The sequence below is a fragment of the Amycolatopsis sp. NPDC104819 genome (assembly GCF_055583145.1).
In genome coordinates this window covers 1-56,374 of sequence record NZ_JBVJON010000009.1, presented here as the reverse complement: position 1 = coordinate 56,374, position 56,374 = coordinate 1, and the positions used below count along the sequence as shown (strand labels likewise).

The following is a 56,374-nucleotide window of genomic DNA, read 5'->3' as shown; positions in this document are numbered from 1 at the left end:
AGCTGCATGTCGGCGGCGCCGGTGCTGCGGGCGATGAAGAACGGCGGGTAGGTCGAGAACGCGATATCGGCCTCTCCCGAGATCGCCTTCGTCAGCGAGGCCTGGCCGCTCGCCGCGACCACGGAGTCGACGCTGAGACCTTCGGCTTTGAAGTAGCCTTCGTCCTGGGCCAGCCAGAACGGCGCGAGGTCCGTGGTCGGCAGGATCGAGACCTTCAGCGTCGGCTTTTCCAGACCGCTGCCGCTCGCCGCCGCGTTCGAGGCGTTCATGCCGAGCGCGCCGCAGCCGGTGGCGGCCATGACGGCGGCGACGGCGAGCCCGATGGCGGCGCGGCGAGGAAGAACCCGATCACTGTTACTGGCGATTCCCGGCAAGGCCTGCTCCTTAGGCGAAAAGTGCCGATGGGTGGACCGAATCAAGCTGGCCACTGTAGGCACCGTCACATCGGCTGACAATGCGATCATGTTCCACGAAACCGGGAGTTCACCAAGATGACAGCGCGAATCCTTGATCCACGATCTCCATTCGGGCGTTCGGGAGCGAGATCTTTTTACGAATCTGCGTGTCGAAAGAACTGCCGCCGACGATTTCCCGGAAAGCGGCCACCGGGATCGCGGGATCGAGCGGAACGGGGCCCCGCCACACCGGCTTCGGTGCTACGGCGCCCTGGGGGCTACCGTGAAAGCCCTTACAACCGAAGGGTGGTCGAGGAGTGGGCCGAGTCCGGACGACGCCGGCATCCGGCCGCGCCGACGACCTGGCCGCGCTCGTCCGGCTGTCCACCGGTCCCGACGCGGTGCGCGCGATCCTCGGCCGGCTCGCCGAGCGGACCGGCGGCTCGGTGGCCCTGCTCGGCGCCGGCGGCCGGGTGCTGGCCGCGCCGCCCGGCCGCCCGCGTCCCGCGGTCCCCGCCGCGGTCGTCACCGCGTTGGCCGGCATGCGCCGCCGGGGAACGCTTTCCGCGGTCCTCGACGACGAAGCGGGCACCCTCGACCTCGTCCGCGTCGGCACGGCGGACGATCCGCCGCACCTGATGGTCGCGGACCCCTCGGCGCGCCCGCACGGTGTCCTGCTCACCGACGCCGCCCGGGTACTGGACCTCTGCCTGCGGCTGGAAGAGGCCGAGCACACCCGCGGCCGGGTCGCCGTGGCGATGGCGCACAGCCGCGAAGCCGTGCTGCACCTGCTCATCGTCGGCAGTGTCGCGGCCGCGCAACGGATCGCCGGGACCCTCGGGCCGCGGCTGGCCGAGCTTTCCCGCGTCTACGTCGTCGAGTGCCCGGGCGGGCGGCGCCACCGCGTCGCCGACCGGATCGAGCGTTTCGCGCGGGGGCGGGCGTGGATCGTGCCGTGCCCGGTCCAGCCCCACCACCTGATCGCGCTCGTGCCGGCCGAGGGCGACCGCCGCGCGGACCGGTCCCTGGGCCGGTTGATCGCCGAACACGCCCCGGAAGCCCGGATCGGCGCGAGTGAGGAAATGCCGCTGCGCGAGACCGCGATCGGCTACGAGCAGGCGTTCCACGCCCTGGCGGTGGCCCGCGGGGTGCCCGGCGGGTTCGCCCGGTTCGACCGGCAGACCGACCTCACGCCGTTCCTCGGCGGCTCCGGATACGCTTGGGCGGCGGGGTTCCTGACGCCGTGCCTGTCCTACACCCCCGCGCGGCGGGCCGATCCCGGCGCCGAGGAGCTCCTGGCGACGCTGACCTCATGGCTCACCTTTGGCAGCGGCGCGAGCCGGCACCTCAAGGTCCACCGCAACACCCTCGCGGCCCGCGTCCGCCTGCTCGACGAGCTGCTCGGCGTCGACCTCACCCGGGTTCCCGACCAGTCGGCCGCGTGGCTCGCGCTGCGGTTGCACGCCCGGCAACCCACCGCGGCCGGGGCGGACCGGCCGAGCACCCTCGACGCGCTGCTGGCGACCCCGGCGGCGGTGGTCTGGGCCCGTTCCCAAGTCCGTCCGCTGGAACCCGCCGGCCTCGAGACGGTGCGGGCCTGGCTGCGCTCCGACACCCGGCTCCCGGCCACCGCGGCGGCCCTCGCCATCTCCGCGCCGGCCGCGCGCAAGCGGCTGACCCGGATCGAGCAGGCGCTCGGGCGGTCCCTGCTGCACCTGCCCAGCGCCAAACACGAGCTGTGGCTGGCTTTGCGGGCGCTCGGCTCGCTCTAACCCGCGTCACTGGTCACCGGGAAACCGCGGCGGCTCCTCACTGTGCACTCTGCGACTCGCCGCGAAACGCGTCAGGCGGCTAGGTTTGCCCCGGGAAGCACCGTGACGGTACCTGGGGGATCGTCACGGTGCTTCTCCCGATGCCTGTGGTGGCCCGGAGTTCAGCCCGCGGGCTCGCCGAACCAGCGGGCGAGGTGCCCGTTCAGCTCCTGCCGGTCCTCGCCGATCCACGCGACATGCCCGTCGGGGCGCAGCAGGACGGCCGGAACATCCAGTGCCGCAGCAGGATCCGCGATGAGGTCGACGCGGTCCGCCCAGCCTTCGACCGTCAGCCGTTCGGTGCGGTCGAGCACCAGGCCGCGGCCCCGGCGCAGCCGGTCGTAGAGGCGGCCCTGCTTCAGCTCGACGTCGGGCATGCGTCGGCCGAGCAGGTCCGGGCCCGCGCCGAAGTCGTAGCGGACGCCGATCGCGGTGATCTTCTCGATCAGGTGCCGGTTCACGACGTCGAAGTCCATCAGTTCGGTGAGCAGCTTGCGCACGGCCCGCGGGCCCGGTTCGGCCGACGCCAGCTCAACCTGGGCGCGGGTGTTGTCCAGGACGGCTTCGGCGACCGGATGACGCTCGGCGTGATAGGTGTCCAGCAGGCCTTCCGGCGCCCAGCCGTGGATCCGCCCGGCCAGCTTCCAGCCGAGGTTGACCGCGTCCTGCATCCCCAGGTTGAGGCCCTGCCCGCCGGCGGGCGGGTGGATGTGCGCCGCGTCGCCGGCGAGGAGGACCCGCCCGACCCGGTACCGCTCGGCCAGCCGGGTGGCGTCACCGAAGCGGGACAGCCAGCGTGGCGAGTGCACCCCGAAGTCCGTGCCGGCGATGGCGCGCAGCGCTTCCTTGAAGTCTTCGAGCGTGGGTGGCTCCGCGCGATCCTCCGTGACTCCCGCGGCGGGGACCACGACACGGTAGACGTCTCCGCCGAAGGGCCCGAGGCTGAACGTCCTGTGCCGCTCCCGGATTTCGGCCACCATCGCGGTGTTCTCCTCCGGCGGCACCGCCACTTCCAGCTCGCCCATCAGCGTGTCGTTCCGCGAGGGCTCGCCGGGAAAGCCGACGCCGAGCAGCTTGCGCACCGTGCTGCGCGCGCCGTCGCAGCCGACGAGATAGCGCGACCGCAGCCGCTCCCCGCCGGCCAGCTCGACGGTCACCCCCTCGTCGTCCTGCTCGAGCCCGGCCACGGCACAGCCGCGCCGGATCTGGGCGCCCAGTTCGGTCGCGTGCTCCGCCAGCAGCCGGTCGACAACCGGTTGCGGAATGCCCAGCAGACAAGCGGAACCGAGGTCCGCGGGCGCCGGTTTGGCGATGGCGGCGAACACCCCGCCGACCGGCCGCTGCCGGCCGCGTTCGAGGAACCGGTCCAGCAGCCCGCGCATCGCCATCAGCTCGAGACTGCGCACGTGCAGGCTGACCACACGCACGAACGACGAGGTGGGCTCGAGTTCCTTCTCCAGCACCAGCACCCGCACGTCGTGCAGCCGCAGCTCGGCCGCCAGCATGGCGCCGGCCGGCCCGCACCCGGCAATGATCACATCGAACATGAACCACCCGTTTCCGCAGGTCCTGTCATCGGCGGCCCACTGTCCGGCACCCCGGGTCCGGCCGCAACCGATATACGGGTTCGGCTCGGGCTCAGCCCCGGCCTGCGGGTCGGACGCGGCCGCGGACCTCACCGAAACCGATGCGGCCGCCGTTCGCGCCCGGGGCCGTGCCCGTGATCACGACCTCGTCGCCGTCCAGGAGGAAGCTGCGCTCCTCCCCCTTCACCGTGAGCGGTTCCTTGCCGCCCCAGCTCAGCTCCAGGAACGCGCCGCGCTGATGCTTCTCCGGGCCGGAGATCGTGCCCGAGCCGTACAGGTCGCCGGTGCGGGACGACGCGCCGTTGACCGTCAGGTGGGCCAGCATCTGCGCCGGCGACCAGTACATCTCGCGGTACGGCGGCCGGCTGACCTCCTCGCCGTTCCACTCGACGACCAGCTCGACGTCGAGCCCCCACGGCGAGCTCTCCCGCAGGTAGGGCAGCGGTTCCGGGTCCTGGCCGGGCAGCGGGATCCGCGCCGCCTCCAGCGCCAGGACCGGGACCACCCACGCGGAGATCGACGTCGCGAAGCTCTTGCCCAGGTTCGGGCCCAGCGGCACGTACTCCCACGCCTGGATGTCGCGCGCCGACCAGTCGTTGAGCAGCACCGCGCCGAAGACGTGCCGGGCGAAGTCGTCCGGGGCGATCGGGGTGTTCAGCGGCGTGCCGGTGCCGACGACAAAACCCAGCTCCGCCTCGATGTCCAGGCGGGTGCTCGGGCCGAACACCGGCGCCGGGTCGCCCTTGCGCTGGCCGCTCGGGCGCACGATGTCCGTGCCGGAGACGAGCACCGTCCCGGCGCGGCCGTGGTAGCCGACCGGGAGGTGCTTCCAGTTGGGCAGCAACGGTTCCGCGTCCGGGCGGAACAGCCGTCCGACGTTGGACGCATGGTGTTCGGAGGCGTAGAAGTCGACGTAGTCCGCGACCTCGATCGGCAGGTGCATCGCGACCGCGTGGATGGGGTGCACGGCGGCGTCCGGGACGTCTCCGGCGACGAGCGCGGTGATCCGCTCCCGGACGGCGACCCAGCTGTCGTGTCCCTGCGCCATGAACGGGTTCAGTGACGACGCGGCGAAGACGTCGTCGCCCAGCGCGAGGGCGAGATCGACCACGGAGTCGCCGACGCGGACGCCGACCCGCGGGGTGTCACCGCCCACGGAGAACACGCCGTAGGGCAGGTTGTCGGTCCCGAACGGCGAGCCGGCGGGGATGTCGATCGTGGTCATGCCTCTCCTCGGGGCAGCAGGCCGAGCTCGGCCAGCTCGGTCAGGGGGTCGCTGACGCTGCAGGTGCCGAACGAGGTGAAGCGCGCCCGGGCGGCGGCCACGTCCAGGTCACGAACCCGTTGGGCGACAACAGATCCGTCCCGCTCGGCGAGCAGGGCTTCGGCGTCTTCGGGAGCACCGGCGGCCAGCAGCAGGTTGAGGAACCCGTGCTGCTCGAACCCGGTCTCGGGATCGGTGTTGCGCAGCGCGTGGTGCAGGCCGGCAGTGGCCTTGAACGGGACGCCGGCCGCGACGGCGGCCCGGATCGCGGCGGCCAGCTCGGCCTCGTCGGGGTACAGCTCGGCGCGGACACCGCCGGTCCGGAACTTGGCCCGGTGGGGCGTCCCGGCCAGCGCTTCCAGCAGGGGGACGCGCCGGTCGTCCCGCGGGATCTCGACGTACACCGGGACGGTGGCGGGCGCGATCGCGGTGAGCACCTCGCCGGGGCCCATCCCGTCCGGCACGGCGATCTCCAGCGCCCGCAGGTCGACCGGCAGCGCCGGGACGGCGTCGAGCACCCCGGCCAGCTGCGCAGGCCCGCCGGGCAGCGTCACCGCGAGCGGCAGCGGCGTCTCCCGCGACCCGAGCACGTCCTTCAGCGCCGCGAGCGCCGGAGCGGCGACCACCAGCGGGCCGACGAGGTCGGTGTACCAGGCCGTCCGGTACCGGTCGTGCGCGGCGACGGCGTCCGGCAGCGGCGCGAGCCCGGGCGGGAAGACCGCGGCGTCGTCGCACAGCCCGGCGAAGACGGCGGGGATCATGCCGCCGGCCCGGTGGTCTTCGGGACGGTCTGCGCCATGGTCGTCTCCTCCTCGGCCGAACTAGTTCACCCTTTTACTATCTTCTGGGCAGCGTAGTCCCCGTCCCCCGGCACGGGAAGAGGTCACCGGCGGCTGCGGCGATCGAACTCGGCGCGGCTGGTGATCAGCTTGCCCAGCAGCATGACGAGGATGCGCTGCTCGGTCTCGGTGAGGGCGTCGGTCCAGCCGAACTCGCGCTCGTTGTGGTCCCGGAACACCGAAACCATCTCTTCGCGCCCGGCGGCGGTGAGCGAAAGCTGGACCGAACGGCCGTCGTGCTCGTCCGGCACGCGGTCGAGCAGGCCGTCGGCGACGAGTGGTTTCATCAGGTTCGACACGGCGGCCCGGCTCATCCCGGTCAGCCGCGCGGCGCTCTTCGGTTCCAGGGGCCCGGCCAGCCAGACGACGAACAGCAGCCGAAACGCCGACCACGACCGGCCGCGGGGCCGGTGCACCGCGGCCTCGAGGTCGTAGGTGACCAGGTCGGAGGCCCGATTGAGGGTCAGCAGCACCTCGGTGGCCAGCTGGTGCCGGAAGCCGTACTCAGTAGCGAGCCGGCGGTTGGCCAGCTCGACGAAGGACCAGAAGTCCAGCTCCGCTTCCATCGGGGCACTTTAGCAAGTAGTCAAACTCGAAACTGGTTTGCTCGGGTGGGGTGACGGGCTTTGGTCGGCGACGCGAGGCTGCAGGCTCGCCCAACGCCCAAGCATCCGAGCGCCCGGCATCCGACCTCGCGGATCGCCCGACCCGCCGAGCCCGCAGCCTTGCCGCCTAGTGCAGGTGGGTCTGCCAGTCGGCAGGCACGCGCCCCGCCGGGCCCGGGGCCGGCTGCTCGGCCGGGCGGTGCTGCGGGGGCGCGAGGGCCGGGCCGTCGTAGGCCTCGCCCGTCTCGTAGCTGTAGAACCAGTCCTCGCCCGGCTCGAAGCTGCGGATCAGGCTGTGCCCGCTCTCCTTGGCGTGCGCGGTCGCGTGCTGCGCCGGTGAGCTGTCGCAGCAGCCGATGTGGCCGCACTGGGCGCAGCGCCGCAGGTGGAACCACCAGCCCTCGGCGGCCAGGCATTCCGCGCACCCGGTGCCGCTCGGTGGCGCCGCGACGTCGATTCCCTCGATTTCGGCCATGCCGACAGTCTCCCCCGAATCCCGCCGGCGCGCATCCACCGGTGGCCGGCGCACTCAGGCCACCTTGACGACCACCTTGCCCGCCGCGTGCCCGTTCTCGACGGTGGCGAGGGCGGCCGGGGCGTCGGACAGCGGATGGACCGCGGTGATCACCGGGGCGAGGACGCCGTCCAGGGCCAGCCGGGCAGCGCGCTCCAGGCTCTCGCGGTCGAGGCGGCGCTCGACGAACCGTCCACCCAGCTCGGCCACGGACATGTCCCCCACGGAAATGACATCCCGGGACAGCGGCGCGACCGCCCGCAGCGAGGCGCCTCCAGCGAGGTCGACGATCCCGTCGAAGCCGTCCGGAACCAGCTCTCGGGCCGCGGCGACGACGTCCCCGGCGGTGTAGTCGAGGAACCGCACGCCGACGGCCTCGGCGTGCTCACGCTTGGCGGTGCTCCCGGTGCCGATCACCAGCAGCCTGCGCGCGACGGCCAGCCGGGCGACGGCGAGGCCGACTCCGCCCCCGACCCCGTTCACCAGGATCGTGGCCCCGGCCGGCAGGTCGAGCTGGTCGAGCGCGTCCACCGCCGTCGTTCCGGCTACCGGCAGCGTCGCGGCCACGGTCGCGGACAGGCCCGCCGGGATGCGGGCGGTGTTCGGCGCGGACAGCACCGTCGTCTCGGCGTAGGCGCCGCCGCCGGTGAGGGCGAAGCCGAAGACCGCGTCGCCCACCTCGAGCCCGTCGACGTCCTCACCGCGGGCGAGCACCGTTCCCGCGGCCTCCATGCCCAGCACGCGGGGAAACGGACGTCCGCCGTCGAGCCCGGGGACCAGACCCGAACGCACGAGGTGGTCCAGGGGGTTCACGCCGGCGACGTCGACCCGGATCAACACCTCGCCACGACCGGGTGCGGGATCGGGACGATCGAAGAACTCCTGCACTTCGGGCCCGCCATGCTTGCGGAAACCCCACGCCTGTCCCATTTCTTGCCGCCTTTCGCCGGACCGGCCCGGCGGTTCCGGGCGCTGCCGCCATCCTCACCGCTGACATCGATGTGAGGGGCAACCGGCTGAGGCGCGGGTCACAGCGTCAAGGCGGCCCGGTGCCTGCGGTTGGCGCTGATCACGACGTCGAGGGCGGCCCGGGTCTCGACCAGGTGCGCGATGTCGGCGTCGATCCGGTCGCGCTCGCGCATCATCGCCGCGAACGTCTCTTCGGCGACGCCCAGGTCATCCGGGACGTCCACGCACGGCAGCACGGTCGCGATCACCCGGCTGGACATCCCCGCGTCGAACAGCTGCCGGATGAGCGCCACGCGCTGGACGGCGGTTTCGGGATAGTGACGCTGCCCCGCGTCGGAGCGTGCACTGGTCAGCAGACCCTGGTCTTCGTAGTAGCGCAGTGAGCGCGGGCTCACGCCCGTGCGCTGGGACAGCTCGCCGATCCGCATCCCGCAAAGGCTACGCCCGGGTGTGGTCGACATCGACGTGAACGAAGGTGAAAACATGAACACCGTCCGGATGGCGGCGAGTTTCCTGCGTCCAGTCCTCGCCGACGACTTCGGTCGTCACCTGCCTCCAGAACCGTGCTGCCGGGGCATTCTCCTCCAGGAAGGCGATGGCCCACCGTCCCCGACGTGCCCGCATCAGGCCGGTCGCGGCTGCCAGGCCGACACCTTGACGCCGTAAAGCCCGAACGATGAAAAACGCGTGGATGAATGTGGCGGTGTCCTCGAACGGGCGAAGCAGGCAGAAGCCCGCGAGCTGTCCGTCCGAGTAGATCACATAGGCATCGTGGTCGGCGTCGGTGAAGAACCGTGACAGTCGCGGGAACTCGAACAGACCGGCAGGTCCCGGCAGATCTCCCGTCCACGGCGACAAGTCGTGCCGCTCCAGCTGTCCCAGCTGTTCGATCACCGGGCGCAGGCTGGTGTCGGCCAACCGGAAGGTCACGCTGCCGGGCTGAGGCCCATCGTCACTTTTCTGCATGCTGCAACATTGTCAGGTCTGCGGTTCGTGCCGGGCCGCGGCGGCCGGCTCAGTGCGTTTCAGTCGCATAGCCGCCGTCGATGGCCACGGTCGCGCCGGTGATGTTGCCCGCCACCAGGTCGCTCGCCAGGAAAGCCGCCAGGTTCGCGACTTCCGCGGGCCGGGTGAAGCGTCCGGTGACCGCATGCGTTGCGGCTTCGGCGGCAACGGCCTCAGGATCCGCGCCCGTCGTGGCAGCGATCGTTTCCGCGACACCGCCGCTGCCGAGCCACAAGTCCGTCGCGACCGGCCCCGGGTTGATCGCGTTGGCGCGGATGCCCCGTGGGCCGAACTCCTTCGACACCGACTTCGTGAAGTTGACCAAAGCCGCCTTCGCCGCGCTGTAGTCGATCACGCCCGGGTCGGGCAGGATCGCGTTCACCGAGGCGATCGTGACGATGCTGCCGCGGCCGGCCGTCACCATCGTCGGCAGCACCGCGCGTGTGGCCCGGACCGCGCTGAGCAGGTTCAGCGTCACCGACCGCGTCCACTCGTCGTCGGTGACCAGCAGGAAGCCGTTCGGCCGCGGGGTGACCGCGCCGACGTTGTTGACCAGGATGTCGATCCGCCCGAACTCGGTCCGGGCCAGCTCCGCCAGCTTGCCCGGCCCGTCGGCGGTGCCGAGGTCCACGGCCAGGGTGTGCACCTTCCCCGCCCGGGCGAGGGCGTCCAGGTCCGGGCCGGGGTGGCGAGCCCCGGCCACGACGTGCACACCCTCGCCGGCGAGGACTTCGGTGACGGCGAGGCCGATGCCGCGGCCGGCGCCGGTGACCACGGCGACCGCGCCGTCCAGTCCGAGGTCCACCGGCTCAGAGCCCGTGCTCGCGCAGCCAGGCGAGCACGGCGTCGGCGACGTCGCGCCAGCCGCGGTCGACCGTGAGCGAGTGGCCCCGGCCCACGAACTGCTTCAGCTCGGTGACGGCGGTGGAGTCGCGGTACTGCTTGAGCGTCGACCGGGTCACCACGTCCGGCACGGTGTGGTCCGCGGTGCCGGAGATCAGCAGGAGCGGGCCGCGGTCCGCGCGGTGGGTGTCGACCTGGGCCTGCGAGTGCAGCACGAAGTTCGCCGCCGCGGCCTGGAACAGCGGCCGGGCCGGGGACGGGATCGTCCAGCGCTGGTGCAGCTCCGCCGACTCCTCGTCGGTCAGCGTGTTGCCGAAGCCGAAGCGGAACTCCTTCTCCGTCAGCGAAACCGACCGGTGGAGGTTCGCGGGGTTGCCCAGCGCCGGCAGCCCCGCGCGCAGCTGCGCCAGCGGCAGCGGCAGGACGCCCTTGATCTGGGCCGGGTCGATGGCGACGCCGGCCAGCCCGATCCCCTGGCCCAGCAGCTTCTCGGTGATCAGCCCGCCGAAGGAGTGCCCGACGATCACCGGGGGCCGGTCGAGGCCGGCGATGATCTCCGCGAAGTGCGCGGTGGCGTCGTCGATCGAGGTGTCGGCGACGGCGTCCGGGTTTTCCCGGGCCAGCTCGACCGTGGCGGGCTCGTGCGGCCAGCCGGGGGCGACCGGCGCGTAGCCCGCCGCCCGGAAGTGGTCGATCCAGGGGTTCCACGAGGTGGCGTGCAGCCACAGACCGTGGATGAACACGACGGGGGTGCCGGTCATCGGATCCTCCGGTTCGGGGGGCTTTCCCGAAGCCAACACGACCCGCGGCCCCGGCGTCCAAGACCTGTCGGGTCCACATCGATAGCCGCAGTGGCATCGTTGACGCACTGCTTCACCCTTCGTGCGCGGGAAGGCCCGGATGGACCTCGATCTCAGGCTGGTGCGGTACTTCGTCACCGTCGCCGACGAACTGCACTTCGGCCGGGCCGCCACCCGGCTGTTCATCAGCCAGCCGACGCTGTCGAAGCAGATCCGCAAGCTGGAAGCCGACGTCGGCGCGCCGCTGCTGGTGCGCGACAGCCGGCACGTCGCGCTGACCCCGCGCGGCGAACGGTTCCTGCACCTCGCCCGGCAGCTGCTGGCCACGGCCGACCACATGCTGAACGAGCCCGCCCCGGACCACCTGCGGATCGCCCACATCTTCGAGCTCGACACCAGCCGGGTGGTCGCCGACGCGTTCCTCGCCGCCCATCCCGGCGTCCGGCTCGTCCAGAGCCAGATGGACAGCGCCCGCCAGCTCGCCGCGCTGCTGGAGGGCCACCTCGACGTCGCGGTCCTGCGCGTCACCACCACCCTCAAGGCCGACCACCCGGCCGGGTGGCGGCACACGCTGCTCCGGCTCGAGCCGTTCTGGCTGGTCGGCCGGCCCGGCGACCCGAGGCGGGAAACCGCGTCGGTGCACGAGCGGCCCCTCGAGGTCTTCGCGGACGCGCCCGGCACGACGTTGTACAACGTGCACGGGCGCTACCTGAGCTCGTGGGAGCAGCACACCGGCCTCGCCCTGCGCTGGCTGGGCAACCCCGGCACGTTCGACAACTGCCACGCGGCCCTGAGCCGCGCCCGCGACAGCGCGTACCTGCTCGAGTTCGACAGCTACGCCCGCCGTTACGCCGACCGCGGCATTCCCATCCACCGGCCGCGGGAGCTCCAGCCCGTCTACGCCTGGTCGCTGGCCTGGCGGGAGGGTGAACAACCGGAAGCCGTCCAGGCCTACCTGCGGAGCGCGCGGGAAACAGCGGAGCAGCGGCGGTGGCTGCACCCCGACCACGCGGACACCGCGCCGCTGTGGGTCCCGCCCGAAGACCTGACATCCGCGTGATCAGCGGTCGGCAGGACTCCCCTCGACGGCTTCGGCGGGGACGAGGTACGGCCGCTTTCCCTTGACCCCAAAGGGAAACAGCACGGCCAGGTGCGCACCGGCCCCGGCGACTCAGGCGTCCCGGCGGGGCCGGTCGGCGAGCTGGGCGACACCGTAAGCGTGCGCACCCCGGGCGCTGACGGTGGTCCCGTCGCGGTAGCGGATCAGCGGGTCCGGCGGAGCGGCCAGCCGCCGGTCGGGGGCCGCGTGGCGGCGGTCCGAAGACTGGTCCACCGTGCCCCGCCGGGCAAAACCGCCGAAGTCGTACTCGACCTCGAGCACCGTCGGGCTTCGCCGCGGCCGCTCGGTCGAGAGGACCACGCCGTCGGTGCGGACGCCGGTGCGCAGCAGCTCCTCGGCCGCCCGGCCGAGCCCGGTCTCCAGGACGAAGGCGGCGGCGATCAGGCCGGCGGCGACCAGCAGGGCGAACGTCCAGCGCCGGCCGTGGGCGCGCAGCCGCCGCAGTCCCGGCTCGCCGGACGCCTGGCCCCACCGGTCATGGCGTCATCGCAGGCCGGAACGCCGTCCGGACCGCCTAGTACTTTCGGCCGATGTCCGCAGGGCGACAACCCTTCGAACGGCGTGGGCCATTCCGGGGTTCTTGTCCCGGCGCCGGTCCGGCCGCCAACCACCGCCCTACTGTGGCGGTGCTTCGTGATCTTGAACCGGAACCGAAGAGGGGACCCATCTTGCCCAACCGGACCAGATTCCTCGGCAAAACACTCGCGGCGGCGGGCACCGTGGCGGCGCTCGCGCTCGCGACGGCCGTTCCCGCGGCGGCCGCGCCGGCCACCGTCGAGCAGGACGTCGCGCAGCTGTACCAGGACGTCATCGACCTCTACAACGGCCTGCCCGCGGACGCGCTGCGCGGTGTCGACCGGCTCATCGAGTCGCCGATCCCGCAGCATGGCTCCCAGAGCCGCGCCGCGGCGGGCCCGATCCCCGGCTGCACCGAGGGTTCGCTGCTGACCTACGCGAACAAGCTCGCCTCCCAGCTGACCCCGCTCGAGGGTCAGGCGCTCGACGCGCTGTCGGGGCTGAGCCAGCTCTACGTCCAGGGTGTCGCGTCCGACAAGACCCCGCAGGTCTTCGGCACCGACGGCCAGTACACCCCGCGCGCCACCGCCACGATCGACAAGCTGCGCGGCTTCTGGGACATCGAGAGCTGGAACATCCAGCTCGTCGCGTGGAAGGGCACCGATCTCGGCAGCCAGGCGAAGATGGCGCAGACCTTCGCCCTCGGCCTCGCGCCGGCGAAGGTGAAGGCCGCCGCCGCGCTCGCCACCAAGGTGCTCTACGAAGTGCCGGCGCTACAGGGTGGGCGTAACCCGCTGATCACGCTGAACGCGTTCTCCGCCCCGGCCGACAGCCTCGGCGGCAAGCGCGTGGCGCTGGGTGACGGCCTGCTCGACACCGTCAACCTCCTCGGCTTCGACGACGTCTCGGTGGAGTCCGTGGTCGGCCACGAGTACGGCCACCAGGTCGACTTCGCCCACGAGAACTACCCGCGCAACGAGTCCGCCGAGATGGGCCCGGACGCCTACGGCGGCTACTTCGTCGCGCACGCCAAGGGTTTCGCGTGGGACGCGCGCACCCAGCAGGAGGTCACCTACCTGGACGCCTCCATCGGCGACTGCTTCCACAGCCACGGCACCCCCGACCAGCGCAAGGCCGCGGGCGCCTGGGGTGAGAAGCAGGCGACGAGCCAGGGCAACCCGAACCGGATCGTCCCGACCGCGACGATGATCGAGAAGTTCCAGAAGGAGTACCCGAAGCTGATGCCGCCGGCCGCGGTGGCCGCCGCTCGCGGCTGAGCAAGGGCGGGTCGTCTCCCCCGATCCGAGGGAGGCGGCCCGCTTTCCGGTGTCAGCCCGGCGGCTGGGTCGGCGAACCCGGGTACGGCTGCCCAGGCTGGGCGTAGCCGGGTTGCGCGGCCATCGGGTAGCCCGCCGGTCCCGGGTACGGCGCGACGGCTTGCCGGGTCAGGCGACCGCTCTTGACCACCGCGAGCGCGACCAGGAGCCAGGCGAGCACGGTGGCGACGTCGAGCGGGACGGCGACCCCCATGAAGATCAAGCTGAGGTCGCTGGCCGTCAGGTTCCCGGACCTGATCCAGGACGCCGCGTCCAGCGACACGAACCGCCACACGATGCCCGCCGCCGTCGTGACGAGCAGGACGACGAAGGCGCCGACCAGCAGGCCGGAGCCGCCCCGGGCGCGGCCCTTGAGCGAAAAGACCAGGCCGAGCAGGCCCACGACGAGCAGCAGCACCCGCGGGGCGGTCTCGATGGTCGTCACGGCAAAGGGTGTCATGCCTGCCCTCCACGGCGTTCCGCCGGCACCTCCGGCCCGAGCCGTGCCGATCCTAGGCGGCGGCCGCCGCCGGTGCGGCGCTTTCCGCGAAGTGCGCGCCCCTCAGCCCTGGAGCGAGGGGATGTCCCCGGACTCGGCGAACTCCAGCCGCTTGGCCACCGAGACGGCCTGGTCGGCGAACCGCTCGTAGAACCTCGCCAGCAGGGCCAGGCTGGTCGCGGTCTGCACGCCGTGCGGCCACCCGTTCTCGGTGATCCGGTGCAGGACGTCGGCGTGCAGCGCGTCCACGACCTGGTCGGTCTCGTCCAGTTCGGTGAACGCGCCCGCCGACTCGCCGGAGATCTTCTCGGCCAGCCGGTCGGCCATCCCCGCCGCGGTGTCGCTCATTTTCGAAAACACGGGTTCCAGCTCGGCCGGAACGGCCCGCTCGGGATGGGTGAAACGGGTGGTGTCGGCGATGTGCGCGGCGAGATCACCCATTCGCTCGAACTTCTCGGCGCAATAGATCACCGCCAGAACGGTGCGAAGATCGCCGGCGACCGGCGCCTGCAGCGCCAGCAGCGACTGGGCGTGCGACTCGCATTCGACGCGGGCCCGGTCGAGATCGTCGTCGGCGCCGAGAACCCGCTCGGCCAACGGCAAGTCGGCCGTCAGCAACGCCGCGCTGGCGCGGCGCATCGATTCCGCCGCCAGGCGGCACAGGAACTTCAGCTCTTCACCCAGCTCGGCCAATTCGCCGTGGAACTTTTCGCGCATCGAGAGAGTATAAGTCCGTTCTGCGGAGACAGCGGCCGCGCCTTTCGGCCGATTTTCAGACGATTCATCGGTGTGGCGCGCGGTATTCCGTCGATTCCTCCGGCCCCGCCGGAGGCCCGTCGGGCCGGCCGGCCGCTCGGCGCCCTCGGACGGGGCCGCGACGGCGGGAGCCGGGTGTGACCTTGGCCACCGCGCCCGCCGGGGACCCCGGACTTCCTCGGCAAACCCGGTCAGCGCAGGCGGGAGCCCCGAAATCTGCGTACGTTGGCACCGGAAAACCAGGTCGAAGCCGTAGGCTGGGTGACCAACCGCTAAGTCTGCGTTTTGCGCGACCCATCACCAGCGTAACGGTGTTTCGGTACCAGTCTGCGATCACCTGATCGCCGAGGGTCTTGTCCGCACCGAGGAGGCACGGCGGTGGGACCGTGGCTGAGCGCGTCGTTCCCGCCCTCGTACCCGACGGCCAGCCTCCTCGCCCCGAGCATCGCCGTCGAGGCTCTGCCGCCGCTCCCGCTCCGGCTCTCGCCGAAGTGCCGTCGCCGCCGGTTGCGGCCACCTGGACCTACGCGATCGCGCGCATCGATCGCTCCGGGCGCGTCTCCGAACAGTCGATCATCGACACCCTCGGCTGGACCCCCGACGACGCCCTCGCACTCACCACGATCGGCGCAGGCATCGGAACCTATCGCCGCGCAGTCGCCGGCTGGTACCGCCTCACACCCCGGCGCGAAGTCCGCGTTCCCGCTCCCATGCGCGCACGCTGCGCGATCACCACGGGCGACCGCCTCTTGCTCGCTGCCAGCGCTGTCCACGACACGCTCGTCATCTACACCATGGCCGAACTCGATCGCCTGCTCGCGCCTCATCACGAGGCCAACCTGCGAGGAGGCTGCCGATGAGCGCGGAGACGCCCCTCGACGAGCGAGCAGTCGCCGCGGCGGCCGAGACGTCGAGCAAGACCTGGAAATTCTACTGGAAGGTGCTGGTCGACGAGTGGGGTGACCGGCCGATCGACGAGCCACGCGCCTCGGAGATCAACCAGCTGGCCAACCTGGTCCAGCAGCGCGCTGCCGCCAAATCCCCGTCGTACACCGGCCGAGGAGCTCGGTCACTGTTCATCGACGCCGTGAAGTGCTTCTACCGGTGCGCCGCCGGCGACCAGCTGATCACCTTGTCCGAGAGCCCCGTCGCCAATCTTAAGAACACCAAGCACCGGAACACCAGCCGGCGCGCCCTCAGACCACGCGAACTCGCCGAAATCAACTGGGCCGCAGCCAACCACGGCCCCGATCCGCTCCTCGACAGCCTCTTGCTGCGTCTGCACAGCGAGACCGCCTGCCGCGCCGGCGGCGCGCTCAACCTGCGTCGGCACGATCTCAATCCGATGGACACCACCATCTTGCTGCGCGAGAAGGGCGGGAAGAACCGCCGCCAGCCAGTCTCGCCGACCTTGTTCATCGCGCTGCTGGAACACGTCGATTCCCGGGCTCCCGGCAGTGGCCCGGACGACCAGCTCCTGCGCCTCCGCAACGGCGTTCCACTCCATTACCACAACTACCAAACGTTCTGGCACCGGATCTGGCGGATTCTGCCGTGGACCAAAGCGCTCGGGGTCACGGCGCGCTGGCTGCGCTACACGACGCTGACCTGGGTCGAGCGCTCCTTTGGCTACGCGGTTGCGGCAGCGTACGCCGGACACGCTGGCCCAGGCGCATCAGCTGATCGCGGAGGCGTGACGTTGACCTACACCTCGGCAACCATCCACGAAGTTGCCGCCGCCCTCTCCGCACTCACCGGCGAGCCGCATCCCCTGGCCGAGCTCGTGACGCCCGAGGACGAAGTGGCCGACCTCGGCACGCGGCAAAGCGGGCCACCCCTCGCGGTCGTAGGCCCCACGAGCAAGCACGCCGGCTGGTGCACTCCGCTCGGAGGTGATCGATGACCGTCCCAACGGAACTCAACCCCGTCGAGCAGATCTTGGCGCAGTACGAGATCGCGCGACAGCGAGGCGCACCGAAGCCCGGGCGGGGGAAGTTGGCCGACGCGGTGCGCCAGCTGGTGCCCGCGATCGTCGAGAAGTTCGGCTCCGAGCACCCGGTCGGCGCCGGTCGTTGCGCTGACCGGCTCGGCGAGCACCTGGGCCTGGCCGTCGACCCCGCCGACATCGGCGCCCTCGCCAAGGCGGGCCACCTGGCCATCGTCGACGTGTTCGAGAAGAAGGGCCGCTGCTGCGACCTGTACGCCCCGGCCGACGTCGACGCCCTGCCCCTTGAGCAGGTACGGCCGGTGATCGACGAGCGGGCCGCGTGGCTGGAACGGTCGCTGTCGCTCGACGAGGCCGCGGAGTCGCTGGGCTGGCACTACCGCGAGCTGAACCAGGTCACCGCCGATCGTAAGATCACGGTCCGGCTGCGCCGCGTCGCCCGCACCGACGTGGACGCCCTGGCCGGGGACGAGGAACTGCGCGCGGGCCGGCTGGTGACCGCGGACAACGCCGCGGCGATCCTCGAGGCCGACCGGCGGCACTTCGACATCTGCGTCGAGTCCGGGTGGATCACTCCGAAACCCATCACAAGAAGGAGATCAGCCGCTACAGCTCGGTGTCGGTGCCGCTCTACCTCACTGGCGACGTCGAAGCGCTGCTCGACCTGCCGGACACCGCGAAGCCCCTCTGGGACGCCCTAGCCGCGGCCGGTCGCCGGGGGAAGAAGAACGCGACCCGCCGCTGGTAGTCGCGGTAGCCCGGGCGCTCCTGCATGCGCCGTTCGGTGCGCTTGGCGCCGGTCGCGAACATCAGCAGGTAGGTCATCACCGCCGGTGCCGGCAGCGTCCAAACCGCGGCGGGTGAGGCGGCCGCGGCGAGCCACGCGCCGTCCCACACCAGGGAGTCGCCGAAGTAGTTCGGGTGCCGGGACCAGCCCCACAGGCCGGTGTCGAGCACGTCCGGACGCTCGTCCCGGTCCCGTTTCGAATACTCCGTCTTCTGGTGGTCGGCCAGCGCCTCGAGCACCGCTCCACCGGCCATCACGGCCAGCCCGGCGGGCGCGAGCAACCGGCGAGCGCCGCGGGGCACGGCGCTCGCGGCGGCGAGCTGCACCGGCGCGGACACCAGCAGCTGGCTCAGGCCCTGCGTGACGAAGACCTTGCCCACCACCGCCGCGGTCGAGTCGCCGTCGAGGAACTCGGTGTAGCGCGGGTCCTCGCGGTCACTGCCGCGCAAGCGAGCCAGCATCTGCCGTTCCAGCCGCGCCGCCCACACGGTGGTGACCGCCGCGAGCGCCCAGCGACGGCGGGCGTCACCACGCCCGGCGAGTGCGCTGCTCACGGCGACGGCCGCCAGGCCGGGCCCCCAGACGGCGTCGGCGTAGTCACGACGGCCCTTGCGCACGGCGATGACCGCGGTCGCGGCCTGCACGGCCGTCACGACCACGGCCGACAGCCCGGCCACCCGGCGCAGGTTGGCGATGTCCACCACCGGTCAGCGGCCCAGGCCGTTGAGGACCTCGGTGAGCTGCCGTTCGGTGTCGTTCCCGAGCTTCTCGAACACCACCTTGCCCAGCGGCGCCGCGAGCTTCGCGACCCCCTTGAACTCCAGGTCGTTGGTGTAGGTGATGGCCGAACCGGTCCCGTGGATGGTGATCTCGATGGTCTCGGTGGACGTCGCCGTCTTGTTGCGCCCAACGAACACGATGCGGTCCCCGGTGAGCTCCTCCAGCGTGTAGGTCAGCTCGGTCCCGATCCCCGCGATCTTGGACGTGTTGTGCCACGACGAGCCGACCTGGACCGGTCCGGTGTCGTTCCGGGTGCAGCTTTCGGTGCCGGGGTCCCACTGCTCGGCGTGGCCGAAGTCGGCCAGGTAGGGGACGACGACCGCCGGCGCGGGGTCGACGGTGAAGGTGCGCGAAACGGTGGTCACCGGTGGGTCCTCTCCTCGGGTGCGGATCTCCGACCGGTTACCCGGAAACGGCCGATCCACGCCCCGGCACCGGGCCGCCCAGACCCTGGGAACGGCCACCGAGACGACTACCCCGACATCGGGGGCGGCTGGGGTCATCTCGGCGGTGCTCGGCATCCGCAACCCTCTGCACGATCTCGACCACCCGGCTGACGACACGACACCGGACCACCAGCCTGCGCTTCGGCTCGTCACCGGCGAGCCTGTACCGACGGCGCGGTGGCGGCGTTTCTTCGTGCGCCCGTGCACTCCGTCAGCCGGCCCGCTCGCCCCACCTCGGGAAAGCGGGCCGCTGGCCCCGTACAACGAGAACGTCGAGCACTCTGGCTTGTGGTTCCCCGACCGCTCGGCCTGAGCGGTCGGGTCCGTTGGTCCCGGGCCTTCATGGCGCCGTGAGGCTACGGGTGGACCACTTCCTCGTTGTCCCGAGACCTATCAGGAAACTCGTAGAACGTGAGCGTGACTTCGCCGGCGCCGCCTGGAGCGTCGGCCTTGACGTTGAAGGTGTTGACCCCGTTTCCGTCGCACACCCACCCCGATTCGCCTCTGCTCATTTCGAAGCCGAGGCGTGTACGAGTTATGGCCTCCAGCAAGTAGCACCCGTGGGCCTTGATGCCGTAGTCGACGTCGATCGAGCGCGCGTGCCAGCGGATCGAGCCCGCGGCGTAGCTCGCGCCGTAAGTCAGTCGAGGAAAATCGGTTTTGGGATCTGCCGCCTGTGCCGCAGGCGCGGCGACAGCGAGCGTGGCCAGGGTCGCCGCGGCAAGGGCTACGGCCGAACACCGGGTTGTAAACATGATCATGCACGTGCCACGCAGCACAGCCGCTCGGTTGTTGCTCGCGCCGCGCATTCACTCGAATGCCGCAATCGGTGACATCGCCGGGCAACCGCGACACCACAGCCCGAACCCGGCTCGTGACGTCCACGCCGGCGCGCAGCCACCTTCGGCGCCCTCCATGTTGACGCCCGTGGGCCCAGAATGCCCTCGCGCCCTACGCCGAGGGCTTGGACGTTGCCGTGATGAGCCGTCGTCGACAGGAGCGTGCCGCGCGCGTGTCCGGACCGAATCCGAAGCAGGCCCAAACTGCAGGGTAGGAGTTAACCGCTGGTCAGGGGCGTCATGCGAGTGGCGAGTTCGTCGACGTCGGGTGTCCGCGCGCCGCGGCGATTGTCGATGTCGTCGAGGCGGCGGGGGGTGCTCTCCTTCGAGGGTGTGAGGTAGCGCTGGCGGGTGCGGCGGTCTTCGTGACCGGAGAGGTTCATCAGGTCGGCTTCGGTGGCGCCGTCTTCGCCGGCGTCACCAACGTCATGACCCGCAACAACTAGTTGTCCATCGCCTGGCACCGCATCAGCCAGGCACCGCCAAGGTGCACGTACGCGCCACGGGGATCACCGAGGGTGGCCGGTAGACCGGCCGTGCCGGGTCGGAAACCGGGCGGCTTCAGTGCCGGGTAGGTCGCGGCCGGCGAACTGCAACTCCTCGCCTTCGCGCACGGTCCACCGCGCGACGCCGTGCACGACCATCGCCGTGAGCTGGTCGCTGAGCTGCATGCGGGTGATCCGGAATCGCAGAAGTAGCGGACGGGCGGCGGCCGCCAGAGTTCCCTGACCCCCACCCCGCGGGTCTGGAATATTGACGCGTGGAAAGTCTCTGAACTGCCGCAATCCCCCGGCCAACCCGGGTGTCGGTGAAAAACTCTGAACGTTCACTTCCCACGCACCAAAGGGCCGTGACGCGATTAGCGTCTTCCGGCACCGGCGGTCGCGCGCTTTTGTACCGACGGATCCCTGTCCCCGCGAAGTGGAGGAACAGTGTCAAAAACCCTGTCCGTTCTCCGAGCCGTCGCGCTCGCGACGTGTCTCGTCACGGTCGCCACACCGGTGGCGGCCGGCACCACCGGCGGTGCTCCACCACCGACGCTGGTCCCGCTCGCTTCCCGAGGCGCCTCGATACCGGCCGCCGCGCACCGCGACGGCACGCTGTCGAACGTTCCGCCGTTGCACGTCGCGGTGGCGCTGCGGCCGCACAACCAGGCCGGTCTCGACCGGTTCGTGGCCGCAGTGAACGACCCGAGGTCTCCCGCCTACCGGCACTTCCTCACCTCGGCCGAGTACAACGAGCAGTTCGCACCGCGCCAGTCCGATGTGGACAAGGTAGCGATCTTCCTGCGCAGCCGAGGACTCCACGTCGACGCGGTGTCCGGTAACCGCCAGGTCGTCGATGCATCCGCACCGGCGGACGTCGTGGCGAAAGCGTTCGACACGCCGCTGAGCAGCTACACCAGTCCCGACGGGAAGCACTTCTACGCCAACGACAGCGCACCGAAGGTGCCGACCGACGTCGCCACCGTCGTGCGAGGCGTCACCGGCCTCACCAACCAGGAGGTCGCGCATCGCGCGTCCGCACCGGGCGGTCCCGGTGGACCGGCCGGCGGCTACACACCCGCCCAGTTCCGCACCGCCTACAACATGAAGAACCTCTCCGCGTCCTACACCGGAGCCGGGCAGACCGTCGGGCTCATCGAGTTCGACGCGTTCAAGCAGTCCGACATCAACGCCTGGACGAACTATTTCAGCCAGCCCTCGGTGAGCCCGCGGGTGGTCCCCGTCGACGGCGGCGTGTCGAGCCCCGGCAGCAACCAGCTCGAGGTCACCCTCGACATCGAGGCCGTCGCGGCGACCGCACCCGGTGCCGCGCAAGTGGTTTACGAGGCCCCCAACACCGACACCGCGTGGGTCGACCAGATGGCCAAGATCGCCTCCGACAACGCGATCACCGTTCTGTCAGGCTCCTGGCTGCTCGGCGAGAAGTGCGAAGCCGACCCGATCCCGGCGTCGCACGACTCCTACACCCAGCTCGCCGCCCAAGGCGTAACGATGCTGTCGGCGTCCGGCGACTGGGGCGCCACAGGCTGCGGCTACAACGGCGACAACTCGACCGTCCAGGCCGACTACCCGCCGTCGGACCCGCTGTTCACCGGCGTCGGCGGCACCCAGCTGCGCACCGCCGACAACGCGGGCACCTACACCTCCGAGTCCTGCTGGAATCAGGGCGGCACGGGCAACACCCGCTCCGGTGGCGGCTACTCGGCGATCTACGACCGCCCGGACTGGCAGACCGGAAGCAACGCCCACCGCTCGGTGCCCGACGTCGCGATGGACGCCGACTACGGCGCCGGCGCGCTGTCGGTCTACATGAACGGCGGCTGGCAGGACGTCGGAGGCACCAGCCTGTCCTCCCCCCTCTGGGCTGGCTACATCGCCATGGTCAACCAGAAGGCCAAGGCCGGCGGCAAGGCCAATCTCGGCGGCATCAACCCGACGCTGTACTCGATCGCCAAGGGCAGCGCCTACTCTTCGAACTTCCACGACGTCACCACCGGCAACAACGGCACCTACTCGGCGGGAACCGGCTACGACCTGTGCACCGGCTGGGGTTCCATGCAGGGCGACACCCTGGCCGACTCACTGATCGGCGGCACCACCCCGCCCGCCGCGAACGACTTCTCGATGGCAGCGAACCCGGCATCGGTCAGCGTCGCCCCGGGCAAGTCCGCGACCTCGACCATCGCCACCACGGTCACCAAGGGCAGCGCCCAGACCGTGGCACTGTCGGCCGGCGGCCTGCCCGACGGCGTAACCGCGACGTTCACCCCGGCCTCGGTGACCGCGGGCCAGTCCGCCACGCTCACCCTGACCGCGTCGGCATCGGCCTCGCCGGGATCGGCCACCGTCACGGTGACCGGCAAAGGCTCTGACGCCACCCACACGGCGACGATTTCACTGACGGTCAACGGCTCCGGTAAGGGCGACTTCTCCATCAGCGTCAACCCGAACTCCGGGTCGGTGGCGGCCGGTCAGTCCACCACGGCCACCGTCTCCACGGCCGCGGCGAGCACCGGTCAGGGCGCGGGCCCAAGCGTGATCGGCGGGCAGCCGACCACGGTCGCCAAGTACCCGTTCATCATTTCGCAGCACCGCACCGGCGGAGTTCGCCCGCAGGAGCAGTCCTGCACCGGCAGCGTGGTCGCCAAACGGGCCGTGCTGATCGCGGCGCACTGCAAGTTCGCCCAAGGGGACCCGAAGTATCTGATCTACGGGCGTGACGACCTGGCTGACACCGGCCAGGGCACCCGGATCGAGATCGCGGAGTACCGGATCCACCCGGACTACACCCCGCAGAGTGACGAAGGATTCCGCAACGGCAACGACGTGGCGATCATCTTCACCAAGACCGACATCCCGGTGCCCGCCGGCATGACCTACCCGGCGATCGCGTCGTCCTCGGACACGCTGCCGCTGGGCACCCAGGGCACCGCGATCGGGTACGGCAAGACCGACGCCAACGACGCCAACAAGAACACCAAGCTGCGCGAGGTTGTGCTACCCACCGTCGACGGTCAGAACTGCAAGACCATCGACTCGTCGATCTTCAACCCGGACTACATGTTCTGCGACGGCTACGGCAACGGCAGCAAGGGCCTGTGCCAGGGCGACTCGGGCGGGCCGTACTACTTCAACGGCAAGATCTACGGCGTGTTCTCCTGGCTGCGCACCGACTGCGCGTCCTACAACGCGCACGGCAAGCTGTGGGGCTCGATGGGCGACTGGGCCAACGCCCAGATCGGCAACACCCCGGGTGACGGTGACATCGCGCTGTCCGCCACCGGGCTGCCCACAGGTGCGACGGCGACGTTCGACCCGGCCTCGGTCAACGCGGGCGGTTCGTCGAAGCTGACCATCGCCACCAGCGCGTCGACCCCGGCGGGCACCTACAAGGTAACCGTCACCGGAAAGAACGCGACGGCCAGTCACGACACCACGTACACGCTGACCGTGACCAAGGGCAACAGCGGGCCGGTGACCGTGAAGGACCCGGGGTTCCAGTTCACCCAGCACGGGCAGCGGGTCAACCTGCAGCTGTCGGCGAGCGGTGGCACGGGTAGCTACCGGTGGTCGGCGACCGGGCTGCCGCCCGGGCTTTCGATCAACGCCTCCACCGGGTTGATCAGCGGCACAGCGGGCAACGTCAACCAGATGTTCCAGGTGACGGCGACCGCGACCGACACCGCGGGGACCAGCGGACGCGACCAGTTCTCCTGGTACGTCTACTGATCCTGAGGGGAGGGCTGACCGGTGGCTCCCGATCGGGGCCACCGGTCAGTCCCACTCCCAGCTCAGCCCGGCGATCCCGGGCTGGACGTCCTCAAGTACCAAGTACGCGGTGTTGGAGGGACCGATCCACAGCGGCCTGCCCTGCCGGGGCGCAGCGGCGAGGGTGCGCTGCCGGTAGGGAACGCAGAGCGCTGGTGCGTTCCCGGCGAACCCGACCTGGAGCACCAGTTCTCGGGCCGGGCGGGTGAACCGGCGGTGGTAGTAAGTGAGCTCGGGGCCGGGCGGAAACCGCCAGCTGAAGTCCACGACCGCCCGTTCTCCCACCGCCAGCTGCTGGTCCAGCACGAGCTCGCAGACCGTGGCCCCGGTTTCCCGATCGCGGCGTATCCGGCCGGGGCGGCAGGACCGCGGCTCGAAGAGTTCCGGCAGGTCCGACTCCTCGACCCACTGGTAGACGAGGAAGCGATCCAAGTGGTCGCGCTGAGCTTCCACCACCATCCGGGTGCGGACCTCCGCGAGCCGTCGGTCGGCGTCGACCAAGACGTGCTCGTGCACGGTGAGGTAGCGCAGCCGGTCATCGGCCGGCGCGGCCAGCGCGACCAGCAGCGGGTTGTGCCCGGGCCACATCCGCTTGCGGTCCACTGATCCCGGTTCCGCGGCCCGACCGCGTGGCCGGGGCGGTCCGAGCAGGGACACCAGGGTGGACTCGGGAAGCCCGAACAGGTCTTCCAGCGCTCGCACCGCCCGCAGCGACTCGTCGCGTTCCGGCCGGTTGCGCCCGGTACGCCAGTAGCTCAGCGCCGCCCGGCTGACCTGCGCGCCGCGGACCGCGAGCTGGTCCTGCAGGCGTTTAAGGCTTAGCCCATTGACGTTCAGGCAGTGGTCGAGGACTTGCGCGAAGGTTCCTTGGCGTAGCAACCTTCGCAACTCCCGGTCGTCGGGGAGCGCGACGGGAAGGCGTTCGGCGGGCACGGGCCTCCTCGGGACGGCGTCATACCACTATCGCCGCCGGCCGGGGCGCAGACAAGCACCCGCCCGCCGACCAGGGAGCCGCCGTCGGCGAGATCGACGACGACGCACAAGGACATCATCTGCCTGCCGCCGAACGGCACCGGCGCGTCCCTCTACTTCGTCACCACCGAGCGGATGCAGAGTACGGCTACGCCCCACGAGCCCACGTGCTGATCAGTTCGCTCAGCCACGCCCAGATCTCCGACCGGCGTTTGGCTGGCAGCTCATCGATCCCGTCTACCAGCACGACAGCCTCACCGCTGCCGATCACCGCGCCGGAATCGTCGACCAGGGCCAGGACACTGCCCTGGTAGTCGGTGACGGCACTGTGGTGCGTGCCCGCCGTGTCGAGCAACAAGCTGAGGTTGCCGTCGATGTCGTATCCGCGCAGCATGATCTTCTCAGCATCCACACGCGTCCTCGACAGCCCGAAGACGTATCAAAGCCCCGCTCACCCTGGTGCGCTCATGCCGGAACACGACACCGGCCGCGACGAAGAAGACCGCACCGAGCACGCCAAGCCACCCACCAGTCACGGCATTTGAGCACGCTGAACCCGGCGGCCAACGAGAGGGCGATCAACGTGCCCGTGCGATGGCGACGGTGCTGCGCTAACCGGTAGATGCGCTCAGCCGTCCTCGATGATGTGCCCCAGTTTCTATCCGACATCACCGGCTCGGCTGAGGATGCCCCGTTCAGCCGCGGCTTACGCCTTCCGCGGTACCGGCACTCCGGGCGTGCTCACCTGTGGTAACGCCGTCACCGCTCAGCCGAACGACGGCGATGCGAAGCGTGGGCAGGAGAGCTGCACGCAAAGACCCGCCGTCGGCGGCTCGTGAGCCACCGGCGGCGGGTCCGCTACGGAGGCGGTGCCTGTCCCCGGCTCGCTGGTCACATCCCCCTCAGCTGGGCCCCCGCCCCGCCACGTCATGACTGCTTGTCTTCCTCAAGCACCTTAAGGACAGTTCCCGCTGACCGAGACAACAAAACGCGATGTGTCGGCGGTCACGATCGCGGGCTGGAGGACGATACGGCGGGTCAGCGCTACCGGGGTGTCGTCGGCACCCTGGGAGCGGGCCGAGCGGCTCGGACGCGACGCCGGTGCAGCTCCTGCTCCTGGCGCTGCAGGTCGGTGTGCCACTTGCCTGAGTCATTCGTCATCTCGAGCCTCCACAGTCATCCGGTACGGCGGAAACACAGCGCAGGTCACTGGCCGGCAGCCCCGTTTCCGGCCGCGACAACTCGACCGGACACCACGCGACGGTGGCTGCGGTGCTGCTTGCTCAGGTGTACCGAAGAAGTACCCAGCCGAGGGACACTCGAATCCACTTTGACGGCTTTCACCAGGCAATACGCACCGTAATGACGAGGGGCACGTGATCAGCGAGCCGACCGGCTACTGCTTACTTAGGATCCGGTGGTGACGTCATCGCCGGCCGAACCGGCTCCCAGACCGGCGATGTTCGCCTCCGCCGCCGAGTACAACCTCGCCTACCCCGACGCCCCGATCCCCGCCGAAGACCGCGAACACCGGCGCACGCTCCGGTTCACCGGCACCGGCCTGACCGACGACATCACCGGCAGCGGTTCGACCAGCTTGCTCAGCTTCCTGCCCGGCGGGATCCCTCGGGCACCCGAAGAAGACCGGACCGGGGTGGTGCTGGCCTCCCACCGCGGCGACGGTCCCTACCTGGTACTGGCCGAAGGGGTGTCGCTGCGCGGAGCGTGGAAAGCCTTGATCGCGTCCTGGCCTGACACCCTCGGCCAAGCCCGGGCAGCCCTGCAGACGCTGCCGGTCGTCGCTACCCCTCTTGACCGGGAAGCTCATCTGCCCTGACTTCGGGCGGGGCGCCTCGGGCGACGTCGATGAACTCGCCGGCCGAGGAAAGACCGCGGCGCGCGCCGCAGCGGTCCTGTCCGGACAGCGATGACATGGTCAGCTGACGAGGGCCGTTCTTGCGCTAGGTGCATGACCCTGCGGTGGATGCGCACCAGGTGGTCGCCGCGGTCACCGGCGCCGACGTCGCCGCGACCGCGTAACCCGCGGCGCATGGCCGACGGTGAAAAGCGCTCTTCCCGAAGTTTTCGTGCATCAGCAAAGACATCCTGCTCGACGCCGGCCAACGCGGTTAGTAGGCGGACGAGGTCGGGCACCGGTGATTTCGTGCCGTGGAGACCATCCGGGTCTCCTCATCCAGTGCGTCGCGGACTCAGTACGTCTCGCTCACGTCCGCAGGCTATTCCTCGATATCCTGATCCGGCAGGTCACCGAGCGCGGCGAACCCGGACAGGTAGGGCTCCAGCTCCCCGCGCGTGGTCCACGACCGTAACTGAGCTGCCGACCTTCGGGACATCAGAGCTCGCGTCAGATCGAATTCGCCGGCTCTGACGACGGTCACCGCGTCATCGGGCGCTCCTCGGGAAACCCATCTCCAGGCGCCACCGTCGAGCGGGATCGGCGCACAGCCGGCGACGGCGGTCCCGAACCGCCCGGCGAAGTCGTCGCGCAACCCGGCCAACCCCGGTGCGGTGCGCCCTCCCGGAATTTCCAGCGCACCACGCAGGTCCTGCTCGTAAATGAGAATGTCGTTCAACGGACGGCTGGTATGCTCACCCATTCACTGCCGCATCGGCGCGACCAGATCCGCCCACTCCGCCAGCAGCCGGGTGATCGGCGCGGTCGCGCGGCGGTCGACTTGTCGTTGCGTCCACTCGTCGTTGTGGTCCTCGGGCTCGTCGCCCGCCAGCACATCGGCGTTCAGCCCGATCATGTGGGCCAGCAGGTCGCGCACCGACCAGTCCGGACAAGCCGGGACCTTCCTGGCCGCTTCCTCCACAGTGAGGGAGCTCGTCATTCGTTGCACACGATCTTGCGCGTGTGTCCACTCCGCGACGGATCCACCCCGACAGTGCAGCACGCTCGTCCGGCTCTCGCTCGCCGTGCGCTACGCCGAACGGACGCTTAGCATCCGTCAATGCGGCATCACGACCTCATCATCGTCGGCGCGGGTTCCGGGAACACCGTCGTCGACGACTCGTTCGATGGCTTGGACGTGGCGATCATCACCGCCGGCCCGTTCGGCGGCACCTGCCTGAACCACGGCTGCATCCCCAGCAAGATGCTCGCGCACACTGCGGAGGTCGCCGACGAGATCCGCGCCGCCGGTAGGTTCGACCTCGACGCCGAACTGCGCGGGGTGCGCTGGCACGCGGTCCGCGACCGCGTGTTCGGCCGGGTCGACGAGCTGCGCGACAGCGGCGAGCACGGCCGCCGGGACAGCGACTTCATCACCGTCTACACCGGACAGACCAGGTTCGCCGGGCCGCGACGGCTCCGGATCGAGGCAGCCGACGGGCCGATCGAGGTCGACGCGGACCAGGTGGTGATCGCCGCCGGTGCACGCCCGGCAATCCCGCCGCCGGTCGAGGAGTCCGGTCTGCCTTACGAGACCTCGGAAACCATCATGCGGATCGACGAGCCACCGACCCACCTCGCGGTCCTGGGCGGTGGCTACATCGCCGCCGAACTGGCTCAGGTGTTCGCCGCCATGGGCAGTGACATCACCGTCGTCGAGAAGGCGGACCGGTTGCTCGGTCCACAGGACGAAACGGTCGCGGCGGCGTTCACCCGGCTCGCCGGCGAACGGTTCGACCTGCGCCTGGGCCGCGAGCTGACCCGGCTCGAAGGCGAGGCCGGCGCGCTGCGGCTGGTTCTCGACGACGGCTCGGTCGTGTCCGCCGACCGGCTCTTGGTCGCCTCCGGACGCATCCCCAACGGCGACCGGCTCGACCTGCCCGCCGCCGGGATCGGCACCCACGACGACGGCCGGATCGTCGTCGACGCCCACCAGCGCACCACCGCCGACGGTGTGTTCGCCCTCGGCGACGTCTGCACACCGATCCAGCTCAAGCACGTGGCCAACCGCGAAGCCGACGTCGTCAAACACAACCTGCGCCACCCCGGCGACCTCCGCAGCACCGACCGGGACGTGGTGCCGGCCGCCGTGTTCACCCGGCCGCAGATCGCCACCGTCGGCAAGACCGAACAGGACTGCCGTGCCGAGCACATCGACTACGTCGTCGGCACCCGGCGCTACGCCGACGTGGCCTACGGGTGGGCGCTGGCCGACGACTCCGGCTTTTGCAAGATCATCGCCGAACGCGGCACCGGCCGCCTGCTCGGCGCGCACATCATGGGACCGCAGGCACCGACGCTCATCCAGCCCGTCGTGCTGGCGATGACGCTGGGCATCGACGCCCCGACGCTCGCCGCGGCGCCGTACTGGATCCACCCGGCACTCACCGAAGTCGTCGAGAACGCACTGCAGGACCTGACCAGCTGACCCCGCCCACAGATTGAGGTGCACCATGTCGGAGATCCCGCCGCACGTCCTGGTGATTTTCGGCGCTACCGGCGACCTCGCCGAACGGCTCCTGTTCCCCGGTCTCGTCATGCTGTGGCGCGAAGGAAAGCTGCCGGACGGATTCCGGGTGATCGGGTCCGGGCGCACGTCGCCGGGCAGCGACGACGAGTTCCGCGCCGCGCTCGGGGAAAAAGTCCGGGACCACGCCGATGTCGACGCGGAAACCTGGAGCTCCTTCGCCGAACGCCTGTCGTTCGTGGTGTCCGACAGCGATGACGGTGACGACCTCGCCGCCGCGGTGCGGGCGGCGCGCGCGGACTCGGGCGAGGACACCCGGACGATGCTCTACCTGTCCGTTCCGCCGGCGGCGATGGGGCCGATGGTGCGGATGTTCGGCGACACCGGCCTGGCCGACGATGCCCGGCTGATCCTGGAGAAGCCGATCGGGCACGACCTGGCCTCGGCGCGAGACCTGAACGACACGGTCCGTGCGATCTTTCCCGAAGAGAAGGTGTTTCGGATCGACCACTTTCTCGGCAAGGAAGCCGTCCGAGACCTGCCCGGAAAGGTGGCGGAACAGGTGTCGTCGGTGGTGATCGACGCCCCCGAGGAGATCGACATCGAAGGCCGCGGCTCGTTCATGGAGTCCACCGGCACCTTCCGCGACATGGTCCCCACTCACCTGTGCCAGCTCCTGGGCATGCTGGCCATGAACCCTCCCGAACGCCGGGACGCTGACACCGTGCGCGCCGCAAGGCTGGCCGTGTTCCGCGCGCTGCGGCCCTTCGATCCCGCGCGCACGGTCTTCGGCCAGTACGAGGGCTATCGCGACGAAGACGACGTCGACCGGAAATCCGATCGTGAAACCTTCGTGGCGCTGGAAACTTTTGTGGACACCGGCCGTTGGCAGGGAGTGCCGTTCCGGTTGCGGACCGGCAAGGCCCTGCCGCAGACCCGCGTCACGGTCACCGCGGGCCCGCACCGGTTCGACCTCACCGGAGAGTCGGACGCCTCGGCCTACGCCCGCCTGCTGCACGACGCGCTGCGCGGTGACCGGACCTGGTTCGTCAGCGCCGAGGAAGTCGAGCGGCTCTGGGAGGTGAGTGCGCCGGTCCTCGACTCACCGCCACCCACCCACCGGTACCCGCGCGGCACGTGGGGCCCGCACGACGCGGAGCGGCTGGCCGGCATCGACGGCTGGGACGCGGACGGGCGATGAACGAACGCTACCTCCCGATCGCCGAGCACGGTCTCATCGGCGACCTGCGCACCGCCGCCGTTGTCGGCACCGACGGCGGGATCAGCTGGTTCTGTGCACCCCGGTTCGACTCCCCCAGCGTGTTCGGCGCGCTGCTCGACGCCGATGACGGCGGCCGGTGGGCGCTGCAGCCGGTCTGCGAGGTGACCAACCGTCACCAGTTCTACATCCCCGACTCCAACATCCTGGTCACCCGCTTCCTGACCGAGGACGGCATCGTCGAGGTCCAGGACTTCATGCCCATTCGCCGCCGGCGCGACCCCGATCACCGGCAGCGGCTGGTGCGCCGCGTGGTGAACATCCGCGGGCACGTCCGCCTGCGCACCGACATCCGGCCGCGCTTCGACTACGCTCGTGCGACACACCGGACGGAAAGCACCGAGAACGGGACCGTCTTCGCCGGCGCAGGGCTGCGGCTGGGCCTGAGGACATCGACCTCCCTGAAGCGGACCGACGACGGCCTCGCCGGCGAATTCGACCTCGGCCCCGGCGAGACGGCCCTGTTCGTGCTCGAGGTGCTCGATGCCGACCTGCCCGGCGGTTCCCTGGCCGGCGAGGTAGAAGAGCTCTTCCAGGCCACAGTGGAGTTCTGGCGGTCCTGGATCGCGCAGTCCACCTACACCGGACGCTGGCGGGAGATGGTGCACCGCTCCGCGTTGCTGCTGAAACTGCTCACCCACGAGCCGTCCGGCGCGATCATCGCCGCGCCGACCTGCGGGCTGCCGGAACAGGTCGGCGGCGAGCGCAACTGGGACTACCGGCACGTGTGGATCCGGGACGCCGCGTTCTCGCTCTACGCCCTGCTGCGCCTGGGGTTCACCTGCGAAGCCGAGGACTTCTTCGGGTGGCTCACCGGCCGGTTCGAGGACCCCGGCGACGGTGACCTCGGGCCGCTGCGGGTGATGTACACCATCGACGGCGATCCCGCGCGGGAGGAAGAAGTCCTCGACCATTGGGAGGGCTACCGCGGCTCGGCGCCGGTCCGGATCGGCAACGCCGCCGCCCAGCAATTGCAACTGGACATCTACGGGGAGCTGATCGACTCGATCTACCTGTTCGACAAGTACAGCGCCGGCATCTCCCACTCGGCGTGGCACAACCTGGTCCAGGTGCTGGACTGGCTGGTCGAGCACTGGGACCGGCCGGACGAAGGCATCTGGGAAGCGCGCTCCGGCCGGCAAGACCACACCTTCTCCCGGCTGATGTGCTGGGTGGGGATCGAGCGCATGATCCGCGTCGCCCGCCGCCGGGGGCTGCCCGCCGACCTCGCGCGCTGGACGAGCGTCCGCGACGAGATCTACCAGCAGATCCAGACGCGCGGCTGGAACGAGACGAAGAACAGCTTTTCCCAGCGCTACGACGACTTCGTTCCCGACGCGTCGCTGTTGCTGATGCCGCTGGTGAAGTTCTGCAGCCCCACCGATCCGCGCTTCGTCGCCACGCTGCACGCGCTGGAGAACACCCTGGTCGTGGACAGCCTCGTCTTTCGCTACGACCCGGACGAGGCGCCCGACGGGGTGGCCGGTTCCGAGGGGACGTTCTCGATCTGCTCGTTCTGGTACGTGGAGGCTTTGGCGCGCGTCGGACGGGTCGAGGACGCGCGGCTGGCGTTGGAGAAGATGTTCACCTACGCCAACCACGTCGGTCTGTACGCCGAGCAGATCGGCTTGACCGGTGACCAGCTGGGCAACTTTCCCCAGGCCTTCACCCACCTTTCCCTGATCAGTTCCGCGATCAACCTCGATCGTGCACTGGACGGGTGACGGACGATCCACGAACAACCGATGGCCACTGTCACGCCGACCATGGAATGAGCTGATGGATCTCCAACTGCCCACGCCGCAGAAGACGTCACCGACAACGACCTGGAGAACGTGCACGCCTACCCGGACTCTTGGCACGCTCCTGAGTTCTGGTCAACGGCTCATCGGACAAGGCGCTTGATCCTGCCCGGGCCACGCCTCCAGCACGGTGAGCTCGGCGTCGGCGTGACATAGGCCGTTCGGCAGAATTGTCAGATCGCTTACGGTTGACTACCCGCTGACGCCGGCACTCTCATTTCAGCGTCTCCCCGATGGCTCTCAACCTCCCAGGGGGCTGGGTGTGCTCTCACCGCGGCAGCCGGACCCCCTCCCGGCTGCCGTTGGCACATCAGGCAAAGCGGACCGACCCCGAGCTGCGCGTCACTTGGGAAACCATCGATGCGGACGAGCCCTCGTCGCGGATTTCATCCGCCACACCTTCCCTGAGCCCGGATCGTGCCGCGTGCTGTTCGGCCGAATCGGAGGGTGAGCCGATCGGCACACCGCCGCGACGAGCCACCCGGAACAAGCAAGTCCGGGTCGGGTCCTGGGACCGGTGTGCTGCTCATACGGATGCTCGCTGCGGGAGCGCGACCGGTTCGGCGACGGGCCAGTGAATCGGCTTGGACCGGGCCCCGGTGGGCTGAGCCCCGACAGTGGCGTCTCGACGACTCGCCTCCGCCCGCTGGGTTCCGTCATTCCCCGGACCACCCGGCAGTGCCATGACCGCGCCGGATGGCGCAGTCAGGTGATACGTCGGCAGGCTTCGCCCCCCCGATTCCTCACGGTCCACTCCTGCACTCGGCCCCTGAAACAAAATGATCTACTACAACATCGACGCTCACTACCGCTGCAGAACTGGCACTGTGTGGGCAGGGCCCGGTCTCGGACTGCCGGGCGGGCTGGAGTTCGCCGTCGCCGATGCTCTTGTTCACTCGCTCGGACGGTCAAAATTGCCTACAACTCCGCCTCTTCATCATGCTGGAATGCCCGCATGATGAAGAAACTGACCACGGGGATGGCCGTCGCGGCCGTGGCCGCCCTGGCCGGTGCGGGACCGGCTCACGCCACCACCCAGACGCACTACTACGAGCAGAAAGTCACCGGCTCCACCCCGTCACAGTGCACCGCCAACGGCACCGCACTCGCCGATCAGCTGCAGGCCCAGGGGTACTTGGTGACGTGGCTCGGCTGCGGCCGCAACACCTACGGATACGTCAGCTGGTCCGACGGCTGAACTTGCCCGTCTCGGCTCGTCTGCGCGATCAGGGCCGGTCACGACGAGCGTGACCTCGCATCCCCGTTGACCCTGCAGCGCCCACCTGCGCGGCCGGCGCCGACGGTGTCGTCGAAGGACGGCGCCGGAACGACCGCCCCGACGGCCACGAGCGCCGACATTTCGATGTGTCCGGCGGCATGCGCGGTTCCTGGCCGGAACGATCCAGGCCACGGTTGCAGTCAGGGCAGTGGACGCGGGCAAGGGCGAGGCGTTCGTCGAGCAGCCGCGGACCCGGGAGCAGCCGCTCGCAATGTCCGCCGCGCGCGGCTGCGTTGCGGCGCTGCGACTGTTCGGCGACCATCCACAGCGTCGTGCCGGTAGCTGCAGCCGACGGTGCCGCGCCTTATTGATCTTGCGAGACCGGGAAGGGATCACGGTGGGCGGAACGCCGAGCGGGTATCTGGCTCGCAGAACATCGAAAAGAACTCCGGACGGCTCGGTTTTACGGCGAATTGGCGGCGGTTACCTGCGTTCTGATCTTGTCAACGGTTGGCAATCAATTCGCGATGTCGGGTCCGTGACAGCACCCAGAAGGCGATCGATCAAGACGGTTACGGCGGTTCTGGCGAGCATCATCCTCTTGCTCGGCGCCGCGCCCCAGGCAAACGCGGGCATCGAGCCACCCATGCCGTGTGACGACATCACCTACCCCTGCCCACCGCCCTGCGACGAAAACTGCGACGGCGGTGACGCTCCAATGCCGGCACCGTTCTCCCTCACGACCGCGCAACGCCAGGCGTATCTGAACTACTACGCGCCGGTAATCTTCAAACGAGCCAACGAGAACGATGGTCAGCCCGGCCGTGACTGGTTGACGAACTTCGACTTCGACCAGGACCACGACTTCGCGACCAACCGGGCGGACTGGCGCCAGGGCGCCCAGTACGTGGCCGCCGCCGCAGCACACGCGAACACCAGCCCCTACGCGAACTGGCGCATCCGACCGACTCTCTACACGTCGTTGATCGAATACACCATCGGCGGCGTCAAATCGCTGGTGCTGCTCTACCACGTGTACAACGCGGCAGACAAGGAAGCATCCCAGATCCACGACTGGGAGCGGATCGAGATCGTCGTCCGCAACGTGACCGGCAGCCCCGGTGCCGGCGAGTACGTGAACAACTCGACGATCACCCACCACAGCGAGCACATCATCCGCAAACGGGGTGACAGCGGGTTCAACTTCATGAACACCGCCACCGGCCGGCACCTGATGATCTGGCAGGCCGACGAAGCCGGGAGTGTCCTCGCCACGCACGGTCACGAACTGCGCTACGTCAACGACACCTACGCCTCGCTGGCCGCCCAGTCCCCGACGAACGACGCAGAGGTCGAGGTCAGCGGCAAGGACCATGACGAGAACGTCCACTACGTCTTCGTCCCGCAGACGTCATCGGCCGCGATCGCCGCGTGGAACGCCCAGGCACTCACCTTCGCCAACGCGGCCACGCTGAGCAGCGGCTACGACAACGGCGACACCGTGGCCTGGTACCAGGCCAAGCGTCTCACCTACGAACTGCAGGATATCGCCGACATCATCCCGACCCACTGGTCGCAGAACCCGGCCTGGCCCACCCACTGGCTGTCGACGGTCAGCGACGACGTCCTCCTCGAGTCACCGGTGACCAATGAAGCGGGCGCGACCGAGGTGAGCGCCGGACGCCAGACCTTCTACAGCGCGTCCCGTGACAACTCGGCATCCGATCTCACCGATGGCCGCGAAGGACTGATTCACAAGAGCTGGCTCTACGGCGTCTACTCGGCCGAGGCCGACGAAGACCTTCCCCCTGACTCCGACACTTTCCCCGGCTACGCCGGAACCGGCAAAGACAGTCTCGGCTGGACCCGCCAGATGGCTAGCGGTCGTTACGACTCGCCCAACTCCTACTGGTGGCAACACGACTTCATGGTCCACGACGGCACCGTCGCCACCAGTAGTTCCACCGAAAACGGCCAGTGGCTTCGCGGTGAGTGGTACACCCAGGCCAACGGCGGTTTCGATGGCCGCTGGACCCAGCTTTTCGATGACCGCCCTGGACTCGAAGCCGCCATTCCCGGGCAGTGACGGCCTTCTCGGACAGTGGTTGTCGCCGCGTGGGCCGATGAACGGCGATACGGAGGTCGGCGCTCAGGCGCCTGCGCAAAAGTGGCACGGGAACCGTCCGGACGGGAATCGTGTTTTGAGCAGCCGTTCGTCGGGGGTGTCCTCTTCGGCGATGTGAGCGAACACTGCCGCCTCGGTCAGCAGCAGTTCCGGAGCCGCGGATGCACACCAGGCGGTCTGCCGCGTCCAGGCTGGGGCCTCTACCGAGCTTGGACCGAAGAGTCCTGAGCGCCGCCACCGGAGGTGGGACGCAGGTCGATGACGGTGACGCCGGGGATCTCGTGCAGCGGGCCGGCCCGCCGGCGGATCCAGCTGCTGACCGTGCCCGCGGCGTGGGCGGACTGCAGCTTCTCGACACTGCGCGGGTTGTGTGCGGAGTCGATCTCGATGACCAGGTCGGCTCTGTGAGGACACTTCGTAAACCGTTGCCCATGTCGAGCGATGACTGAGCTGGACAAACCTCGGGCCAACTAGCATGTCGCTCGACAGAGTTCGACGCGTTCTACTGCGCGTCGGAGCGGACTAGTCGCCGGTGACCTCGGTCCAGACGGGGCGGTCGCGGAGCGTGTGCGCTGCGATGATCGACGGGCGTATTGCCCGTCTGTTGGCTTGAGGTAGGTCGTGTCATCGGACAATGCGTACCAGCGTCCCCCGCCGAGCGATAGCCGCTCTGCGGCCTCGTACACCGTCGCTCCGGTCAGGTCCGGCTCGTCCGCCGTGCGTCCTCCCCAGTTCAATCGTTCGGCCTAATGGCGCCATCGCGCAGTCAACCACGATCGGCGCACCCTTCCGCGCATCTCGGTGCAGCGTGTTGCCTCCTTCACCTGCGGTTACCGCCGTCACGCCGGTTTGTGTGACTACTGACGATAGCTGGCCCGACAGCACTACATCGACCACGTGTGCGACGAATTTTCCGGTGACGGATGGCGCGTGCGGCAGAAGATAGATGGTACGAAGCCCGACCTCAGGTGACTCCCCATGTCGGCGTCTGAGGTTGACGCGCGTCGAGCGAGATGCAGCCGTGGTCGGTATCGGCAGCTGACCGCCCGCTCGACAGCCGAGACTGTGGAGGCGGAGTAGCGCGCCGGCAGCCGGCATCGGCGGCAGTGTTTGCCCGGCCATAGACCGGGTGGGTCCTGCTGCCTGGAGGATCTGGGTGATCCCACAACCCGCCGCAGCGGTCCGACGACCCGGCACCGGCAACAAACCGGCACCGCCCCCGGCTCACGATGGCCAGCGGTCGTTCGCGCGGCGACCACAGCCCACTCCGCCCGGCCACCACTGCGCCTCGTGCCGCTACTCATCCGAATCCGAATCGTTTGTGCAGCGGTTCACCGGGTAGCCGACCAGAGACCACGCTCGACAGGCACGGTCTCCCACAGCATCTGAAGGAGCTGACAGCGGTATGAGCACGATCACCAAGTCCGTCGACGTCGCCGCCGACGTGCGCACCGTCTACAACCAGTGGACCCAGTTCGCCGACTTCCCGCGTTTCATGGAAGGCGTCGACCACATCGAGCAGCGCGAGGCCACCCACACCCACTGGACGGTCAGCGTGGCCGGTGTCACCCGGGAATTCGACGCGACGATTACCGAGCAGAACCCCGACGAGCGGGTCGCGTGGAAGTCCGACTCTGGCCCGGACCATGCCGGCGTCGTGACGGTGCACCGCCTCGACGACACCACGACGCGGGTCACCGTCCAGATGGACATCGACCCCGAAGGCTTCGTGGAAAACGTCGCCGACAAGCTCGGCATTCTCGATCGCCGGGTCCAGGGCGACCTCGACCGGTTCAAGAAGTTCATCGAAACCCGTGACGGACACGAGACCGGAGCGTGGCGCGGTGACGTCGATCGCCCCGGCCAGCACCACGTCTGAGTGCAAGGAGAACCGCCATGACCGAACCGTCCGCCGAGGAGCGCCGCGACGCCGCGGAATCGGCGAACGAGGAAGAAGCGCGAGGCGAGCAGGGCACGTCGTCCGGTGACGAGCACGACGACTCCGACCCGCAGTCGGGCTGACCCGAGGAGCTACCCATGGTCGATGTGACCCGCACCTTCACCGTTGCCACCTCACCGCTGGAGGCCCTGGATTACCTCAAGGACTTCGCCAACGCCAAGGAATGGGATCCCGGCACGCAGTCCTGTGAGCGGCTCGACGGCGGCCCGGTCGCCGTCGGTTCGCGCTGGCGCAATACCTCGAAGATCGCCGGCATCGAGACCGAACTGATCTACGAACTCACTCGCCTCGAGCCCGGACGCGTGGTGTTCGTGGGCCGCAACGACACCGCGACCTCCACCGACGACATCAGCCTCACCGCAGAAGGATCGGCCACCACCCTGACCTATCACGCCACGATCGAGTTCCACGGTGCCGCGAAGCTCGCCGCGCCGATCGCGAAGGTCGTCTTCGAAAAAGTGGGCGCCGATACCGAGAAGAGTCTGAAGCAGATTCTCGGCGCTTCTGCCTGATGGAGCCCGTGCGAGAGCGGGGTTCGGCGTCGTCTGCGCCGGACCCCGAATGGCGGCGGATTCGGACCGCACCCGTCGGTGCCCGTTGAAGCCGATCACGATTGCCGGTCCGAGGTTCTGCAGAAGCAATCCACTCACGCAAGCCGCCGTTCGTGCGTGATTGCCTGTGATCCGGGTAGTTACGTCGCATGATCACGTGGGAGGCCAGACCAGTGCACGGTCTGCTGGAAACCGCTCCGCCGAAGCCGCTGCCGCTGCCCCGGTCCACCGCCTCCATCGGGTCCGACCTCCGCACGCTGTACGCGGCGGGCGCGCTCGACCTGCCGCAGCCCGGCACCGGCCGGCTGGTCGGCCGCTGGGCTGCCCTGGCCGCCTTCGGCCGGATCGACCTGACCCTTGCCCGGCTGGCCGAGGGGCACACCGACGCCGTCGCGATCCTCGCCGAGGCCGGCCTGACCCCCGTGCCCGGCGCGCTCTACGGCGTCTGGGCGGCCAAGTCCGGCGGCACCGGCGCGGTCCTCGAAGACGGCAGGCTCGTCGGCATCGTGCGGTTCTGCTCCGGATTGTCGGTGCTGGACCGCGCGGTGGTCGCGGCGGGCGACCGGCTGGTCGACGTCGACCTCACCGACCCGGGCGTGCAGCGGCACCCGGACACCTGGCAGGCGATCGGAATGGACGCCTCCGACAGCGGCGACGTCGTCTTCAACGACATCCTCGTGTCCGCCGACTCCCTCATCGGCCCGCCGGACTGGTATCTCGGACGGCCCGGCTTCGCTCTCGGCGGGGCTGGGGTCGCGGCCGTCTGGCTCGGCGGCGCCGCCGCCGTCGTCGACGGCGTCGTGGCGTATCTGCGCGACACCGGCCGCGCCGACGACCACCAGCTTGCCCACCTGGGCGCGATGTACGCCGCGCTGCGCTCGGCCGAGACGCTGCTGCTGCACGCGGCCGGCACTATCGAGCAGGCCGCCGACCCGTGGCACGTCGCCAGCACGTGCCGCGCCGGGGTGGAGCACGCCGTCCGCGAGATCCTCGACCACGCGCCCCGGCTGACCGGCGCGACCCCGCTCGGCCGCGACCGCCGGTTCGCGCAGCGGCTGGCCGACCTCGGCGTCTACGTCCGCCAGCACCACGCCGAACGCGACCTCGCCGCGCTGGGCCGTCAGGTGCTGGACGCCGGGGAGGCCGTGTGACGCCCGAGTCGGCGTGGACGCGCGAGCTGCCCGAGTGGACCGACGACCCGTTCACCCGCGCGCTGGTCGTCGCCGCCCACCCGGACGACGAAACCCTCGGCGCGAGCGGCCTGCTGCAGCACCTGCACACCGCGGGCACCGCCGTGACGCTCGTGGTGGCCACCGACGGCGAGGCCGCGTTCCCGGACGCCGGCCCGGACGAGCGCCGGGAGCTGGGCCGCACCCGGCGCCGGGAACTGCGGGATTCTCTGCGGGAGCAAGGACTTTCCGGCGTCGAGCCGGTCTGGCTCGGCCTGCCCGACTCGGGTCTCTCTGAGCACGAGGACACGATGACCGAGGCGCTGCGCGAGCGCGCCGAAGGCTGCGATCTCGTGCTGCTGCCGTGGCCGCAGGACCCGCACTCGGACCACCGCGCGGCCGGGCGGGCCGCGCTCGCCGCCGCGCCGGTGTCCGCGCACCGCTGGTCGTACCCGATCTGGCTGTGGCACTGGCGGGACCCCGCGGACGAGGAGCTTCCCTGGCAGCGGGCGCGGTCCTACCGGCTGACCGGCGCCGAGCGTGCCGCGAAGGCCGCCGCCGTCGCGGCGTTCCCGTCCCAGCTTAAGCCCGGGCCGCGGGGTGAGGACCCGATCCTGCCGCCGGAGGTCCGCGCGCACTTCGACCGGCCGGCCGAGACGTTCTTCCGTGAGCCGCCTGTGCGTTCGGCGCCGGTGAGCCGGTTCGCGCAGCTGTATGCCGCCGCCGACGACCCGTGGCACGTCGCGGGCGGCTGGTACGAGCGGCGCAAACGCGCGGTGCTGCTCGCTGCCCTGCCGCGGGAGCACTACGGCACCGTCGTCGAGCCGGGCTGCGGGCTCGGGCTGCTGACCCGTGAACTGGCCGCGCGCTGTGACCGGCTGTACGCCTTCGACCCGGTACCCGACGCCGTCTCCCGGGCAGCTTCCGCGGTCGCCGACCTGTCGCATGTGGACGTCCACGGTGGATCTGTTCCGTCCGGGATCCCGGAGGGACCGGTGGATCTGCTGGTGTACAGCGAACTTCTGTATTATCTCGACGACGCCGATCTCGATGCGACCATCGAAGCGTCGGCTTTAGCGCTGGTACCGGGCGGGGACCTGGTCGCGGTGCACTGGCGGCCGTGGGCCCCGGAGGCGCCTCGCGACGCCGCCGAGGCCCACGAACGGTTGCTCGTGCACCCGGCGTTCGAGCAGGTGGTGGCCCACACCGACGAGGCGTTCCTGCTGCACGTGCTGCGGCGCCGGTGATCACAGCGATCGGCGTGGTCGTCCCGGCCCGGGACGAGCAGGACCTGATCGAGCCGTGCCTGCGCGCGCTCCGGCGGGCGTTGTGGCGGCTGCCTGCCCGGGTCGAGCGGGCGGTGTGCGTAGTCGCCGACCGGTGCGCCGACGACACCGCTCCGCACGCCCGCTCGGTCTTCGACGGCTGGGCAGCCGGCCGCGTCGTGGTCACCGGCCGGCCCCGCACGATCGGCGAAGTCCGCGACCTCGGCGCCCACGCGGTGCGAGCCGAGCTGGCCGGGCACGCGTCCCCGGGAGTGCTGCTACTCAACACCGACGCCGACACACAGGTCGACCCAGGCTGGGCAGCTATGCACCTGAGCCGGGCCGACGGCGGTACCCACGCGGTCACCGGCCCGGCCGAGCTGGCCGGGTCCCTCTCCGGTTCGTACGCGGCGCAGCGCTACCGCGCGGTGGTCGCCGGGGGAGTTAACGTTTACGGCGCCAACCTCGGAGTGCGCGCGGACGCATTCGACACGGTCGGCGGCTTCGGCGTCCGCCGGACCGGAGAGGACCACGACCTGTGGCGACGTCTCAACGAAGCCGGGTACCGGTGCCAGGTAGAACCAGCGGCAAAGGTGCGAACGAGCGCTCGGTTAGTCGGCCGCGCCCCGGACGGCCTCGCGGCGCTCTTGCGCACGCTACGCGATGAACCCTCCGCCTGACCGCAGCAGCCACGACACAGTCGGTAGCGACACCGGATCATGCGAGCGGGGTGTCCGCCAGCGCCTCCGCCAAGTCACCGGGAGTGTCGTAGAGGGCGATAGCGCCGGCCTGGCGCAGCTCGTCGTCACCGAAGCCGCCGGAACGGACAACGATTGCCGGCATCCCGGCCCGCTTGGCCGCCTCGACATCCCAGACCGAATCCCCGACCACCACGCTCGACGCGTCCGCAGGTGCTCCCACATTTTTCAACGCCACGTGCAGCAAATCCGGCGCTGGCTTGGAGGCCTCGACATCGGCGCTGCTCGTCCACGCGTCGGCGAGGTCGCGGGCCTGTAGCTTGTCCAAGAAGACATCCACGTGGCGCTCCTGCGCCGAGCTGGCCAGCACGAGCGGGTGACCGCGGTCTTTGACCGCCACCAGCAGCTCCCGAGCGCCGGGCAACACCGCTATCTCGTCCAGCAGCAGGTCGGCCTCCTCCGCCTGTCGCTGCCGGACCTGCTCACCCACCCGCCGCTCGAGATCCTCACCGCCGATGGCGATGGGAATCTGGTCCCCGCCCATGCCGATCAACCGGTGCAGCCGCCACACCGGCACGGTTTCTCCCACCGACCGCCAGGCGCGGTACCACGCCAGCGCGTGGTGGTAGTTGGAATCGACGAGGGTTCCGTCGATGTCGAGAACGGCGATAGCGGGCGTAGTCATTTACGCTGGTTACCCGCGTATGCCACACGCAATCATACGTCCCCGCACATCCGGGAAATCAGAAACATCCATAGGCGGCACATCGCCCGGCGTCCTGGCTCCTCGCTCACGGACGGGTGCGGACACCGACCGTGAGGCCGAGCAGGTCAAGCTGGGGAATAGGCATCCGACACGGTCCCGTCGTCAAGCGACGGCTTCATCGGTCAGTGATTGTCGCCATGCGAGGAGTCTCAGGTTTACGCGGGATAGCACCATCAACTGTCAAACGACGCCAACCGCTGTCGGCGATCGCGCGTAGTCACACCGGCCCTGCCTGGCAGCCGTCCGCGGGAATCACTTTGGCCCAGGTGGAAGCGCACGGCTCGCTGGTGATCGTGGACACTACCTCGGCGGCGTTCTGTATTGTGGCAACGAGCAACTGGCCGGCCTCGACGGCGGTGATGACGCCGGCGAGGAGCGCGTTACCAGCTGGGAGTTCGTCGGTAGCCGGTTCACCCGGGTGAACGGGTGGGCGGCCTGTGTATTCAACGACCCCACGGGGTATCTGCTCGAAATGGACATTCTCCTGCCGTACCCCGCCGACGATATCACCGGCACCGACCTGGAAGGGCTCTACGCCTACCCCTCAGATCTGACTCAGCCGTGGGTCCGCGTGAACTTCGTCGGCAGCGCGGACGGCGCGGTCACTGTGGACGGCCACTCCCAGAAGCTGTCTGGCAAGGCCGACCGCCGCATTTTCGAGCTGAACCGCGACCTCGCCGACGTCGTCCTCGTCGGAGCGGGCACGGCGACGGCGGAGGAATACGCAGCCATCCGTCCGGGCGAGCTCGACTCCGCGCGGCGGGCACGACACGGCCGGTCACCCGGATTGCCGACGGCGGTCATCAGCAAGCGGTGCTCGATTTCTCCAGATTCACCGTTGTTCGACGACGCCAGCGAACCGACCTTCGTCCTGACCGTCGCGGACGCTCCCGCGCAGCGCAAGGCCGCGCTGGAAGCGGTGGGCGCGATCGTCCTCGACTGCGGAGACATCGAGGTGGAGCCCCAAATTGTGCTTTCTCTGCTGCGGGATCGAGGTCTGCTGCACGTCAACTGCGAGGGCGGACCTGGGCTGTTCGCCTCGTTCATCGCGGCCGACCTGGTTGATGAATTGTGCCTGACAGTGGAACCTCTCCTGGTCGCCGGCGACGCCGGTCGCATCGCTTCCGGTGCCCACCCAGCGGCGCCACGCCCCCTCGAACTCGCCTCACTGATACACGCCGATGGGTCGCTGCTGCTGCGCTACCACCGCAGCCGATGACCACCGGCCACGAGCGGGAGCGGTTGCTGGCGCCCTCGCGCATCTACCTCGAGCCCGCCGCTGCCGAACTCCCGCGTGGTCGCGAGGTACTCGCTCGGTTCCCAGAAGCTACGCGAGTCGAAGTCGATAGCCACTGGCAAATCCCCGAACTGCACGGCGACGAAACCAACGTTCGGCGCTGGGTGCGCATCAAAAGCGAAGCACTTGTCCTGGGGACCAAGAAGTCCTTGACCGCGCGGCCTAACGGCCGCTCCGCCGACTTCATCGCCCCCTCGACATCCAATGGCTGCGCCATGGCGTGCGCCTACTGCTACGTGCCCCGGCGCAAGGGTTACTCCAACCCGATCACCGTTTTTGCCAACATCGAGCAGATCAGCGGCTACCTCGTCCGCCACATCGGCCGCCAAGGCCCCAAGCAAAACGCCAACCAGTGCGACGCCGAAGCCTGGGTGTACGACATCGGCGAAAACTCCGACTGCTCGGTCGACGCCCTCGTCAGCGACAACGTCGCCGACCTCATCGGACTGTTCGCCAGCCAGCCGACTGCAAAAGCGTCGTTCGCAACCAAATTCGTCAACCGCGAACTGCTCACGCTATCTCCCCGTGGCCGCACCAGGATCCGGTTTTCGCTGATGCCCGAGCGGGCGGCGAAGCTGCTGGATCTGCGAACCACACCGGTACCCGGTCGCCTTCTGGCGATCGACGACTTCGTCGACGCGGGATACGAAGTACACGTCAACCTCAGCCCGGTCGTGGTGTACCCCGGTTGGCTGGCGGACTGGGCTCGGTTGCTAACCGATCTCGGCGACGCTGTAGGCGACCGGGCGAAGTCCCAGCTCGCGGCCGAGGTCATCATGCTCACCCACAACCGCGCGCTCCACGAGGTCAACCTCGGTTGGCATCCGAAAGCCGAGCAGCTGCTCTGGCGCCCCGATCTGCAGGAAGCCAAGCGGAGTGAAAGCGGCGGTATCAACGTCCGCTACCGCGCAGGCCACAAGCGGGCATTGCTCGACGAACTTCTTGACCTCATCGCCGTGCACGCTCCCTACCTGCGCGTTCGGTACTCGTTCTGATCGCCGTCACGTCCCCGGACGCAGGTGCTGGCTGGTCCTCCACTCCCGTCGGCCACGCGCCATCCCGATCGGCGACGACTACTTTGCGGAGGTGGGCGGCGACGTCGTGGGAACCTGACCGTCTCCTTCACCTTCGGCGTGCTCACGGAGACCCAAGGGACACTTCATTTCCCGCGGCCACCGTCCTCGGCTGGTGGACGGAGGCACGCTCCGTCCACGCAGGAGTCGTCGACCTCGATCGCAGCCAGCTCTGCCGGTGCTTGAGCCGAACCCGCCGGCGGCAGGGCGTTGGAAACCAGCTCGCCCAGCACACCCGACTCCCTCGCTGCTCCATCGAGCGCGTCAGTACACGCGAATCCGGCACGACAAGCGTGAGATGGCGCACACTCGATCAGAGCGGAGCATGTCGTGAAAGATCACCCGGCCGGGTCATCTTTCACCTTTCCCAGTCTGTGCCTGGATGGCCGTGCGCGTACTGGGTAACCAAGTGCAATGGTCAGCCTCGGGTACTTTCTTTCCTGCGAACAATACGGCCCTCGGGAACTCATCGCGCAGGCGATCGCCGCCGAGCGAGCTGGGTTCGAGCGCCTGTGGATCTCCGACCACTTTCACCCCTGGAACGACGAGCAGGGGCAGAGCCCGTTTGTGTGGTCGGTCATCGGTGCGCTGTCCGAGGCCGTCTCACTGCCGGTGACCACGGCCGTGACCTGCCCCCTCATCCGGATCCACCCCGCCGTGGTCGCCCAGGCCGCGGCAACAGCGGCAGTCCAGCTCGATGGCCGATTCATTCTTGGCGTCGGCTCGGGCGAAGCGCTGAACGAGCACATTCTCGGCGCCCCCTGGCCGTCGGTCGGGAAACGACTGGCGATGCTGGAAGAAGCTGTCGAGCTGATTCGCCTCTTACACGCGGCTGGTATACGAGGCGAAGCAATCAGTCACCGCGGCAAGTTCTACGAGGTGCAGGAAGCCCGCATCTACACCGTTCCCGAGCAGCCGGTGCCCATTTACCTGTCCGGCTTCGGCCCGCAAGCGACCGAGCTCGCTGGGCGTATCGGCGACGGCTTCTGCACCGTGGCGCCGGACAAAGAGCTGATCCGAACGTTCCGCGACGCCGGCGGCGGAAGCAAGCCCGTCCAGGCCGGTATGAAGGTCGCATGGGGCAGCGATCGGGAACGCGCCCTGGCCGACGCCCACCGGCTCTGGCCCAACGAGGTCCTCGGCGGCCAGCTGGCCCAGATCTTGCCGCGCCCCCAAGACTTCGAAGCAGCTACCGCCCCGATCAGCCGTAATGAGATAGCCAAGGCGATCGTGTGCGGGAACGACCCGCGCGACCACATCGATCGTGTTCGCGACTACGTCGACGCCGGCGCCGACGAAATCTACGTGCAGCAGATCGGCCCAGATTTTGATGCCTTCTTCCGCGGCTGGCAGGAGCATGTCATCCCCACTTTCCGCTGAGTGCAAGTAACCATGACCGACAATGCCGGAAGCCCGGCCATGTTCGGCAAGATCGCCATCGGCGCCGTCGTAGGCAATGAAGCCGGCGCCCACAAGATCGTCGCCGACCTGTTCCAGGCCTCAACGACACCGGTTTCTCTATCCCGGCTCAAGGGTGCACGTACTGGAATGGCCAGGCGATGCACACCTCTGACTACAACGATCTCTACGAACCCCTGGATGCGGTCGCATGGACCAACGCAACGGCCGCCCGTAACGCCGTCCACCTCGCCCGATTGCTGCGCGCCCAGCCGTACTCCGCTGGGTGAGCGGCGGTGCTCCCGGCAACCGGGCCGGCCGTACCGCCGCAACCCTGTTCCTCTCAGTCAGTCCACCAAGACCGGTCCGGAGGCCTACGATGCAGCAGGACGCGTTTGAACGAGTCCGGGTAGCGGACGACCTGGAGGTGGCCACTCGTCCGGGCCACTGGGCCGCTGGCGAGGCGCACTACCTCTACCACGAAATCTTCACCCACGACGACTATCTGCGAGATCTTCCCGCTTTGAGACCGGACGCGGTGGTCGTCGACGCCGGTGCCAACATCGGGCTGTTCGCGGTGCGCGTGACCCGGGAATGTCCCGACGTCCGGCTCATCGCCGTGGAGCCGGTCCCGTCGACGTGTGCGCTCCTGCGTGTCAACGTCGCGCGCCTGGTCCACGGCTCGGTGCGCGTTGTCGAAGCAGCACTCGGCGACCGCCGCGGGCGGACGACACTAACGGTCTACCGGCACCTGCCAGCCAACTCGACGTCTCGGCCCGAGGAGAAACCCGCGGACTGGGTGGCGGCTATGCGGAAAACCCAGCCGGACTCGGGATCGGCCGACGAGATGCTGAGCACCGGCCTTGTCGAGGTCGACGTCGTCCCCCTCTCCGGCCTGCTGCCGCCGGCCGGCCGGATCGATCTGGTCAAAGTGGATGTCGAGGGGGCGGAACTAGAGGTACTGCAGGGTATCGACGACCACGACTGGCTGCGTATCGACGCCCTCGTCATCGAGGTGCACGACGTCACGGGCCGGCTGGAGAAGATCGAAGATCTACTTACGCGACACGATTTCGAGTGCGCGGTGCGGACGCCGGCGATGATGCCCGCCAGCCTCCGGCACTACATCGTCACCGCGCGGCGAACCTGACCGCCATCACCGCCAGCGGGCGAAGAACCCCGCCAACGTCCGGGCCCGATCGACGTCGTCGACAGCAAGCCACTGCCGACCGAAGGCGCGCTCGATGATCTCACCGCACTCGAAGCGTGCGGACCACCGGCGGGCCCGGCCAGCGACTCGCGTCGATCTCGCCACCGCCCACAGTTCGCCCTCGTGAACCAGGTCGACCCGGCCGGCATCGGACTCCGCGATCAGCGCGACTGCGCGTTCCACCGCTTGCGCGGGCAGGGGTCGGTGGACTTCGAAACGGACTCGGGCCCGGCGGAGCTGATCGTCGGTCCACGGCGCGGTACGCACCGCGCAGGCGTAGGTCTGCAGCAGGCGCTCGTCCGTGGCCGGAAAGCGTATCGCGAGATCACGGTGCGTCTGCCGTAGCAAGGAATGTACAGTTCGTACGCCGTAGTCGAACGAGCCACCGGGATCGACGTCCACAAGAACGTCGGGGATCAGACCGGGAAGCGGCGCACCGCGAGTGGAAGGTTCGGGGATCAACGCGGCCAGGCGGGCGCTCTGATGCTCCATGACCTCGGCGTCCTCGCTTCGGCCGGCCCAGTCCGGGCCGTCGTGCCATGCGACCGCGTCTCGCTCGTGCACAAGCACCGCGCCCGCGTTCCAGGCCCGGTAGGCGAAGTCCCAGTCCTCCCCGCCATAGCCAACGAATCGCTCGTCGAATCCGCCCACATCGTGGAATAGGGTGCGCCGGCAGGCCAGCACGGCACCGATCACGAAGCGGAAGCTGCGGCCGTCAGCGTGCAACAGGTTTTCCGACGCAGCGTAGGCATCTGTCAACCAGTCCGGCTCCGGCAGCGCAACAGCGGCGTCAGGGCTCTCGTCATCGGCCAGCTCAGCGAACGAGGCGTGTCGGCGGCGGCCTACCGCCAGAACATCCGGACTCAACGCGGCGTGCCGCACGATTTCCTCGATGTAACCCGTCTCCGGTACGGTGTCCGCGTCGAGGAAGACCAGCACCTCACCGGTACTCTGCTCGACGGCCAGATTTCGGGCCGCGCCGGCGCGAAAACCTTCGTCCGGCTGGCTGACGACCATGGTTTCGACGCCGGGCACAGCGAAGTCCGGGATGCGCGCGGACCCGTCGTCAGCCAGCACGACCTGCCGTGGCCGCAAGCTCTGGCGTCGTAACGCGGACGCCATGCGGCCGAGCAGGTGGTGCTGCTCGTAGTGGGTCACGATCACCGTCACCGTCGGCGCCTGCCGCGGGTAGCCGCTTAAGAGGTCCCAGCGGTTATGCGGGATCAAGACGTCGGTGAGCACGAAGCCGCTCCGTTCGTAGAGAGCGTGCGCCGGTAGAGCGCGAGGTGTTCGGCGCCGACGTCACACCAGCTCGGATAGCAGGTCAACCGCGTTTCTCGCGCGTCGCCGAGAGCGCGGGCGGTTCTCTCCGCCAGTTCGTCCGAAGTCCCTGCCAGTGCGAGGTTTCCCGGATAGCGGTGCTCGATCTCCCGGCTGTAGGGACCTGCCCAGGTGACAGGCCGCCGCCGACACGACAACCAGGACAACAGCGAGCCGCTGGCGCTGACGTCGCGGTTGAGTACAAGCGGCACTCCGGCCGCGCGCGCGACAGACGCGAACCTCGACTCCGACAGATGCCCCGTCACGACGAACGGAACCTGCCGGGCCTCGGCGTGAGCTTGAAGCTCATCGGCCAGGTCACTGTGCCCGTCGCTCGGGCCGCCCGCGGCGATCACACGGGGAGCGTCTTCGGATCGGCGACAACCCACGACGGCGGCCAGGTCGATCGCCTCGCGGTGACCTTTGCCGGGGTAGAGGTAGCCGAGGACGACCAGCGACGTACCCACCTCGTTCGGTACGCGGCTGGTGGTATCCGAGGGCTCGGGAGGTAGCGGCAGGTCGATGAGGTGCGCCGGCTTGTCGGTGAGGCTGCTGACCTTGGCGGCTTCGTGTTCGGCGGAGACGATCACCGCATCGCTGGCTCCGAGGACTGCGGCATAGCCGGCGCACCGCGCGAGGGACCGCCGGTCACAACCCGCGGGGTCGGGAACGTCGTGGACGGTCACCACGAGCGGACGTTGCGCACGAGCCGCCCAATCGCAGTATGCGCGGGCGGCCTCGTCGATGGTGCGGCCAAACAACGCGTCGGTGAAGTGGGCGTGCGTCAGGTGCGGCTCGTGCTCGACCGGCGTCACTCCGTGGGCTGCACACAGCAGTGCCACCGACCGGGCGTGGCGGACGACTCCGTGACCGCTCGGCCCGGGCGCATAGGTGCGTACCTTCACCGGGCGCCGCTCGTCGGAGCGTCGATGCGGGTCACCTTGCGGTAGACCGCGGAGTGAGCGGCGATGATCTCGTTCCGTCCAGCTTCACGCCGGCGAGGATCGGCGCGCCATAGTGGCCTGCGGTGGTAGGCCTCCCGCACCGCGCGATCGAGGCTAGGCCGGTCCACCTCGGTCTCGCTGCGGTGATACAGCAGACACGGCGCCTGCTCGTCGAAGAATCCGCAGTCCGGTGCCAGCACAGTGGTGCCGAGGTCATGGCAGGCCTCCAACCATCCCGAATGAGTGCCGAACTTGTGCGGGAGGACGGAGACGTCGAGGCTTTCGAGGTAGTCGAACAACTCGTCGTCGGAAAACCGCGGCCGCACGGTGACCGGCACCCCGCGGCGCCGAAGCGCCGCGGCGGCCTTCAGCCCGCCCTCATCATCGTGGGCGTGCACTATCAGCCGAGCCCCTGGCAGCGTCGCCACCGTGCGAGCGAGCTGCTCGGCGATGACCACGGCGTCGCAGTTGGCGCGCATGCTCTTCGCGTGGACACCGACGGAGAACGACTCGCCCGTGCGCAAGGGGGTCGCCCGGCTGGCGCGGACCGGATCCACGACGTGCGGATGCGCAATCACCTCCGCGGTGCGGCCCCACTCGCGTGCGATCACTGCGGCCGCTCCCGCGGTGAGAGTCAGCACCGCCTCGGCCGCGGGCACCAGCCCGTCCAGTGCGGCGCGGTGCGGGGCGGGGTCGGTCTGATGCGGGTTGCGCAGGTCGTGGACGGTGAGCACCAAAGGCCTCCCCAGCTCCCGAAGGGCCTGGACCATCGACCGGAGCTGTGCTGCGGACCGGTGCTCGTAGCCGAAGTGCACGTGCAGCAGGTCGAACCGAGCGTGGTGTGCGCGCAGCCACGAGGGCTCCAGCGAGGGGTGGGGCCACCATTGGCCGCGCGGCGCTCCGGGCACCGGTGGATCAGCCAGCACCTGAAAATCCGGATTCTCCCGCCCGTCGGAGACATTACGAACATAAGAATGGCCTGCTGGAATCGCGGCAACCTTCAACGGCCTGTTCACTGTACCCGGTTATCCACTTTTCCGGCGGCTAAACATCACGCAGTCGCGATTCACCCGATCCTCGTCAAAAGCTAGGTCAGTTGCCCAGTGCCCTCCATGATGGTCACCATGGATCGTGGCCGCTTCAACCATTTTCGAGGGTTCTACGAAGGAGTACCGGACAGCGAGCCGATCGCGTTGGTGCTGGGGAACTGCCAGGCCGAGTCAGTTCGCATCGTTCTCGCCACTTCCCCCTCGTTTCCCGCCGCGCTGGTTCGGGTACCTCCGGTACACGAGCTCACGATCCGCGACTTGGCTCCCCTTCACCGTCTTCTCGAGCGAACGGAAATATTACTGACTCAGCCCGTTCAGGCGGGATACCGCGGTCTGCCCATCGGCACCGACCAGCTCCGCATGCGTCTTCGGCCCTCCGCGCGCGTGGTGCGTTTTCCGATCATCCGCTACGGCGGGCTGCACCCCTACACCGTCATCGTGCGACACCCCGATGACCCGTCGGCGGTACCACCTGTCGTGCCCTATCACGACCTGCGGCTGTTGGCCGAGCTGGCAGGTCGCACCACTCGAGCGGCCGGCGCCCCGGACCCGCAAGCGGTGCGGGCGGTGGCGGAACTGTCGATCGCGGAACTGCGGAGAAGGGAGCGAACGCAGACCGACGTGGCCGTTTCCGACCTGCTAGTGCCGTCGGGTGCGCATGCCGTGCGCACGCCGAACCACCCCGGGAACCCGGTGGTGCTCGGCTTAGTCCACCGGATTCAGGAGGCGCTCGGTCTTCCACAGGACGCGGCGGACCCAGGACGCCCACTGCTGAACGACATCCACGCTCCACTGATCGCCGAGGTCATCACCACGTGGGGGCTGGATACCGAGGCCCGGCCCCGGTGGGTGGTCACCGGTGAGGTGGTGAGCGAACAGACCCTGCAGAAGGAGCACAGGCGGTGGTACACGCAACACCCGCAGTGGATCGAGGCCGGAGTGAACCGGCATCGGGACCAGCTGTCCCTGCTTGGTCTGTAAGTCCGGAGCAGGCTCACCTGGCACACGCCGGAGAATCGCTTTCCATCGGGCTGGTCGCTTCGGCGCGCTATCCCATCCGGGAACCGTTCGCGGGTGGCCTGGAGGCGCACACGTGGCAGCTGGCGACGGGGCTGCGGAAGCGAGGCCACCGGGTGACCGTCTTCGGCGGGACGGGGTCCGATCCCGCACTCGAAGTCCGTTCGATGCCGGTTCTGCCGACCCTGTCAGCCCACGCACGGCTCGACGTCAGCATGCCCGCCGACTACTTCATCGCCGAGCACCACGCCTATCTGGGGTTGATGCTCGACCTCGGAGTGACCGCCGAGTGCGACGTGGTGCACAACAACTCCCTGCACTACCTGCCGATTGCCATGGCGGCGACGCTGCCCACGCCGATGTTGACTACCTTGCATACTCCGCCGACTCCGTGGTTGGAGTCAGCTATCCGCCTGCGCTCGGCCGGAGTGAACCGGTTCGCGGCCGTCAGCACCCACACCGCGCGGCAGTGGTCGGGCCTCGTGTCCGCGATTTCGGTGATCCATAACGGCGTCGACCTGGAGCGGTGGACTCCCGGTGCTGGCGGTGCGTCCCCTGTCTGGTTCGGCCGTCTGGTTCCGGAGAAAGGACCGGAACTCGCCATCGAAGCCGCGCGTGCGGCGGGAACCGGGCTCCGGCTGGCCGGGCCACGCCCCGACGCGGAGTACTTTCGGGATCGGGTCGAACCGCTGCTGGGCGGGGACGTGGAGTACCTGGGACATCTGACCCATATCGATCTCGTGCGGCTGGTCGGCTCGGCGAGCGTCGCCGTGGTCTCCCCGCGGTGGGAGGAACCCTACGGGCTGGTCGTCGCCGAAGCGCTGGCGTGCGGCACACCGGTCGCGGGGTTCGCGCGGGGTGCGCTGCCAGAGATCCTCGACGCACACACCGGCGTCTTGGCCGATCCCGATGACGTCTCCGGCCTCGCTGCGGCAATCACCTCTGCTGCTGCGCTAGACCGCGTCGCAGCGCGACGACGAGCGGAAGCCACGTGCTCGGTGGACCGGATGGTCGACGGCTACGTACGGATCTACCAGGAGCTGCGGCCATGATCGCCTACTACATCCATCACCACGGCTCTGGGCACCTCCGGCGCGCCACCGCCATCGCCGCCCACCTCGACGACGAGCTGCTGGGGTTCTCCAGCCTGCTCGAGCCGCCCGGCTGGCCGGGCCGATGGACCACATTGCCCGGCGATGCCGACGGCGTAGACACCGACCGTGACGACGTCACCGCAGGCGCCACTTTGCACTGGGTCCCCCGTCACCACGCCGGTCTGCGCGACCGGATGGCGTTGATCAGCGCCGAACTGCGGCGGTACGCGATCCGACTGCTGGTGGCCGACGTCTCGGTCGAGATCGCGCTGCTGGCCCGCCTGCACGGGGTACCCGTGGTCGTCGTCGCTCAGCCGGGACGACGCACAGACCGGTCCCACCGGATGGCTTACGACCTGGCCGAGGCGATCATTGCACCTTGGCCGCGGCGGCCTGCGCCGGACTGGCCGGGCCGATGGCTGGACAAGACCATCCACACGGGCGCTTTTTCCCGTTTCGACGGGCGCACCCCGGCCCCGGCCAGCGCGTCCCGGCGCGTACTGGTGCTGTGGGGGGCCGGCGGACTGGCGGTGTCCTCCACACAACTTCACGCGGCCGCAGCGGCCACCCCGGCGTGGCAGTGGGACATCGCGGGCCCGCTTCGCCCCGGCGAGTCATCGGAGAACCCCCCAGCCAACCTGCACCACCACGGCTGGGTAACCGATCCGTGGCCGTTGCTGGCCGAGGCGGAGGTGGTGATCACCCACGCCGGCCAGAACGCCCTCGCCGAGGTCGCGGCCGCCCACCGGCCCGCCATCGTCATCCCCCAGCCCCGGCCGTTCGGAGAGCAGGAAGCCACCGCCGAGGCATTGATCCGGTCGGAGCTGGGCGTGGTCCTCCCGGGCTGGCCCGCGCCCGCGCGGTGGTCCGATGTGCTGGCGGAGGCCCGAGCCCGGGGTGGGGACTGGACGACCTGGTCGTCAGGGGACGGGGCGTCGCGTGCCGCCGCCGCGCTCCGCGACCTGGCAGGGCCGCGGTGACCGGCTCGCCGCGCAGCGCCGTCATCACCATCGCGGCCGGACGGGACGCGCACCTGCTACGGCAGCGCGAGGCGCTGGCCGCCACCGATGCGGACCTGCACGTCATCGTCGGCATGGGCGAGCATCCTTGGTTGCGGCCCTGCCCGTCGGCGCCGGCTTTGGCGCCGGTCGCGGTGCCTTCGGGCCAGGGCGGGCTGCCCTTGGCCGCCGCTCGCAACGCGGGCGCGCGCGCAGCGATCGATCTAGGAGCCGAGCTGTTGATCTTCCTCGACGTCGACTGCATTCCCGGCCCCGGTGCGTTGACCCATTACCTCGCCGCTGCGCCCCGGGTCCCACCGGCGACACTTCTGTGCGGGCCGGTGGCGTACCTTCCACCACCCCCAAGCGGCGGATATCCCGAGCCGCACGAACTCCCGAGACTCGCGCGACCGCACGAAGGCCGGCCGGCGCCCGGCGCAGGCGAGATCGTCTTCGACGATGAGCGGTTCGAGCTGTTCTGGTCATTGTCCTTCGCGCTCTCACGCGACGACTGGAACCGCTTCGGCGGGTTCTGCGAGCACTTCGTCGGCTACGGCGCCGAAGACACCGACTTCGCGCTCCGAGCAGCCGAACGTGGCGCTCGGCTCGCCTGGGTTGGCGGCGCAACCGCCTACCACCAGTACCACCCGCCCAGCCGTCACGAGCCGCGCCACGTCCGCGAGCTGGTGGCCAACGCCCGCCTGTTCCACCGCCGACACGGGTTCTGGCCGATGGCCGACTGGCTGGTCGAGCTCGACCAGGCAGGCGCGGTCCGGTTCGACCGCGCTCACAACACCCTCCGCCTGCTCCCCGGGTTCGGCGACCGGCTCGTCACCCGCCAAGTCTTGTGAGGACACAGTATGTTTGCTCGTCACGTCGCCGTCATCGGAACCGGATACGTCGGACTGACCACCGGGGCCTGCCTGGCCTCGCTGGGCCACACCGTGGTGTGCGCCGACTCGGATCGGGTCAAGGTCCGCCGGTTGCGCGCCGGCCAGGTCGACATCCTGGAACCCGGGCTGGCCGACTTGGTCGCTGACGGCACCGCCGCGGGCCGGCTCACCTGGGTCACCGACACCGCCACCGCGTTCGCACGATCCCGCCCCCAGGTGGAGCTGGTTTTTCTCTGCGTGCCGACGCCGATGGGAGCCGGCGGCCTGGCCGATCTCAGCATCCTCGAGGCGGTCGTCGCCGAGCTCCGTCCCCTCTTACCATCAGGATGTGTCCTGGTCACGAAGTCCACGGTGCCCGTCGGCACCGCGTCGCGGCTGACGCTGCTGCTGGACCGGCCGGACGTCGCGGTGGTGTCGAACCCGGAGTTCTTGCGCGAAGGCACGGCAGTGCACGACTTCCTGCACCCGGACCGCATCGTGGTCGGCGCGAACCAGCCGGACGCTGCCGAGCGGGTTGCGGAACTCTACGCATCACTGGACACGCCCAGTGTGCTGACCGACAGTGCGTCGGCTGAGCTCGTCAAGTACGCCGCCAACTGCTTTCTGGCGATGAAACTGTCCTACGTCAACGCGGTCGCCGAGCTGTGCGACCGTGTGGGAGCGGACATCCGTGACGTCACCGAAGGAATGGGGCACGATCCCCGGATCGGCGGGGACTTCCTGGCACCCGGCCCGGGCTGGGGCGGTTCCTGCTTGCCGAAGGACACCTCGGCGCTGCTGCAGCTGGCCGACTCTGCCGACTTCGAGTTTCGGCTTGTCCGGGCGGCCATCGACACCAACACCCGCCAGCACAAACGGATGGTCGACAAGATCCGCATAGCCGTGACAGGCAGCCAGGCCGGCTCGCTCAGCAAGGTGCGGCTCGCCTTGCTGGGCCTGACTTTCAAAGCCGGCACCGACGACCTGCGGGACTCGCCGGCCTTGGCGGTTGCGGCGCTGCTGCGGCAAGCAGGGGCCGACCTCGTCGCGTTCGACCCGGCGGTGTCCCCGGCTGACGAGCGGACAGCGCACTTCCCATTCACCGTGGTGAGTGACGCACTCCAGGCGGCGAGTGGAGCCGACGCCGTCGTCGTTCTCACCGAATGGCCAGAATTTCGACACCTGGACTGGGTCCGCCTGGCTAAGTCCGTGCGCACGCGGACCATCATCGATACCCGCAACCTGCTCGATCCGGCCGTACTGGCCAGGGCGGGGTTCAGCTGGACCGGTCTGGGCCGGCTTGCCTGGACCGCAGGCTCAGCGGATGACGCGCACACTGCCGTTCCGACGCCGCCCCCGGCCGGACGCGCTCTCATCCGCTCAGCGGGCACGCTTCCATGACCGCCGAGCGGTCTGTCGCCCAGCCGAGCGTTTGACCAGGCCGGCATCGGGTAAGCGGGCAAGACCGAGAAAGCCGATCAAACTACATGCCTCGCAGGGTGTCAAAAAGGAGCGTTGTGACGCAGATCCGACCCGAACCGACCACCACCGACGCCGGCATCCCCGTCGAAAGCGACGAGCACTCCCTCACGATCGGCCCCGACGGCCCGATCCTGCTGCAGGACAACTACCTCATCGAGCAGATGGCGCAGTTCAACCGCGAACGCGTCCCCGAGCGCCAGCCGCACGCGAAGGGCAGCGGCGCGTTCGGGCGGTTCGAGGTGACCGGCGACGTCAGCGCGTACACCAAGGCCGCCGTCTTCCAGCCGGGCGTGCGGACCGACCTGCTGGTCCGGTTCTCCACCGTCGCCGGCGAGCGGGGCAGCCCCGACACCTGGCGCGACCCGCGCGGTTTCGCGGTGAAGTTCTACACGACCGAGGGCAACTACGACATGGTCGGGAACAACACCCCGGTCTTCTTCATCCGCGATCCGCTGAAGTTCCAGCACTTCATCCGGTCGCAGAAGCGCCGCGCCGACAACAACCTGCGCGACCACGACATGCA

The 56,374-nt window shown here is 69.4% G+C and carries 57 protein-coding genes (1 of these 57 cut by a window edge); 30 read left to right on the top strand and 27 right to left on the bottom strand.

The genetic code is table 11. The features are described from left to right. Positions 1–374, bottom strand: the start of a protein-coding gene (locus ACZ63E_RS28385; protein ID WP_465339163.1) for an ABC transporter substrate-binding protein. 643 nt of this gene lie to the left of the window's left edge; the window shows 374 of its 1,017 coding nt (coding positions 1–374); its start codon is at positions 372–374; its stop codon lies off the left edge, out of view. 338 nt (positions 375–712) lie between these two features. On the opposite strand from ACZ63E_RS28385, the gene ACZ63E_RS28380 reads away from it, so the two are divergent. Beyond that, complete coding sequence (locus ACZ63E_RS28380; RefSeq protein ID WP_465339162.1) at positions 713–2,167, top strand: PucR family transcriptional regulator; 1,455 nt, start codon at positions 713–715, stop codon at positions 2,165–2,167. 161 nt (positions 2,168–2,328) lie between these two features. On the opposite strand, the gene rox is transcribed toward ACZ63E_RS28380, so the two are convergent. The 10 genes from rox to ACZ63E_RS28330 form a co-directional block, all read right to left on the bottom strand. Further along, a complete protein-coding gene (gene rox / locus ACZ63E_RS28375) occupies positions 2,329–3,753 on the bottom strand; it encodes a rifampin monooxygenase (RefSeq protein WP_465339161.1) in 1,425 nt (474 codons plus the stop codon). Positions 3,754–3,844: 91 nt separating this feature from the next. Then, positions 3,845–5,017: a fumarylacetoacetase gene (gene fahA, locus ACZ63E_RS28370; RefSeq protein ID WP_465339160.1), complete on the bottom strand. Its 1,173-nt coding sequence runs from the start codon at positions 5,015–5,017 to the stop codon at positions 3,845–3,847. Then, positions 5,014–5,817, bottom strand: coding sequence for a hypothetical protein (locus ACZ63E_RS28365; protein ID WP_465339159.1), 804 nt, complete (start codon positions 5,815–5,817; stop codon positions 5,014–5,016). The genes fahA and ACZ63E_RS28365 overlap by 4 nt, the downstream gene beginning before the upstream one ends. A gap of 122 nt (positions 5,818–5,939) precedes the next feature. Then, positions 5,940–6,461 (bottom strand): MarR family winged helix-turn-helix transcriptional regulator, encoded by a 522-nt coding sequence (locus ACZ63E_RS28360; protein ID WP_465339158.1) that lies wholly within the window; start codon positions 6,459–6,461, stop codon positions 5,940–5,942. 166 nt (positions 6,462–6,627) lie between these two features. After that, positions 6,628–6,975, bottom strand: coding sequence for a UBP-type zinc finger domain-containing protein (locus ACZ63E_RS28355; RefSeq protein WP_465311813.1), 348 nt, complete (start codon positions 6,973–6,975; stop codon positions 6,628–6,630). Between the two features lie 54 nt (positions 6,976–7,029). After that, entirely contained in the window at positions 7,030–7,944 is a 915-nt protein-coding gene (locus ACZ63E_RS28350; RefSeq protein ID WP_465339157.1) for an NADP-dependent oxidoreductase, read from the bottom strand. A gap of 98 nt (positions 7,945–8,042) precedes the next feature. Next, positions 8,043–8,411: a MerR family transcriptional regulator gene (locus tag ACZ63E_RS28345; protein ID WP_465339156.1), complete on the bottom strand. Its 369-nt coding sequence runs from the start codon at positions 8,409–8,411 to the stop codon at positions 8,043–8,045. Between the two features lie 10 nt (positions 8,412–8,421). Then, positions 8,422–8,949: a GNAT family N-acetyltransferase gene (locus ACZ63E_RS28340; RefSeq protein ID WP_465339155.1), complete on the bottom strand. Its 528-nt coding sequence runs from the start codon at positions 8,947–8,949 to the stop codon at positions 8,422–8,424. A gap of 49 nt (positions 8,950–8,998) precedes the next feature. Continuing rightward, complete coding sequence (locus tag ACZ63E_RS28335) at positions 8,999–9,793, bottom strand: SDR family NAD(P)-dependent oxidoreductase (protein WP_465339154.1); 795 nt, start codon at positions 9,791–9,793, stop codon at positions 8,999–9,001. Positions 9,794–9,797: 4 nt separating this feature from the next. Further along, entirely contained in the window at positions 9,798–10,592 is a 795-nt protein-coding gene (locus ACZ63E_RS28330) for an alpha/beta hydrolase (RefSeq protein WP_465339153.1), read from the bottom strand. Between the two features lie 139 nt (positions 10,593–10,731). On the opposite strand from ACZ63E_RS28330, the gene ACZ63E_RS28325 reads away from it, so the two are divergent. Further along, positions 10,732–11,691, top strand: a complete 960-nt coding sequence (locus ACZ63E_RS28325) for a LysR family transcriptional regulator (RefSeq protein ID WP_465339152.1) — start codon at positions 10,732–10,734, stop codon at positions 11,689–11,691. Positions 11,692–11,802: 111 nt separating this feature from the next. Here ACZ63E_RS28325 and ACZ63E_RS28320 read toward each other — a convergent pair whose 3' ends face one another. Further along, the gene (locus tag ACZ63E_RS28320; protein ID WP_465339151.1) at positions 11,803–12,051 is read right to left on the bottom strand and encodes a hypothetical protein; all 249 of its coding nucleotides are present in this window, start codon (positions 12,049–12,051) and stop codon (positions 11,803–11,805) included. Between the two features lie 368 nt (positions 12,052–12,419). Here ACZ63E_RS28320 and ACZ63E_RS28315 point away from each other — a divergent pair, with 368 nt between their 5' ends. After that, entirely contained in the window at positions 12,420–13,544 is a 1,125-nt protein-coding gene (locus tag ACZ63E_RS28315) for a hypothetical protein (protein ID WP_465339150.1), read from the top strand. A 52-nt stretch (positions 13,545–13,596) separates the two neighbouring features. Here ACZ63E_RS28315 and ACZ63E_RS28310 read toward each other — a convergent pair whose 3' ends face one another. Next, positions 13,597–14,043 carry a hypothetical protein gene (locus tag ACZ63E_RS28310; RefSeq protein ID WP_465339149.1) on the bottom strand — a complete coding sequence of 149 codons (447 nt, stop codon included), beginning with the start codon at positions 14,041–14,043 and terminating at the stop codon, positions 13,597–13,599. Positions 14,044–14,145: 102 nt separating this feature from the next. Further along, complete coding sequence (gene phoU / locus ACZ63E_RS28305) at positions 14,146–14,799, bottom strand: phosphate signaling complex protein PhoU (protein ID WP_465339148.1); 654 nt, start codon at positions 14,797–14,799, stop codon at positions 14,146–14,148. A gap of 425 nt (positions 14,800–15,224) precedes the next feature. Between phoU and ACZ63E_RS28300 the strand changes: the two genes are divergently transcribed. Genes ACZ63E_RS28300 through ACZ63E_RS28290 form a run of 3 tightly spaced genes read left to right on the top strand, consistent with a single transcriptional unit; the run spans position 15,225 to position 17,484 of the window. Then, positions 15,225–15,698, top strand: coding sequence for a hypothetical protein (locus ACZ63E_RS28300; RefSeq protein ID WP_465339147.1), 474 nt, complete (start codon positions 15,225–15,227; stop codon positions 15,696–15,698). Next, positions 15,695–16,741 carry a tyrosine-type recombinase/integrase gene (locus ACZ63E_RS28295; protein WP_465339146.1) on the top strand — a complete coding sequence of 349 codons (1,047 nt, stop codon included), beginning with the start codon at positions 15,695–15,697 and terminating at the stop codon, positions 16,739–16,741. The genes ACZ63E_RS28300 and ACZ63E_RS28295 overlap by 4 nt, the downstream gene beginning before the upstream one ends. After that, the gene (locus tag ACZ63E_RS28290) at positions 16,738–17,484 is read left to right on the top strand and encodes a hypothetical protein (protein WP_465339145.1); all 747 of its coding nucleotides are present in this window, start codon (positions 16,738–16,740) and stop codon (positions 17,482–17,484) included. The genes ACZ63E_RS28295 and ACZ63E_RS28290 overlap by 4 nt, the downstream gene beginning before the upstream one ends. Here the strand turns inward: ACZ63E_RS28290 and ACZ63E_RS28285 are convergent. The 5 genes from ACZ63E_RS28285 to ACZ63E_RS28265 all read right to left on the bottom strand — a co-directional run bounded on the left by ACZ63E_RS28285 (position 17,414) and on the right by ACZ63E_RS28265 (position 20,306). Next, a complete protein-coding gene (locus ACZ63E_RS28285) occupies positions 17,414–18,271 on the bottom strand; it encodes a DUF1295 domain-containing protein (protein ID WP_465339144.1) in 858 nt (285 codons plus the stop codon). The two genes, ACZ63E_RS28290 and ACZ63E_RS28285, sit on opposite strands and share 71 nt — an antisense overlap. A gap of 6 nt (positions 18,272–18,277) precedes the next feature. After that, positions 18,278–18,715: an SRPBCC family protein gene (locus ACZ63E_RS28280; protein ID WP_465339143.1), complete on the bottom strand. Its 438-nt coding sequence runs from the start codon at positions 18,713–18,715 to the stop codon at positions 18,278–18,280. Between the two features lie 437 nt (positions 18,716–19,152). Next, positions 19,153–19,605, bottom strand: a complete 453-nt coding sequence (locus ACZ63E_RS28275) for a hypothetical protein (RefSeq protein WP_465339142.1) — start codon at positions 19,603–19,605, stop codon at positions 19,153–19,155. 248 nt (positions 19,606–19,853) lie between these two features. Further along, entirely contained in the window at positions 19,854–20,099 is a 246-nt protein-coding gene (locus ACZ63E_RS28270) for a hypothetical protein (protein WP_465339141.1), read from the bottom strand. 45 nt (positions 20,100–20,144) lie between these two features. Further along, on the bottom strand, positions 20,145–20,306 hold the full coding sequence (locus ACZ63E_RS28265) for a hypothetical protein (RefSeq protein ID WP_465339140.1): 162 nt from the start codon (positions 20,304–20,306) through the stop codon (positions 20,145–20,147). Between the two features lie 261 nt (positions 20,307–20,567). Here ACZ63E_RS28265 and ACZ63E_RS28260 point away from each other — a divergent pair, with 261 nt between their 5' ends. Continuing rightward, the gene (locus tag ACZ63E_RS28260) at positions 20,568–23,870 is read left to right on the top strand and encodes a protease pro-enzyme activation domain-containing protein (protein WP_465339139.1); all 3,303 of its coding nucleotides are present in this window, start codon (positions 20,568–20,570) and stop codon (positions 23,868–23,870) included. A gap of 45 nt (positions 23,871–23,915) precedes the next feature. Here the strand turns inward: ACZ63E_RS28260 and ACZ63E_RS28255 are convergent, their stop codons facing one another. Together ACZ63E_RS28255 and ACZ63E_RS28250 are read right to left on the bottom strand one after the other, a co-directional pair. After that, the gene (locus ACZ63E_RS28255) at positions 23,916–24,842 is read right to left on the bottom strand and encodes an XRE family transcriptional regulator (protein ID WP_465339138.1); all 927 of its coding nucleotides are present in this window, start codon (positions 24,840–24,842) and stop codon (positions 23,916–23,918) included. A gap of 187 nt (positions 24,843–25,029) precedes the next feature. Continuing rightward, complete coding sequence (locus tag ACZ63E_RS28250) at positions 25,030–25,293, bottom strand: hypothetical protein (protein WP_465339137.1); 264 nt, start codon at positions 25,291–25,293, stop codon at positions 25,030–25,032. Positions 25,294–26,301: 1,008 nt separating this feature from the next. Here ACZ63E_RS28250 and ACZ63E_RS28245 point away from each other — a divergent pair. Further along, complete coding sequence (locus ACZ63E_RS28245) at positions 26,302–26,718, top strand: hypothetical protein (protein WP_465339136.1); 417 nt, start codon at positions 26,302–26,304, stop codon at positions 26,716–26,718. A 400-nt stretch (positions 26,719–27,118) separates the two neighbouring features. Here ACZ63E_RS28245 and ACZ63E_RS28240 read toward each other — a convergent pair whose 3' ends face one another. Then, positions 27,119–27,475 carry a hypothetical protein gene (locus ACZ63E_RS28240; protein ID WP_465339135.1) on the bottom strand — a complete coding sequence of 119 codons (357 nt, stop codon included), beginning with the start codon at positions 27,473–27,475 and terminating at the stop codon, positions 27,119–27,121. Positions 27,476–27,499: 24 nt separating this feature from the next. Beyond that, positions 27,500–27,799, bottom strand: coding sequence for a maleylpyruvate isomerase N-terminal domain-containing protein (locus ACZ63E_RS28235; protein ID WP_465339134.1), 300 nt, complete (start codon positions 27,797–27,799; stop codon positions 27,500–27,502). Between the two features lie 57 nt (positions 27,800–27,856). On the opposite strand from ACZ63E_RS28235, the gene ACZ63E_RS28230 reads away from it, so the two are divergent. From ACZ63E_RS28230 to ACZ63E_RS28175, 12 genes are all read left to right on the top strand, one after another. Next, positions 27,857–29,224, top strand: a complete 1,368-nt coding sequence (locus tag ACZ63E_RS28230; protein ID WP_465339133.1) for a mycothione reductase — start codon at positions 27,857–27,859, stop codon at positions 29,222–29,224. Between the two features lie 25 nt (positions 29,225–29,249). Beyond that, positions 29,250–30,464 carry a glucose-6-phosphate dehydrogenase gene (locus ACZ63E_RS28225; protein ID WP_465339132.1) on the top strand — a complete coding sequence of 405 codons (1,215 nt, stop codon included), beginning with the start codon at positions 29,250–29,252 and terminating at the stop codon, positions 30,462–30,464. Continuing rightward, positions 30,461–32,266 carry a glycoside hydrolase family 15 protein gene (locus ACZ63E_RS28220; RefSeq protein ID WP_465339131.1) on the top strand — a complete coding sequence of 602 codons (1,806 nt, stop codon included), beginning with the start codon at positions 30,461–30,463 and terminating at the stop codon, positions 32,264–32,266. Before ACZ63E_RS28225 ends, ACZ63E_RS28220 begins: the two co-directional genes overlap by 4 nt. 1,033 nt (positions 32,267–33,299) lie before the next feature. Then, complete coding sequence (locus ACZ63E_RS28215; RefSeq protein WP_465339130.1) at positions 33,300–33,542, top strand: hypothetical protein; 243 nt, start codon at positions 33,300–33,302, stop codon at positions 33,540–33,542. Positions 33,543–33,771: 229 nt separating this feature from the next. After that, positions 33,772–35,649, top strand: coding sequence for a hypothetical protein (locus tag ACZ63E_RS28210; RefSeq protein ID WP_465339129.1), 1,878 nt, complete (start codon positions 33,772–33,774; stop codon positions 35,647–35,649). 297 nt (positions 35,650–35,946) lie between these two features. Continuing rightward, a complete protein-coding gene (locus ACZ63E_RS28205) occupies positions 35,947–36,096 on the top strand; it encodes a hypothetical protein (protein WP_465339128.1) in 150 nt (49 codons plus the stop codon). A gap of 997 nt (positions 36,097–37,093) precedes the next feature. After that, positions 37,094–37,567 carry an SRPBCC family protein gene (locus ACZ63E_RS28200; RefSeq protein ID WP_465339127.1) on the top strand — a complete coding sequence of 158 codons (474 nt, stop codon included), beginning with the start codon at positions 37,094–37,096 and terminating at the stop codon, positions 37,565–37,567. Between the two features lie 17 nt (positions 37,568–37,584). Further along, on the top strand, positions 37,585–37,710 hold the full coding sequence (locus tag ACZ63E_RS28195; protein WP_465339126.1) for a hypothetical protein: 126 nt from the start codon (positions 37,585–37,587) through the stop codon (positions 37,708–37,710). Between the two features lie 15 nt (positions 37,711–37,725). After that, positions 37,726–38,160: an SRPBCC family protein gene (locus ACZ63E_RS28190; RefSeq protein ID WP_465339125.1), complete on the top strand. Its 435-nt coding sequence runs from the start codon at positions 37,726–37,728 to the stop codon at positions 38,158–38,160. A gap of 188 nt (positions 38,161–38,348) precedes the next feature. Further along, positions 38,349–39,350: an acyl-CoA dehydrogenase family protein gene (locus tag ACZ63E_RS28185; RefSeq protein ID WP_465339124.1), complete on the top strand. Its 1,002-nt coding sequence runs from the start codon at positions 38,349–38,351 to the stop codon at positions 39,348–39,350. Beyond that, the gene (locus ACZ63E_RS28180) at positions 39,347–40,615 is read left to right on the top strand and encodes a bifunctional PIG-L family deacetylase/class I SAM-dependent methyltransferase (protein WP_465339123.1); all 1,269 of its coding nucleotides are present in this window, start codon (positions 39,347–39,349) and stop codon (positions 40,613–40,615) included. The genes ACZ63E_RS28185 and ACZ63E_RS28180 overlap by 4 nt, the downstream gene beginning before the upstream one ends. Then, positions 40,612–41,313 (top strand): glycosyltransferase family 2 protein, encoded by a 702-nt coding sequence (locus ACZ63E_RS28175; protein WP_465339122.1) that lies wholly within the window; start codon positions 40,612–40,614, stop codon positions 41,311–41,313. The genes ACZ63E_RS28180 and ACZ63E_RS28175 overlap by 4 nt, the downstream gene beginning before the upstream one ends. Positions 41,314–41,350: 37 nt before the next feature. On the opposite strand, the gene ACZ63E_RS28170 is transcribed toward ACZ63E_RS28175, so the two are convergent. Beyond that, a complete protein-coding gene (locus ACZ63E_RS28170) occupies positions 41,351–42,016 on the bottom strand; it encodes an HAD family hydrolase (RefSeq protein WP_465339121.1) in 666 nt (221 codons plus the stop codon). Positions 42,017–42,569: 553 nt separating this feature from the next. Between ACZ63E_RS28170 and ACZ63E_RS28165 the strand changes: the two genes are divergently transcribed. The 4 genes from ACZ63E_RS28165 to ACZ63E_RS28150 all read left to right on the top strand — a co-directional run bounded on the left by ACZ63E_RS28165 (position 42,570) and on the right by ACZ63E_RS28150 (position 47,015). Further along, positions 42,570–43,316, top strand: a complete 747-nt coding sequence (locus ACZ63E_RS28165; protein ID WP_465339120.1) for a pyrimidine reductase family protein — start codon at positions 42,570–42,572, stop codon at positions 43,314–43,316. Continuing rightward, positions 43,313–44,389: a spore photoproduct lyase family protein gene (locus tag ACZ63E_RS28160; protein ID WP_465339119.1), complete on the top strand. Its 1,077-nt coding sequence runs from the start codon at positions 43,313–43,315 to the stop codon at positions 44,387–44,389. The genes ACZ63E_RS28165 and ACZ63E_RS28160 overlap by 4 nt, the downstream gene beginning before the upstream one ends. A 492-nt stretch (positions 44,390–44,881) precedes the next feature. Then, positions 44,882–45,847 carry a TIGR03557 family F420-dependent LLM class oxidoreductase gene (locus ACZ63E_RS28155; protein ID WP_465339117.1) on the top strand — a complete coding sequence of 322 codons (966 nt, stop codon included), beginning with the start codon at positions 44,882–44,884 and terminating at the stop codon, positions 45,845–45,847. Between the two features lie 397 nt (positions 45,848–46,244). Then, positions 46,245–47,015: an FkbM family methyltransferase gene (locus ACZ63E_RS28150; RefSeq protein ID WP_465339115.1), complete on the top strand. Its 771-nt coding sequence runs from the start codon at positions 46,245–46,247 to the stop codon at positions 47,013–47,015. Between the two features lie 6 nt (positions 47,016–47,021). Here the strand turns inward: ACZ63E_RS28150 and ACZ63E_RS28145 are convergent, their stop codons facing one another. The 3 genes from ACZ63E_RS28145 to ACZ63E_RS28135 form a co-directional block, all read right to left on the bottom strand. After that, on the bottom strand, positions 47,022–48,317 hold the full coding sequence (locus ACZ63E_RS28145) for a glycosyltransferase family 2 protein (RefSeq protein ID WP_465339114.1): 1,296 nt from the start codon (positions 48,315–48,317) through the stop codon (positions 47,022–47,024). After that, entirely contained in the window at positions 48,299–49,210 is a 912-nt protein-coding gene (locus ACZ63E_RS28140) for a glycosyltransferase family protein (protein WP_465339113.1), read from the bottom strand. The genes ACZ63E_RS28145 and ACZ63E_RS28140 overlap by 19 nt, the downstream gene beginning before the upstream one ends. Positions 49,211–49,296: 86 nt before the next feature. After that, the gene (locus ACZ63E_RS28135) at positions 49,297–50,343 is read right to left on the bottom strand and encodes a glycosyltransferase family protein (RefSeq protein ID WP_465339112.1); all 1,047 of its coding nucleotides are present in this window, start codon (positions 50,341–50,343) and stop codon (positions 49,297–49,299) included. A 108-nt stretch (positions 50,344–50,451) separates the two neighbouring features. On the opposite strand from ACZ63E_RS28135, the gene ACZ63E_RS28130 reads away from it, so the two are divergent. The 6 genes from ACZ63E_RS28130 to ACZ63E_RS28105 form a co-directional block, all read left to right on the top strand. Further along, on the top strand, positions 50,452–51,369 hold the full coding sequence (locus ACZ63E_RS28130; protein ID WP_465339111.1) for a WcbI family polysaccharide biosynthesis putative acetyltransferase: 918 nt from the start codon (positions 50,452–50,454) through the stop codon (positions 51,367–51,369). Positions 51,370–51,386: 17 nt separating this feature from the next. Continuing rightward, positions 51,387–52,457, top strand: coding sequence for a glycosyltransferase (locus ACZ63E_RS28125; protein ID WP_465339458.1), 1,071 nt, complete (start codon positions 51,387–51,389; stop codon positions 52,455–52,457). Beyond that, positions 52,454–53,479, top strand: coding sequence for a glycosyltransferase (locus tag ACZ63E_RS28120; RefSeq protein ID WP_465339110.1), 1,026 nt, complete (start codon positions 52,454–52,456; stop codon positions 53,477–53,479). Before ACZ63E_RS28125 ends, ACZ63E_RS28120 begins: the two co-directional genes overlap by 4 nt. Continuing rightward, positions 53,476–54,348 (top strand): glycosyltransferase family 2 protein, encoded by an 873-nt coding sequence (locus ACZ63E_RS28115; protein WP_465339108.1) that lies wholly within the window; start codon positions 53,476–53,478, stop codon positions 54,346–54,348. Before ACZ63E_RS28120 ends, ACZ63E_RS28115 begins: the two co-directional genes overlap by 4 nt. Positions 54,349–54,357: 9 nt before the next feature. Further along, positions 54,358–55,770 (top strand): UDP-glucose dehydrogenase family protein, encoded by a 1,413-nt coding sequence (locus ACZ63E_RS28110; protein WP_465339107.1) that lies wholly within the window; start codon positions 54,358–54,360, stop codon positions 55,768–55,770. A 116-nt stretch (positions 55,771–55,886) separates the two neighbouring features. Beyond that, the coding region (locus ACZ63E_RS28105; protein WP_465339106.1) for a catalase at positions 55,887–56,374 on the top strand (488 nt) is incomplete at its 3' end.

What these genes read in the sequence shown, in the direction of transcription:
- ACZ63E_RS28110 (WP_465339107.1), top strand. Translation starts at nt 54,358, where the DNA reads ATGTTTGCTCGTCACGTCGCCGTCATCGGAACCGGATACGTCGGACTG.
- ACZ63E_RS28275 (WP_465339142.1), bottom strand. Translation starts at nt 19,605, where the DNA reads ATGCGCGGCGCGAGCAACAACCGAGCGGCTGTGCTGCGTGGCACGTGC.
- rox (WP_465339161.1), bottom strand. Translation starts at nt 3,753, where the DNA reads ATGTTCGATGTGATCATTGCCGGGTGCGGGCCGGCCGGCGCCATGCTG.
- ACZ63E_RS28200 (WP_465339127.1), top strand. Translation starts at nt 37,094, where the DNA reads ATGAGCACGATCACCAAGTCCGTCGACGTCGCCGCCGACGTGCGCACC.
- ACZ63E_RS28185 (WP_465339124.1), top strand. Translation starts at nt 38,349, where the DNA reads ATGATCACGTGGGAGGCCAGACCAGTGCACGGTCTGCTGGAAACCGCT.
- ACZ63E_RS28205 (WP_465339128.1), top strand. Translation starts at nt 35,947, where the DNA reads ATGACGGTGACGCCGGGGATCTCGTGCAGCGGGCCGGCCCGCCGGCGG.
- ACZ63E_RS28325 (WP_465339152.1), top strand. Translation starts at nt 10,732, where the DNA reads ATGGACCTCGATCTCAGGCTGGTGCGGTACTTCGTCACCGTCGCCGAC.
- ACZ63E_RS28195 (WP_465339126.1), top strand. Translation starts at nt 37,585, where the DNA reads ATGACCGAACCGTCCGCCGAGGAGCGCCGCGACGCCGCGGAATCGGCG.
- ACZ63E_RS28220 (WP_465339131.1), top strand. Translation starts at nt 30,461, where the DNA reads ATGAACGAACGCTACCTCCCGATCGCCGAGCACGGTCTCATCGGCGAC.
- ACZ63E_RS28170 (WP_465339121.1), bottom strand. Translation starts at nt 42,016, where the DNA reads ATGACTACGCCCGCTATCGCCGTTCTCGACATCGACGGAACCCTCGTC.
- ACZ63E_RS28230 (WP_465339133.1), top strand. Translation starts at nt 27,857, where the DNA reads ATGCGGCATCACGACCTCATCATCGTCGGCGCGGGTTCCGGGAACACC.
- ACZ63E_RS28165 (WP_465339120.1), top strand. Translation starts at nt 42,570, where the DNA reads ATGGACATTCTCCTGCCGTACCCCGCCGACGATATCACCGGCACCGAC.
- ACZ63E_RS28265 (WP_465339140.1), bottom strand. Translation starts at nt 20,306, where the DNA reads ATGCAGCTCAGCGACCAGCTCACGGCGATGGTCGTGCACGGCGTCGCG.
- ACZ63E_RS28340 (WP_465339155.1), bottom strand. Translation starts at nt 8,949, where the DNA reads ATGCAGAAAAGTGACGATGGGCCTCAGCCCGGCAGCGTGACCTTCCGG.
- ACZ63E_RS28190 (WP_465339125.1), top strand. Translation starts at nt 37,726, where the DNA reads ATGGTCGATGTGACCCGCACCTTCACCGTTGCCACCTCACCGCTGGAG.
- ACZ63E_RS28345 (WP_465339156.1), bottom strand. Translation starts at nt 8,411, where the DNA reads ATGCGGATCGGCGAGCTGTCCCAGCGCACGGGCGTGAGCCCGCGCTCA.
- phoU (WP_465339148.1), bottom strand. Translation starts at nt 14,799, where the DNA reads ATGCGCGAAAAGTTCCACGGCGAATTGGCCGAGCTGGGTGAAGAGCTG.
- ACZ63E_RS28120 (WP_465339110.1), top strand. Translation starts at nt 52,454, where the DNA reads ATGATCGCCTACTACATCCATCACCACGGCTCTGGGCACCTCCGGCGC.
- ACZ63E_RS28310 (WP_465339149.1), bottom strand. Translation starts at nt 14,043, where the DNA reads ATGACACCCTTTGCCGTGACGACCATCGAGACCGCCCCGCGGGTGCTG.
- ACZ63E_RS28150 (WP_465339115.1), top strand. Translation starts at nt 46,245, where the DNA reads ATGCAGCAGGACGCGTTTGAACGAGTCCGGGTAGCGGACGACCTGGAG.
- ACZ63E_RS28160 (WP_465339119.1), top strand. Translation starts at nt 43,313, where the DNA reads ATGACCACCGGCCACGAGCGGGAGCGGTTGCTGGCGCCCTCGCGCATC.
- ACZ63E_RS28360 (WP_465339158.1), bottom strand. Translation starts at nt 6,461, where the DNA reads ATGGAAGCGGAGCTGGACTTCTGGTCCTTCGTCGAGCTGGCCAACCGC.
- ACZ63E_RS28355 (WP_465311813.1), bottom strand. Translation starts at nt 6,975, where the DNA reads ATGGCCGAAATCGAGGGAATCGACGTCGCGGCGCCACCGAGCGGCACC.
- ACZ63E_RS28330 (WP_465339153.1), bottom strand. Translation starts at nt 10,592, where the DNA reads ATGACCGGCACCCCCGTCGTGTTCATCCACGGTCTGTGGCTGCACGCC.
- ACZ63E_RS28295 (WP_465339146.1), top strand. Translation starts at nt 15,695, where the DNA reads ATGAGCGCGGAGACGCCCCTCGACGAGCGAGCAGTCGCCGCGGCGGCC.
- ACZ63E_RS28365 (WP_465339159.1), bottom strand. Translation starts at nt 5,817, where the DNA reads ATGATCCCCGCCGTCTTCGCCGGGCTGTGCGACGACGCCGCGGTCTTC.
- ACZ63E_RS28350 (WP_465339157.1), bottom strand. Translation starts at nt 7,944, where the DNA reads ATGGGACAGGCGTGGGGTTTCCGCAAGCATGGCGGGCCCGAAGTGCAG.
- ACZ63E_RS28130 (WP_465339111.1), top strand. Translation starts at nt 50,452, where the DNA reads ATGATGGTCACCATGGATCGTGGCCGCTTCAACCATTTTCGAGGGTTC.
- ACZ63E_RS28225 (WP_465339132.1), top strand. Translation starts at nt 29,250, where the DNA reads ATGTCGGAGATCCCGCCGCACGTCCTGGTGATTTTCGGCGCTACCGGC.
- ACZ63E_RS28155 (WP_465339117.1), top strand. Translation starts at nt 44,882, where the DNA reads ATGGTCAGCCTCGGGTACTTTCTTTCCTGCGAACAATACGGCCCTCGG.
- fahA (WP_465339160.1), bottom strand. Translation starts at nt 5,017, where the DNA reads ATGACCACGATCGACATCCCCGCCGGCTCGCCGTTCGGGACCGACAAC.
- ACZ63E_RS28290 (WP_465339145.1), top strand. Translation starts at nt 16,738, where the DNA reads ATGACCGTCCCAACGGAACTCAACCCCGTCGAGCAGATCTTGGCGCAG.
- ACZ63E_RS28215 (WP_465339130.1), top strand. Translation starts at nt 33,300, where the DNA reads ATGATGAAGAAACTGACCACGGGGATGGCCGTCGCGGCCGTGGCCGCC.